59 protein-coding genes and 1 tRNA gene (2 of these 60 only partly in view) are annotated in these 56,122 nt (G+C 46.9%); 31 read left to right on the top strand and 29 right to left on the bottom strand.

The genetic code is table 11. The annotated features are described in order from the left end of the window. The 5 genes from AC1XTG_RS23590 to AC1XTG_RS23610 form a co-directional block, all read left to right on the top strand. A protein-coding gene (locus AC1XTG_RS23590) for a sensor histidine kinase (protein ID WP_484843678.1) crosses the window boundary here: on the top strand, positions 1-757 show its 3' portion. 320 nt of this gene lie to the left of the window's left edge; the window shows 757 of its 1,077 coding nt (coding positions 321-1,077); the start codon falls outside the window, past its left edge; its stop codon occupies positions 755-757. Then, a complete protein-coding gene (locus AC1XTG_RS23595; protein ID WP_484843679.1) occupies positions 754-1,506 on the top strand; it encodes a LytR/AlgR family response regulator transcription factor in 753 nt (250 codons plus the stop codon). Before AC1XTG_RS23590 ends, AC1XTG_RS23595 begins: the two co-directional genes overlap by 4 nt. A 61-nt stretch (positions 1,507-1,567) precedes the next feature. Then, on the top strand, positions 1,568-2,341 hold the full coding sequence (gene ku / locus AC1XTG_RS23600) for a non-homologous end joining protein Ku (RefSeq protein ID WP_056291363.1): 774 nt from the start codon (positions 1,568-1,570) through the stop codon (positions 2,339-2,341). 1 nt (position 2,342) lies between these two features. Further along, entirely contained in the window at positions 2,343-3,242 is a 900-nt protein-coding gene (gene ligD, locus AC1XTG_RS23605; RefSeq protein ID WP_056291364.1) for a non-homologous end-joining DNA ligase, read from the top strand. Between the two features lie 81 nt (positions 3,243-3,323). After that, positions 3,324-4,487 carry a glycoside hydrolase family 18 protein gene (locus tag AC1XTG_RS23610; RefSeq protein WP_056291366.1) on the top strand — a complete coding sequence of 388 codons (1,164 nt, stop codon included), beginning with the start codon at positions 3,324-3,326 and terminating at the stop codon, positions 4,485-4,487. Here the strand turns inward: AC1XTG_RS23610 and nfi are convergent. Continuing rightward, on the bottom strand, positions 4,479-5,219 hold the full coding sequence (gene nfi, locus AC1XTG_RS23615; RefSeq protein ID WP_484843680.1) for a deoxyribonuclease V: 741 nt from the start codon (positions 5,217-5,219) through the stop codon (positions 4,479-4,481). The genes AC1XTG_RS23610 and nfi overlap by 9 nt on opposite strands. Positions 5,220-5,276: 57 nt before the next feature. Here nfi and AC1XTG_RS23620 point away from each other — a divergent pair, with 57 nt between their 5' ends. Beyond that, positions 5,277-5,783: a hypothetical protein gene (locus tag AC1XTG_RS23620; protein ID WP_056291370.1), complete on the top strand. Its 507-nt coding sequence runs from the start codon at positions 5,277-5,279 to the stop codon at positions 5,781-5,783. A gap of 19 nt (positions 5,784-5,802) precedes the next feature. Here AC1XTG_RS23620 and nhaA read toward each other — a convergent pair whose 3' ends face one another. Next, the gene (nhaA, locus tag AC1XTG_RS23625; RefSeq protein WP_484843681.1) at positions 5,803-6,966 is read right to left on the bottom strand and encodes a Na+/H+ antiporter NhaA; all 1,164 of its coding nucleotides are present in this window, start codon (positions 6,964-6,966) and stop codon (positions 5,803-5,805) included. A 268-nt stretch (positions 6,967-7,234) separates the two neighbouring features. On the opposite strand from nhaA, the gene AC1XTG_RS23630 reads away from it, so the two are divergent. Next, the gene (locus tag AC1XTG_RS23630; RefSeq protein WP_056291374.1) at positions 7,235-7,459 is read left to right on the top strand and encodes a hypothetical protein; all 225 of its coding nucleotides are present in this window, start codon (positions 7,235-7,237) and stop codon (positions 7,457-7,459) included. Between the two features lie 71 nt (positions 7,460-7,530). Here the strand turns inward: AC1XTG_RS23630 and AC1XTG_RS23635 are convergent, their stop codons facing one another. From AC1XTG_RS23635 to AC1XTG_RS23660, 6 genes are all read right to left on the bottom strand, one after another. After that, positions 7,531-8,829 carry a DUF5690 family protein gene (locus AC1XTG_RS23635; protein ID WP_484843682.1) on the bottom strand — a complete coding sequence of 433 codons (1,299 nt, stop codon included), beginning with the start codon at positions 8,827-8,829 and terminating at the stop codon, positions 7,531-7,533. A gap of 15 nt (positions 8,830-8,844) precedes the next feature. Further along, complete coding sequence (locus tag AC1XTG_RS23640; protein WP_484843683.1) at positions 8,845-10,203, bottom strand: aspartate aminotransferase family protein; 1,359 nt, start codon at positions 10,201-10,203, stop codon at positions 8,845-8,847. A 24-nt stretch (positions 10,204-10,227) separates the two neighbouring features. After that, complete coding sequence (locus AC1XTG_RS23645; RefSeq protein ID WP_484843684.1) at positions 10,228-11,892, bottom strand: alkaline phosphatase family protein; 1,665 nt, start codon at positions 11,890-11,892, stop codon at positions 10,228-10,230. A gap of 40 nt (positions 11,893-11,932) precedes the next feature. Continuing rightward, a complete protein-coding gene (locus AC1XTG_RS23650) occupies positions 11,933-13,066 on the bottom strand; it encodes a TIGR03364 family FAD-dependent oxidoreductase (RefSeq protein WP_484843685.1) in 1,134 nt (377 codons plus the stop codon). Positions 13,067-13,094: 28 nt separating this feature from the next. After that, the gene (locus AC1XTG_RS23655) at positions 13,095-13,787 is read right to left on the bottom strand and encodes an HAD hydrolase-like protein (protein ID WP_484843686.1); all 693 of its coding nucleotides are present in this window, start codon (positions 13,785-13,787) and stop codon (positions 13,095-13,097) included. 210 nt (positions 13,788-13,997) lie between these two features. After that, positions 13,998-14,576, bottom strand: coding sequence for a helix-turn-helix domain-containing protein (locus tag AC1XTG_RS23660; RefSeq protein ID WP_056291386.1), 579 nt, complete (start codon positions 14,574-14,576; stop codon positions 13,998-14,000). A gap of 339 nt (positions 14,577-14,915) precedes the next feature. Here AC1XTG_RS23660 and AC1XTG_RS23665 point away from each other — a divergent pair, with 339 nt between their 5' ends. Both AC1XTG_RS23665 and AC1XTG_RS23670 read left to right on the top strand, forming a co-directional pair. Further along, positions 14,916-15,374, top strand: a complete 459-nt coding sequence (locus tag AC1XTG_RS23665) for a Panacea domain-containing protein (protein WP_056291388.1) — start codon at positions 14,916-14,918, stop codon at positions 15,372-15,374. Between the two features lie 45 nt (positions 15,375-15,419). After that, a complete protein-coding gene (locus AC1XTG_RS23670) occupies positions 15,420-15,809 on the top strand; it encodes a hypothetical protein (protein ID WP_056291390.1) in 390 nt (129 codons plus the stop codon). Positions 15,810-16,142: 333 nt separating this feature from the next. Here the strand turns inward: AC1XTG_RS23670 and AC1XTG_RS23675 are convergent, their stop codons facing one another. Continuing rightward, entirely contained in the window at positions 16,143-16,523 is a 381-nt protein-coding gene (locus AC1XTG_RS23675) for a hypothetical protein (RefSeq protein ID WP_056291392.1), read from the bottom strand. A 120-nt stretch (positions 16,524-16,643) separates the two neighbouring features. On the opposite strand from AC1XTG_RS23675, the gene AC1XTG_RS23680 reads away from it, so the two are divergent. Further along, positions 16,644-17,147 carry a hypothetical protein gene (locus AC1XTG_RS23680; RefSeq protein ID WP_056291394.1) on the top strand — a complete coding sequence of 168 codons (504 nt, stop codon included), beginning with the start codon at positions 16,644-16,646 and terminating at the stop codon, positions 17,145-17,147. Between the two features lie 32 nt (positions 17,148-17,179). On the opposite strand, the gene AC1XTG_RS23685 is transcribed toward AC1XTG_RS23680, so the two are convergent. The 5 genes from AC1XTG_RS23685 to AC1XTG_RS23705 are packed head-to-tail and all read right to left on the bottom strand — an operon-like array spanning position 17,180 to position 21,466. Further along, positions 17,180-17,407 carry a DUF2905 domain-containing protein gene (locus tag AC1XTG_RS23685; protein WP_484843687.1) on the bottom strand — a complete coding sequence of 76 codons (228 nt, stop codon included), beginning with the start codon at positions 17,405-17,407 and terminating at the stop codon, positions 17,180-17,182. Positions 17,408-17,421: 14 nt separating this feature from the next. Next, positions 17,422-17,949 carry a DinB family protein gene (locus AC1XTG_RS23690; protein WP_484843688.1) on the bottom strand — a complete coding sequence of 176 codons (528 nt, stop codon included), beginning with the start codon at positions 17,947-17,949 and terminating at the stop codon, positions 17,422-17,424. A gap of 30 nt (positions 17,950-17,979) precedes the next feature. Continuing rightward, complete coding sequence (locus tag AC1XTG_RS23695; protein WP_056291399.1) at positions 17,980-18,663, bottom strand: hypothetical protein; 684 nt, start codon at positions 18,661-18,663, stop codon at positions 17,980-17,982. After that, complete coding sequence (locus AC1XTG_RS23700) at positions 18,660-18,983, bottom strand: T9SS type A sorting domain-containing protein (protein ID WP_484843689.1); 324 nt, start codon at positions 18,981-18,983, stop codon at positions 18,660-18,662. The genes AC1XTG_RS23695 and AC1XTG_RS23700 overlap by 4 nt, the downstream gene beginning before the upstream one ends. Continuing rightward, complete coding sequence (locus AC1XTG_RS23705; protein ID WP_484843690.1) at positions 18,980-21,466, bottom strand: hypothetical protein; 2,487 nt, start codon at positions 21,464-21,466, stop codon at positions 18,980-18,982. Before AC1XTG_RS23705 ends, AC1XTG_RS23700 begins: the two co-directional genes overlap by 4 nt. 243 nt (positions 21,467-21,709) lie before the next feature. Here AC1XTG_RS23705 and pfkA point away from each other — a divergent pair, with 243 nt between their 5' ends. Then, positions 21,710-22,684: a 6-phosphofructokinase gene (pfkA, locus tag AC1XTG_RS23710; protein WP_056291404.1), complete on the top strand. Its 975-nt coding sequence runs from the start codon at positions 21,710-21,712 to the stop codon at positions 22,682-22,684. 16 nt (positions 22,685-22,700) lie between these two features. Here the strand turns inward: pfkA and AC1XTG_RS23715 are convergent, their stop codons facing one another. Then, a complete protein-coding gene (locus tag AC1XTG_RS23715; RefSeq protein WP_484843691.1) occupies positions 22,701-23,474 on the bottom strand; it encodes a YdcF family protein in 774 nt (257 codons plus the stop codon). A gap of 101 nt (positions 23,475-23,575) precedes the next feature. Between AC1XTG_RS23715 and AC1XTG_RS23720 the strand changes: the two genes are divergently transcribed. After that, positions 23,576-24,982 carry a redoxin domain-containing protein gene (locus AC1XTG_RS23720; protein WP_484843692.1) on the top strand — a complete coding sequence of 469 codons (1,407 nt, stop codon included), beginning with the start codon at positions 23,576-23,578 and terminating at the stop codon, positions 24,980-24,982. Positions 24,983-24,988: 6 nt separating this feature from the next. Here AC1XTG_RS23720 and AC1XTG_RS23725 read toward each other — a convergent pair whose 3' ends face one another. Continuing rightward, a complete protein-coding gene (locus AC1XTG_RS23725) occupies positions 24,989-26,092 on the bottom strand; it encodes a lactonase family protein (RefSeq protein WP_484843693.1) in 1,104 nt (367 codons plus the stop codon). Between the two features lie 114 nt (positions 26,093-26,206). Here AC1XTG_RS23725 and AC1XTG_RS23730 point away from each other — a divergent pair, with 114 nt between their 5' ends. From AC1XTG_RS23730 to AC1XTG_RS23770, 9 genes are all read left to right on the top strand, one after another. Then, the gene (locus tag AC1XTG_RS23730; RefSeq protein WP_056291412.1) at positions 26,207-26,545 is read left to right on the top strand and encodes a tRNA-binding protein; all 339 of its coding nucleotides are present in this window, start codon (positions 26,207-26,209) and stop codon (positions 26,543-26,545) included. An 83-nt stretch (positions 26,546-26,628) separates the two neighbouring features. After that, positions 26,629-28,857, top strand: a complete 2,229-nt coding sequence (locus AC1XTG_RS23735; protein WP_484843694.1) for a heavy metal translocating P-type ATPase — start codon at positions 26,629-26,631, stop codon at positions 28,855-28,857. A gap of 112 nt (positions 28,858-28,969) precedes the next feature. Then, complete coding sequence (locus tag AC1XTG_RS23740; protein ID WP_056291414.1) at positions 28,970-29,179, top strand: heavy-metal-associated domain-containing protein; 210 nt, start codon at positions 28,970-28,972, stop codon at positions 29,177-29,179. A 22-nt stretch (positions 29,180-29,201) separates the two neighbouring features. After that, the gene (locus tag AC1XTG_RS23745) at positions 29,202-29,660 is read left to right on the top strand and encodes an HYC_CC_PP family protein (RefSeq protein WP_484843695.1); all 459 of its coding nucleotides are present in this window, start codon (positions 29,202-29,204) and stop codon (positions 29,658-29,660) included. A gap of 76 nt (positions 29,661-29,736) precedes the next feature. Beyond that, positions 29,737-31,959, top strand: a complete 2,223-nt coding sequence (locus AC1XTG_RS23750) for a TonB-dependent receptor (protein ID WP_484843696.1) — start codon at positions 29,737-29,739, stop codon at positions 31,957-31,959. A gap of 63 nt (positions 31,960-32,022) precedes the next feature. Continuing rightward, entirely contained in the window at positions 32,023-32,589 is a 567-nt protein-coding gene (locus tag AC1XTG_RS23755) for an AraC family transcriptional regulator (protein ID WP_484843697.1), read from the top strand. Between the two features lie 34 nt (positions 32,590-32,623). Beyond that, the gene (locus tag AC1XTG_RS23760) at positions 32,624-32,968 is read left to right on the top strand and encodes a heavy-metal-associated domain-containing protein (RefSeq protein ID WP_056291424.1); all 345 of its coding nucleotides are present in this window, start codon (positions 32,624-32,626) and stop codon (positions 32,966-32,968) included. An 18-nt stretch (positions 32,969-32,986) separates the two neighbouring features. Beyond that, entirely contained in the window at positions 32,987-34,414 is a 1,428-nt protein-coding gene (locus AC1XTG_RS23765; RefSeq protein ID WP_484843698.1) for a hypothetical protein, read from the top strand. A 46-nt stretch (positions 34,415-34,460) separates the two neighbouring features. Beyond that, entirely contained in the window at positions 34,461-35,228 is a 768-nt protein-coding gene (locus tag AC1XTG_RS23770; protein ID WP_484843699.1) for an SAM-dependent methyltransferase, read from the top strand. On the opposite strand, the gene AC1XTG_RS23775 is transcribed toward AC1XTG_RS23770, so the two are convergent. The 6 genes from AC1XTG_RS23775 to AC1XTG_RS23800 form a co-directional block, all read right to left on the bottom strand. Then, entirely contained in the window at positions 35,229-35,717 is a 489-nt protein-coding gene (locus AC1XTG_RS23775) for a DUF6691 family protein (protein WP_484843700.1), read from the bottom strand. Then, complete coding sequence (locus tag AC1XTG_RS23780) at positions 35,717-36,295, bottom strand: YeeE/YedE family protein (protein WP_484843701.1); 579 nt, start codon at positions 36,293-36,295, stop codon at positions 35,717-35,719. The genes AC1XTG_RS23775 and AC1XTG_RS23780 overlap by 1 nt, the downstream gene beginning before the upstream one ends. Before the next feature lie 19 nt (positions 36,296-36,314). Then, complete coding sequence (locus AC1XTG_RS23785; protein ID WP_056291434.1) at positions 36,315-36,692, bottom strand: type II toxin-antitoxin system VapC family toxin; 378 nt, start codon at positions 36,690-36,692, stop codon at positions 36,315-36,317. Continuing rightward, positions 36,677-36,886, bottom strand: a complete 210-nt coding sequence (locus AC1XTG_RS23790) for a hypothetical protein (protein WP_056291436.1) — start codon at positions 36,884-36,886, stop codon at positions 36,677-36,679. Before AC1XTG_RS23790 ends, AC1XTG_RS23785 begins: the two co-directional genes overlap by 16 nt. 43 nt (positions 36,887-36,929) lie before the next feature. Further along, complete coding sequence (locus AC1XTG_RS23795; protein ID WP_484843702.1) at positions 36,930-38,321, bottom strand: MBL fold metallo-hydrolase; 1,392 nt, start codon at positions 38,319-38,321, stop codon at positions 36,930-36,932. Positions 38,322-38,385: 64 nt separating this feature from the next. After that, positions 38,386-39,771 carry an MATE family efflux transporter gene (locus AC1XTG_RS23800; protein WP_484843703.1) on the bottom strand — a complete coding sequence of 462 codons (1,386 nt, stop codon included), beginning with the start codon at positions 39,769-39,771 and terminating at the stop codon, positions 38,386-38,388. Positions 39,772-40,105: 334 nt separating this feature from the next. Here AC1XTG_RS23800 and hflX point away from each other — a divergent pair, with 334 nt between their 5' ends. Beyond that, complete coding sequence (hflX, locus tag AC1XTG_RS23805; RefSeq protein WP_056291441.1) at positions 40,106-41,344, top strand: GTPase HflX; 1,239 nt, start codon at positions 40,106-40,108, stop codon at positions 41,342-41,344. A gap of 151 nt (positions 41,345-41,495) precedes the next feature. Beyond that, positions 41,496-41,567, top strand: a tRNA-Arg gene (locus tag AC1XTG_RS23810). Positions 41,568-41,773: 206 nt separating this feature from the next. Here AC1XTG_RS23810 and AC1XTG_RS23815 read toward each other — a convergent pair. Further along, positions 41,774-42,904: a glycosyltransferase family 4 protein gene (locus AC1XTG_RS23815; RefSeq protein ID WP_484843704.1), complete on the bottom strand. Its 1,131-nt coding sequence runs from the start codon at positions 42,902-42,904 to the stop codon at positions 41,774-41,776. Positions 42,905-43,004: 100 nt separating this feature from the next. Between AC1XTG_RS23815 and AC1XTG_RS23820 the strand changes: the two genes are divergently transcribed. The 4 genes from AC1XTG_RS23820 to AC1XTG_RS23835 all read left to right on the top strand — a co-directional run bounded on the left by AC1XTG_RS23820 (position 43,005) and on the right by AC1XTG_RS23835 (position 47,781). After that, the gene (locus AC1XTG_RS23820) at positions 43,005-44,003 is read left to right on the top strand and encodes an NAD-dependent epimerase/dehydratase family protein (RefSeq protein WP_056291446.1); all 999 of its coding nucleotides are present in this window, start codon (positions 43,005-43,007) and stop codon (positions 44,001-44,003) included. Further along, positions 43,996-45,330 carry a protoporphyrinogen/coproporphyrinogen oxidase gene (locus AC1XTG_RS23825; protein ID WP_056291448.1) on the top strand — a complete coding sequence of 445 codons (1,335 nt, stop codon included), beginning with the start codon at positions 43,996-43,998 and terminating at the stop codon, positions 45,328-45,330. Before AC1XTG_RS23820 ends, AC1XTG_RS23825 begins: the two co-directional genes overlap by 8 nt. Next, complete coding sequence (locus AC1XTG_RS23830; RefSeq protein WP_162242772.1) at positions 45,327-46,310, top strand: glycosyltransferase family 4 protein; 984 nt, start codon at positions 45,327-45,329, stop codon at positions 46,308-46,310. The genes AC1XTG_RS23825 and AC1XTG_RS23830 overlap by 4 nt, the downstream gene beginning before the upstream one ends. A gap of 232 nt (positions 46,311-46,542) precedes the next feature. Further along, positions 46,543-47,781, top strand: a complete 1,239-nt coding sequence (locus AC1XTG_RS23835; RefSeq protein ID WP_056291452.1) for a L,D-transpeptidase family protein — start codon at positions 46,543-46,545, stop codon at positions 47,779-47,781. On the opposite strand, the gene AC1XTG_RS23840 is transcribed toward AC1XTG_RS23835, so the two are convergent. The 3 genes from AC1XTG_RS23840 to AC1XTG_RS23850 form a co-directional block, all read right to left on the bottom strand. After that, complete coding sequence (locus AC1XTG_RS23840; protein WP_484843705.1) at positions 47,694-48,473, bottom strand: murein L,D-transpeptidase catalytic domain family protein; 780 nt, start codon at positions 48,471-48,473, stop codon at positions 47,694-47,696. The two genes, AC1XTG_RS23835 and AC1XTG_RS23840, sit on opposite strands and share 88 nt — an antisense overlap. Before the next feature lie 152 nt (positions 48,474-48,625). After that, positions 48,626-49,483, bottom strand: a complete 858-nt coding sequence (locus AC1XTG_RS23845; protein WP_056291455.1) for a prephenate dehydrogenase — start codon at positions 49,481-49,483, stop codon at positions 48,626-48,628. Between the two features lie 22 nt (positions 49,484-49,505). Beyond that, a complete protein-coding gene (locus AC1XTG_RS23850) occupies positions 49,506-50,663 on the bottom strand; it encodes a pyridoxal phosphate-dependent aminotransferase (RefSeq protein WP_484843706.1) in 1,158 nt (385 codons plus the stop codon). Between the two features lie 151 nt (positions 50,664-50,814). Between AC1XTG_RS23850 and modA the strand changes: the two genes are divergently transcribed. The 4 genes from modA to AC1XTG_RS23870 all read left to right on the top strand — a co-directional run bounded on the left by modA (position 50,815) and on the right by AC1XTG_RS23870 (position 53,995). Then, a complete protein-coding gene (gene modA, locus AC1XTG_RS23855) occupies positions 50,815-51,579 on the top strand; it encodes a molybdate ABC transporter substrate-binding protein (RefSeq protein ID WP_484843707.1) in 765 nt (254 codons plus the stop codon). A 114-nt stretch (positions 51,580-51,693) separates the two neighbouring features. Continuing rightward, positions 51,694-52,368, top strand: coding sequence for a molybdate ABC transporter permease subunit (modB, locus tag AC1XTG_RS23860; RefSeq protein ID WP_484843708.1), 675 nt, complete (start codon positions 51,694-51,696; stop codon positions 52,366-52,368). Beyond that, positions 52,349-53,239 carry a sulfate/molybdate ABC transporter ATP-binding protein gene (locus tag AC1XTG_RS23865; RefSeq protein ID WP_484843709.1) on the top strand — a complete coding sequence of 297 codons (891 nt, stop codon included), beginning with the start codon at positions 52,349-52,351 and terminating at the stop codon, positions 53,237-53,239. The genes modB and AC1XTG_RS23865 overlap by 20 nt, the downstream gene beginning before the upstream one ends. A gap of 78 nt (positions 53,240-53,317) precedes the next feature. After that, a complete protein-coding gene (locus tag AC1XTG_RS23870) occupies positions 53,318-53,995 on the top strand; it encodes an SGNH/GDSL hydrolase family protein (protein WP_484843710.1) in 678 nt (225 codons plus the stop codon). Between the two features lie 305 nt (positions 53,996-54,300). Here the strand turns inward: AC1XTG_RS23870 and AC1XTG_RS23875 are convergent, their stop codons facing one another. The 3 genes from AC1XTG_RS23875 to AC1XTG_RS23885 form a co-directional block, all read right to left on the bottom strand. After that, positions 54,301-55,197: a nucleotidyltransferase family protein gene (locus AC1XTG_RS23875; protein ID WP_484843711.1), complete on the bottom strand. Its 897-nt coding sequence runs from the start codon at positions 55,195-55,197 to the stop codon at positions 54,301-54,303. A 127-nt stretch (positions 55,198-55,324) separates the two neighbouring features. Then, on the bottom strand, positions 55,325-55,651 hold the full coding sequence (locus AC1XTG_RS23880) for a HesB/IscA family protein (protein ID WP_031530665.1): 327 nt from the start codon (positions 55,649-55,651) through the stop codon (positions 55,325-55,327). Between the two features lie 76 nt (positions 55,652-55,727). Next, a protein-coding gene (locus AC1XTG_RS23885) for a homoserine kinase (RefSeq protein WP_484843712.1) crosses the window boundary here: on the bottom strand, positions 55,728-56,122 show its 3' portion. 541 nt of this gene lie beyond the right edge of the window; 395 of the gene's 936 nt are visible here — the last part of the coding sequence; its start codon lies beyond the right edge, outside the window — the gene reads right to left on this strand; it ends in the stop codon at positions 55,728-55,730.

A 56,122-nucleotide genomic window follows, 5' to 3' on the forward strand; every position in this document is an offset into this window, starting at 1 on the left:
TTTCGCCCATTTATTCTTTGTCAAACAGGCTTTTACATTGAATGCAATTCCGTGGGGTAAACTGGTGGGGTATACCCGATTTCCGATGCAGCTTTCTCTGGTAATCTCTTTTTTGCTGATGAGCCGGTCGTTTCTGCTGGAATGGCGCAAGGCGGCCATTGAAACTGAAAAATTGAAAACAGAGCGTTTTGCACAGCAATACCAATCCTTGAAAGACCAGCTGAACCCGCATTTTCTCTTTAATTCATTGAATGTACTGAGCAACCTGGTTTATGAAAATCAGGAAACGGCGGCGCGTTTTATCCAGCAGCTTTCCAGGATTTACAGGTATGTGCTCGATGTGCAGCACGAGGAACTGGTGACACTGGGACAGGAACTTGAATTTGCCAAAAATTACCTGTCACTTCAAAAGATCCGGTTTGAGGAAAACCTGGATTACCGGATACACATTGACGAAGACCAGAAAGGTCTGCTGCCGCCGCTTTCACTGCAACTGCTGCTGGAAAACGCGATCAAACATAACATTGCCTCAACCGAAAATCCATTGCGCATTGACATTTATCTGGAAAATGAATTCCTGGTAGTGAAAAACAACTTGCAGCTGAAAAGCCGCATTACGGAGGAATCAACGGGAATTGGATTGTCCAACATCAGCAAACGATATGAACTGCTCAGCCAGCAGCCTGTTTCAGTCCGGAATGGAGAAGGTTACTTTGTTGTGAAATTACCTTTGCTAAAAATTGACCTCCCGAGATGAAGATCCTTATTATAGAAGACGAAAAACCGGCGGCGCGCAGACTTACCCAGCTAATCAGCGACCGGCTACCCGAAGCCCGCATTGAAGCGATCCTCGATACTGTAACTTCCGCCGTTTCCTGGTTGAAAAATAATGCGCAGCCCGACCTGATTTTCTTGGATATCCAGCTTGCAGACGGGATCAGCTTTGCCATTTTTGAGGAAGTAAAAGTAACCGCGCCGATCATTTTCTGCACCGCATTTGACCAGTATGCGATCAAAGCTTTTAAACTCAACAGCATCGATTACCTCCTCAAACCGATCGACCCCGAGGAACTGAACAATGCTTTGGACAAATTCAAAGCCGGCCGCAAGGAACCCGCGCTTTCGTTTGACCAGATCAGACAGCTGCTCGCGCCTGCTCCGAAAACTTTCAAAACGAGGTTTCTGGTCAAAATGGGGGAACGCATTCAGACGATCGATATCGCTGATATTGCATTCTTTTTCAGTGAAGAGAAAGTCACTTTACTACAAACCCGCCAGGGCAAAAAGTTCACAGTAGATTACACACTGGACGAAGTCGAGGATATGGTTTCTCCTGAACAATTTTTCAGGCTCAACCGAAAATATATTGCCGCCATTTCCGCTATTAAAGACGTTTTTACCTACTCCAACAGCCGCCTCAAAATTCACCTCGATCAATGCAGCGACAACGATATCCTGATCAGCCGCGAGCGAATGGGACAGTTTAAAAATTGGCTGGGACAATAGCTTTACCAGCCAAGGCACGGATTTTGAAGTCTTTACCAACCGTAAACAGCGCATATAAATTATGAGAGCAATATGGTCCGGGGCCATCGGATTTGGCCTGGTAAACATTCCCGTCAAACTTTTCAGTGCCACACAAGGTAGCGAGCTCGACCTCGATATGCTGGACAAAAACGACCATGCCAACATCAAGTACCATCGTGTAAATGCAAATACAGGCAAGGAAGTAGAATGGGACGATATTGTAAAAGGTTACAAAGTAGAGGACGATTACGTGGTGCTCGATGAAAAGGATTTTGAAAAGGCAAGTCCCGAAAAAACCAAGATCATCGAGATAGCCGAGTTTGTCAATGAAAAAGACATTGACAGCATTTACTATGAGACACCTTACTATTTACAACCTGAAAAATCGGGGGTAAAACCATACGCATTACTTCGCGACGCATTGAAAAAAACAGGCAAGGCAGGACTCGGCAGCTACGTACTGCGGAACCGTGAAAGCCTGGTGCTGATCAAAGCGGCGGGTGATTTATTGATTTTGAACAAAATCCGCTTTGCCGACGAGATCCGGGACACCGAAGACCTGGTGGTACCGGACGTAAAGATCAAGCCTGCCGAAATTGCAATGGCGATCCAGCTGATCGAGCAGCTTACGACTGATTTTGATATCTCGAGGTACAAGGATACCTACAATGAGAATCTGCTGAAACTGATCATGGCGAAAGCGAAAGGCAAAAAAGCCGTGGCGCCAAAAATGAAGATCGTGCATTCGAAGAGCAAGGATTTGATGGCCCAGCTAAAAGAAAGCCTGGCAGCGCCAAAACGAAAAGCATCCTGACATGAAAAAGAAAGCCGAGTTAACGCACCTGGACAAGATCTACTGGCCCGACGAACAAATCACGAAAGGCGAGCTGCTGGAATATTACAGTAATATCAGTCCGTACATTCTGCCCTACCTGAAAAACCGGCCACTTTCCATGCGGCGGCAGCCCAACGGGATAAAGGATGAAGGTTTTTTCCAGAAAGATGTGGGTGATTCTGCGCCCGACTGGGTGAAAACGGAGGCAATCCACGCAGAGTCAACTGACAAAATGGTCAACTACATTGTGTGTAACGATGTGGAAACTTTGCTGTATGTGGCCAATAAAGGCTGCATTGAAATGAACCCGTGGAATTCGACGATCAACAAGCTGGAATATCCCGATTACATTGTGATGGACATTGACCCTTCGGATAAGAACACTTTCGACGAGGTAATTGAAGTAGCGCAGGCTATCAAAGAGCTATTGGACCAGATCAATGTAGAAGGCTACTGTAAAACTTCCGGATCGAGCGGGCTGCATGTTTACATCCCTTTTAACAAAAAATACAACTACGACGAGGCGCGGGATTTTTCGGAAATCCTGGCCAGTATGGTCACTGAAATGCTGCCCAAGCTCACTACGCTGGAAAGATCTTTATCCAAAAGAAAAAAGAACCAGATCTACGTCGATTATCTGCAGAACCGCATTGGACAAACGCTCGCCTGTCCGTACAGCGCGCGCCCGAAACCCGGCGCTACCGTTTCCGCTCCGCTGGAATGGAGCGAAGTAAAGCAGGGGTTGCGCATCGGCGATTTTACGATCAAGAACATTTTGAAGCGGGTGGAGGAGAAAGGTGATCTTTTCAAAGGCGCACTCGGAAAAGGCATTGATATGGCCAAAGCGCTTCAAAAGATGGAATCGATACACACGCCGTAGCAGCCCGTTCCGGCTTTATTTATTAGGAGTTAAGAGGAAGTAATCTTTAATTTTAAAGCTTCAACTTAACCTCTCAAAACGATGACCTCCAAATCTGCGAGATTTGCTACCTACCCTTTGACCTTCCTTTTTGCCGCATTGCTGCTACTCTCCGGCTGTAATTCCCGACAGGAAGAGCAGGCCGGAACTGATTCAGATTCAACAACCCGGCCGGTCGTGATCGGATATGTGGGCGGCTTTCACGGACTACTCAATACGGAAAATATCCAGGCTAATAAGCTGACGCACATCAACTATGCATTCGTGGATATAAAACAGGGAAAGGCGTTTTTGACCAATGAAAAAACGGATACAACCAATTTCAGAAAACTCAATTTACTTAAAACCCAAAATCCTGACCTCAAAATCCTGATCTCCATTGGCGGCTGGGCATGGAGTGAGAATTTTTCTGATGCAGTTCTTACCGATTCCGCGAGAAAGACATTTGCTGTGAGCTCGGTAGATATTATCAGAAAACACAAGCTGGATGGTGTGGATATTGACTGGGAATATCCGGGTATCCCTGGCGAAGAAGGAAATGTGTACCGCCCCGAAGACAAGCAGAACTACACCCTGATGTTTGAAGCAATCAGAAAAGAACTTGACGTACTTGAAAAGGAAACAGGTGAGAAAAAGCTGCTTACCACTGCTACCGCAGGTTTTGTTTCTTTTTTGAATACAACAGAAATGGGCAAAGCTGCCGAGTATCTTGACTACGTCAATTTGATGACCTACGATCTTTTTCAGGGCGATACCGTGGTACACCACGCCAGCTTGTACCAGAGCGATAAATACAAGGCTGCTCACTCGGTTGATAAAGCGGTAAAAGCGTTTCACGCAGCGGGAGTTCCGATGAATAAGCTCGTGGTAGGACTTCCTTTTTACAGCAGGATATTTACAGTTGAAAAACTGGAAAATGGTTTTGGTCAAAAGCAGAAATCTCAAGAGTATTACAAAGGATATACCTTTATCAAGGATAGCCTGGTGAACAAAAAAGGCTTCAAAGCATTCAGGGACACAGTTGCAAAAGCGCCTTACCTGGTCAATGAAGCTACCGGACAGCTACTCAGCTACGAAGACGAGGAAGCAGTGCGCGATAAATGCAGGTATGTACTTGACAACAAGCTCGCGGGCGTGATGTTCTGGGAATACGATTCTGATCCCAAAAACTACCTGCTGGACGAGATTGATAAGGAGTTAAAATAGCGTTAATTTCTGTACTTCGTGGTAGCCGGCTGTCAGTGCTCCTGTCCGGAAGAGGTTCACATATTCGTGGGCTTTGCGGGTGGGCTCTGGCAACCGGTGCTTGTGCAGACATTTTAATGCAATTGCAAGACTGTCTTCCAGGCTCATTTTATGGCCGGGAGAAATAAAAACCGGTTTGACTTTATCCTTGCTCCGCAACGCATAGCCGATCTTCTCAGCTTTGTCGATCACCCAGGAATGCTCGCCCCGGTCTTCGGCCGGATCCTGATAGGTTCCCGTGAGCTTCTTTTTGGCACATCCCATGGTAGTGGCGCCTGTCAAAACCCCAAAATGCGACGCAATTCCCATTCGCTTCTTGTGTATAATCCCATTTCCATCAAACATAACCACGTCTGGCTTCACGGGAATCTGCTCGTAAACCTGCAATAAAGCGGGTATCTCGCGGAAGGCAAGGTAGCCCGGCACGTATGGAAAAGTGGTGCTGCTTTTCACCAGAGAATAGGAAATAGGTTGCAGATCAGGGTAGCTAAGTATGACCATTCCTGCGTAAACTGTCTCACTGTAAAGTGAAAGTGAAATATCGGCGCCGGCAATAGTCCGCACGGGCGTTTGCATTGGATCGAGGTTCAGGTACCTGCTCAGTTCCATCTGAATCGCAGTTGCTTCAGGGATCGTAAGCTGGTCGTAATTAGACTGCGCCGTGTGAACAATCTGGTTCAATAAATCTGGCATGATATTCGATGTTTGGCTAATAAAGAATCAGCTAATTAAAAAATCAGACCATCTTCAATGGAGCACGCCACGGTTAAGCGCAAATGGGCAAACTGGAAGTTTATCATATTCGTAATCATCCTTATTGCTGTTTTTATTAAATTTTTCGTCATCGACGATCACGACGAAAATGCGCCGGTTGTCGTCGCGCTTGACCTGGGACAGGTAGCTTTCCGGAGTGAGCAGGAAGTGGAAGCGATACTGGGGCCGGGCAAGCTGGACAGCTACTTTGCAGATGCCAAAGCGGGCTGCGAAAAGTGTCCGAAGCGGATTTACCGTGATGGTAAGGTCGAGATCATCTTTATCAACGAGATCGCCGATCGCATTGTACTGCGCGACTTGTCGGAATACGACTTTGAAAACCGTGTGATTCTCGGCTTGCTCAATCTCAAAGAAAACATTGACCCCAAGGTGGATGACGACGAGATAAAGCGCTGGGTGAATTATGAGAAGTACACCGAAATAGCGGCATTTTCAGCCAAAGGGGACCTTGATTATATTCTGATCAAATGTAAAACGGAGTAATGAGAAGTGTCATTGAAAACTAAAACTTCCGACTCAGCACAAAGTACCCGAGCAAACCGGAAAGTACCGAACTGGTGAGGATAGCAAACTTGGCTTCGGCCAGAATTTCGTGTGCGCCGGGGAAAGACAATAATGCAATGAAGATCGACATTGTAAAACCTATCCCGCCGAGCATACCTGCCCCGATAATGTGGCCCCAGTTGGCATGACCCGGCCGCGATGCGATCCCAAGTCTGATCGTAAGCCAGGCAATCAGTGAGATACCAATTGGTTTTCCCAATGTTAATCCAACAATAATGCCCAGGCCAAGTGTCGAATTCAGGCCTTCCAGCATGCTGGCTTCGATCGTGATATTTGTATTTGCCAATGCAAAAAGGGGCATTATTACGAAGTTGACTGGTTTTACCAGGATATGTTCCAGCTTTTCGAGCGGCGACTCCGTAGCGTCGGGCGTAGTGGGAATGGCGAAAGCTGTGAGTACTCCGGCGATGGTTGCATGCACACCGGAATGGTGAATGAAATACCAGATAAACAAGCCCGGTATCAGGTAAGCGACCAGGTTCTTTACCCCGAATTTGTTCATGGCCATCATGCCGCCGAAAATGGCAAATGCATACAGCAGGTACATATAATGCAGCTCTGAGGAGTAAAACACCGCGATCACCAGGATCGCGATCAGGTCGTCTACAATCGCCAGTGCGGCCAGGAAGATCTTAATGGAAGCAGGTACCCTTTTCCCCAACATACTGACAATTGCGATTGCAAAGGCAATATCCGTAGCCATTGGAATTCCCCAACCGGCTGCTGTCGGTGTGCCGCTGTTGAAGGCGGCGTAAATCAATGCAGGCACCATGACGCCGCCGATCGCGGCGAATATCGGCAATGCGGCTTTTTTGAATGAGGACAACTCTCCTTCCACCAGCTCCCGTTTGATTTCCAGCCCCACCATTAGGAAGAATATGGCCATTAAACCATCATTAATCCACAACAAAACAGGATAGCGTAAATGCACCGCTCCGGAATTGAACCCCAGCTCAATGCCAAGCAGGCGCTCAAATGCGGGCCCGACGGACGAGTTGGCGATCCCAAGTGAAACGATTACGCATACGATCAGTATGATACCTCCTGCTGTACTGGATTGCAGAAATTCTTTGAGTGGCTTTAAGTTGATTAGTCTTGGCATGCAGGCAATTTAATAAATATTTTTGTGGGCAACCGGCAAGGCAAATTGTGCTTTTCCAATATCTCTTAATAGTATGCCAAGTGGTTGACCAGGCAAACAGGACAGCCAACACAAACAGTGTATGATTTACTAAACTGTTCATCAACAGCATTAACCGCTCAAAATACCATTAGCTCACTCGTGAAACAATTCTCATGCTATATCCCGGAATGCATTTACATTTGCATATACAAATAAGACAAAGACAAGAATTTAAATATTTAGAGCTATGAAAAATCTGATCACAACTTTCGCATTTGCACTCACATTGAGCAGCACTATCGCTTTTGCAAATAATAATAACGAAGTAAAAGAAGACGCTAAAATGGCATTACCAGCCGCCACCCCGGCACTTGAAACACCGGCTCCGCAAAACGGCAAAACGGTTAACGAATACAGCAAGTACACGCCTGCTCAGAAAGCTTCCATTGTGGAGCTCAAAGTGGCAAAATAGATTGAAATAAGGTTAAGGTGAAATTGAGATTTAAAAGGGAGAACACTAGCTTCTCCTTTTTTTATGCCCTTTCAGATCACGGCGAGCGGCGCATTGTTGTTGGAAAACGAACTGCTTCGCCGCTTTTCCAGGCTCAGGTTGGTTAGCAGCAACAGCAGAAACCCTATCCCGAACTGAATGTAGGCGAAATGCATCAGCACGCCCGACCAGCTCAGTTCTTTCATGAAAAACTCTTTGTAAAGCAGTAGCCCGACACTGCCGAGGTAACCGATGCTCTCGCACATATAAACGAAATAGCCCGCATTGGCGCGGATCCGGTACAGCGCGATCATTCTGTCGAAAAACACGGTTTGCAGCAGCGTATACGCCAGGAACAAGCCCATTCCTACAAACAGCATCCAGTAAAAACTGGAAATCAGTTTTTGTGAGAAAAGGAAAGTCGATAGCCCGATCATCAGCATGCCCGCGAAGAGGATAAGGTTGGTGGCACGGAAGCCGGTAAGGTTATCTTTGATAAAGCCCAGTGAGCCTATAATTACGAGCACTACCAGCCCGGTTATCATTTCTGTTTGTGTCAAAACGCTGCTTACCCAGTCAGTATCGATCTCGTTCCAGATCTCTATCATAAAATTGTCCCTAAAATCGCGTACGACCACCAGCGAGGCATAAAAGATAACCATGCACAGAACGGGAAAGCCGAACTGGCGCATCACCTGCTTTTTGTCCGGCTGGGTCATAGGTAACCTTTCGGTACGCAATGCAATATCCTCGGCATTCGGCGCGGGAATCATGGAAAGCATCCAGACGAACATCAGAAAAGGCGGCAGAAATAACCCGCCCATGAGCGCCGGCATCCAGAATTCAGATATCTGGGGCAAAAGGGTGTGAATTTCAATGTAGGTTGTTTTTAAAATTCCGGAAGCGACGACTACGCTGATGTTCAACCCCATGGAGAGCATTTCAGTAAACCGTCTACCTTCCAGAAAGCTGAATACAACTCCCCACACCATACCCAGCGGCAGCCCGTTCATAAACAGGAAAATGAAGTTGTAAGGATGCGGAACGAGGCCGAACAGCAACAAAGCCACCTCGGCAATGATGATGAGGCTGATCACAAAAGCAATGCGCCTGCCGGGTTTCAGCTCAGAAATAATGCGGATACCGATGAACTTCGAAATGGTGTAACCCGCTACCTGTGCAATTATGAGTACGGTTTTGTAGCTGAGGTCGCCCAGTTCCAGACCGTCGTACAAGCCAGCGCTAAATGGCTTCCTGAATGCGTACATGCAGAAATAAGCGCCGAAAGAGGCAATGATAGCCCACAGAATAAACAGGAAGTTGGATCGGGCAAGTACTTCTTTCAATCGCATAATCCGTCTATTTAGTCAGACAGTGCCTGACGCGGTGATCAATGCATTCTCAATGATTTGCAGCGCCTCTGTAAGCTGCTCGCGGGTGATGATAAGTGGTGGCGCGAGTTGCAGCACGTTGCCCTGGGACACTTTGAAACTCAAACCGTTTTTGAGGCATTCGTACATAACCAACTCCGCCTCTTTCACAGCCTTTTCCTTGGTTACCCTGTCAGTTACCAGCTCAATGCCCCACAAAAGCCCCATCCCGCGCACATCGCCGATCAACGGGTATCTGTCTTTCATTTTTGCGAGTGCGGTTGACATAAATTGTTCGTCCTCCTTTACTTTTTCCAGAATCGCATGCTGTTCAATATATTCCAGCATAGCCAGCGCAGCCACACTTCCGAGCGGACTTTTTTCATGCGTAAAGTGGCCGAGTGAAACACTTTGCGCTACATTGTAGCTGTCTCTGGCCACGATTCCCGCCATTGGCATAATCCCCCCGCCGAGTCCCTTTCCGAGACAGACGATGTCGGGCTCAATTCCATAATGCTCAAATGCGAACATTTTCCCGGTGCGGCCGAATGCGATCGGGATCTCGTCGAGTATCAGCAGTACTTTATGTTTGGTACAAATTTCCCTGACGCGCTGCCAGTACGCATTGGAAGGGATCTGAACATCGGTATTGCGGATCGTTTCAATGAGGAATGCACCGATATCGCCTTCTTTTTCTATTACATATTCGAGGTAATCCGCATAAGCCAGATCCCCGCTGCCCGCCGATGCAAAAGGCCCGCGGTAGGTCATAGGCGGCGGAATGCGCTCCACGCCTGGTAGCATCGGTCCCATATCTTTTCGGAAATCCAGCTCACCTCCCGCCGAAATGGCGTCCAGCGAAGCGCCGTGAAAGGAATCCCAGAGCGAAATCACCTTGTGCTTTCCGGTAACAATGCGCGCCAGTTTCAGCGCCATACTGATCGCCGATGTACCGCCGGGCGCAAATAGTACCCGCTTTAAATCACCGGGCATTAAATCACCCAGCTTTTTAGCCAGTTCTATGGCCGGCACATTGGTATAGCGACGAGGCGAAAAAGGAAGAATATCGAGTTGAGCCTTGACCTTTTCAACAATGTAAGTATTGCGGTAACCAAGCTGATGCACATTGTTCCCGTGGAAATCCATGTACCTTTTACCTTGTATATCAGTGAGGTAAATGCCGTCGCAGGAAGCAAGTACGTCAAGGCAGGGCGTTGACAATGATTGATGCAAGAAGTAAGATTCATCCTCATTGAGCCAGGAAACCGTTTCAGGATCATTGATCAATGCGTACCAGTCGCTGCGGGCGGATGATAAATTGATATCCCCCTCTGTTCGGTTGTGCGCTTCGGCCATTTGCAGGTGTCAGTTTGGATTGGGTTATTTGACAAACAACTTGTCTGCCGGGATAAGCTGTTTTGTAATGCCCGGACCTTTGTAGAATGCGTCGAGCCAGAAGCCTCCGCCATTGTTATAAAACTCGACACGGATCGGGTGCTTGCCGGCTTTTAGCTCTACGGAGCCTGTTTCCTCCTGCACACCGTGGTTCCCGTCATTATTAACTACCTCTTTGTCGTCGATATACAGCTTGCTGCCATCATAGGACTGTGTCGAGAATGTGTACTTGCCTGCTTTTTCAATTTGAATAAAACCTTCAAAACGCACCGCGAAGCTTTCATTTCCTTCTTTGAGAAGCTTGCTGATCTGCGATTTATCAAGTGCAAATTCGGGGCTTATCCAGCTGCTGCTTTTTTGTATTTTGGTAAAATCAGGCAATCTTTTCAGGTCTTTTTCCTGATAAAATGTGGTCGTCAATCCATTTCCTTTGCCTGAACTCACTACCCTGAAATAGGCGGTAGCACGCGGGCTGGGGTTTCCCTTCTGGTCAAAGGTGCGCGCTTTTACAACGGTGGTTTTGGTTAATGTCAATTCCTTTTCAAAGACAGGGGAAGATGGCGTGGGCTCTGTGCCGTCGAGCGTATACCTTGTGACACTGTTCGCAGCTTTTGTTTCGATTTTAACAACCGGTTTCTGGTCGATAAACAGGCCGCCTGCTTGTGCGTATAGGTTTCTGTCCGGGTAAATAACAGGCGCTTCCACCGTCTTTTCACCCAACCAAAGGTTCTTCGGCTCCTGCATTCCCTCGAAAACAGGCTTTACCGGCCTGCCGATCCAGGCATAAGGCTGCTCAATGCTCAATGCAAATGCAATGGTCGAGGCGAGATCATAAGTATATACCTGTTGTGCGATTTCGTAGCCCTTTTTGATTCCTTTCCCATAAAACACCCCCGCGATTTCGGCTTCCTGGGGAGTTGCTCCGCCGTGGCCGTAACCAATGCCGCCATGGTCTGCCCAGAGAATAACGAGCGTTTTCTCCTTCATCCCCGCTTCTTCAATCCCCTTCAAAACCGCCCCGATCAGCGAATCTGCTTTGGTAACGGATTTATAATACTCCGGAGAGCCGTGCCCGCCATGGTGACCCGCGTGGTCTACATGGTCAAAATGCACAAAGCCCAGTAGCGGCTTTTTGCTTTTGATATACCTGATGAAATCTGTTGCTGTGGAATCTTCGGTGGAGAAGTGTTTGTCGTAACTGAGCGCATTCTTTTGAAATAGCCTTCCAAAACCTTCCCAATGATACACAGTCCCGATTTCTGCATCCGGCCTGGCTTTCCGTAGTACGCTGAAAATCGTTGGAAAACGTCCGTCCGCTTCATTCACGATAGCGGGTAAGGTATGGTCGTCCATTTCCCAGTCATTATTAATGATCCCGTGCTGCTCGGGCCCGGCGCCCATGATCATCGAGGCCCAGTTCTGGCTGCTTGCAGAAGTAAGCACCGTCCGTACATTCCACTTCACAGCGCCGCCGGAGATCATCTGATCAATAAATGGCGTTTCCGCTTTTTTGATCCCGTCGGGACTGAGCCCGTCCACGCCGATTACGATCACGTGTTCTATACCGGCCGGACCTTCTTCATTCTGCCGAAACGAGCAAAAAAGGATCAATCCCGCAAAAAGGAGTAACAATGCCCTGAACGCATTCATGGTTTGAATAAGGGTTTAGGAAAATTAAAAAGGTTCTTGTCTAATTCAGAGGCGCGTAAGTACCGCCCACTACCTCATCGCACAAACCGAAAGACAGTGTCATTCCATTGCCGCCAAGCCCGTTGATAATCGTCACACCGCTCTCCGGCTGCAACACGATCTCGGTCTGGCCATTTGTCATTTTTGGATAGATCCCGTGCCAGGTCTGAAACACTTTGGGCGATTTAAACTGCGCGAAAGTAGCCAGGTAGTCCAGGATCATGGTATTGATAAATTCTCTGTCAAAAGGGTCGAATGTAAGTGCATATTCGTGGGAATCGCCCACGGTAATTTCACCCAGACCATTCTGAGACGCCATCACGTGAATGCCCCATTTCAGGTATTCTGCATAGTCGCTTTCGTATCGTGCTTTAAGGCGGGGCAATGAAGGTGCTGCTTTGAAGCCGTGGTAATGGATCAGTGACAAGCCGCCGCACAAGGCCGGGCCAATCTTCCAGTTATCGGGTTGTGCTTCCAGCCGCAGCATCTGCAGTTTACATTTGGTCAGAGGCGCTGCGCTGAAATGCTCTGGGTATAATGTTTCAAAATCCTGTCCGCTGCAAACAAATATCTCGTCCGCTGACCAGCTTTTTGCACCCGAAAAAACCTGCGGATACGTAACCCTGGAAATAGCAGTGTTCCAGATGAATGTAACACCTAGCGCTGCTGTCAGGTAACCCGGTATCGCGGCGATCGCTTCCCGCGGGTCCACGATCATCTCGTCGGCAGAATAGAGAGAGCCGAGGAGTTGTTTTCCATTTACGGCCGGCGACTTTTCAAGGGTAGCCGCCGCATTGAGGTACTGAACAGGCCGGTAACTGCTTATTTCCGCAAATTGCTGCAGTACTTCGTTTTCATCATTATGGTACGCCATGTGCAGGCTGCCACCTTCGTGCGACCAGCACCCGGCCCCCGCGAGCACTTCTTTCCAGATGCTTTTGGCATGCAATGCACGCTCGTAAAGCTTTCCTTCCGGCTGACCAATCGGCCACACCATCCCGAAATTCCGGATAGACGCGCCAACCGCTTTACTCGATCTTTCAATAACAGTTACCTCGTAGCCCCGGGTAGCAAGAGCCCTGGCCGTAGCAAGCCCGACGATACCCGCCCCGATTACAATCGCAGATTTTTTCATTTCGAAACTAACTAAATGATTAAACCGGTCAGGCCAGTGAATGTGTGTGAGAGATGATTTTGACCACGTCTGCTATATCATCAATTACGTGGGTCGGATTGTAAGGCAGCAGCGCTTCGCGTGTGAATGCACCGGTAGTAATGCCGATCACATATTTGCACCCTGCATTGATTCCTTCATTGATATCAACTTCTGTGTCGCCCACCTTCGCTACGTGCGCGGCGGAGGTAATGTTTAGCGTTGCAATTATTTTATTGATCATATCAGCAGCCGGGCGCCCCGATTGTACCTCGTCGCTCGCCACGAGCATATCGATCTTTTTTGTCCATCCCAGTCTTTCCACGATCACATCGGCGATATCCCTGGAGAAACCGGTATTAAGCGCAATTTTGATCCCTTCCGAACGGAGCGTTTTGAAAGTTTCTTCCACATTCGGAAGTGGCGCAAGCTCCTGGGTGGTACTGTAGAACCGGATCATTGCATCGACGAAACTGGAATGGATTTTACCGATCAGCTCTTCTGTGATCCTGGTTTGATCCGGCTCATGCGCTTCAAGCATCATTTTGATTGCAAGCGGCTTTTCATAACCCATTAATGGATTGATATCCCGGATCTCAATGTCGTAACTCTGAGATTGCATCGCTTCCTGAAATGCGATACCTACAAAATTTTTATCCCTGACCGTCGTCCCGGCCATATCAAAGACAACTAGCTCGATCATTAATTCAGATTATAATTGGTGAAACTTCAATATATCAGTAAAGTAATATTTAACTAATCATACTGAGACCTGCACAGAAAAGCACACACAAAGCTTCTTAAATGCTATATCAGTTTCACAAATCTAGAAAAATTGAGCAGATTGAAAATTAAGCGAATGTTAATTTATATTGAACTTTTAAACAGGATAGTTGAAGCGCGTACAGTAACACTAAACCTGCTCATGAAAGAAGTAGATCACCAGCAGCAATGCTTCGTCACCCTCAATGCACCGAGGATTGTGCAGCTCATTGGCGTCAAAAAACATGGAATCCCCCTGATGCAGGACATATTTGTTTTTACCTACGGTATACTCAACCGCACCCTGGAGTACATACTTGAATTCAAATGCATTGGTACGCACCATCGGGCGCTTCGCATCCTTTTCCAGCCTTAGCAGGACTACGTCGATATGGTTGTCTTTAAACTGCCTGCTGAAAATGCGCTGGTAGTAAAAGCCTTTTGCATTTTCCTTGGTAAAAGGCTGGTACTCTTCCTTGCGCCGCACAAGTACATTCTCGCCGGGCGACTTGGATATAATATCCTTGAAAAATACATTGAGGTCGATATCCAAAGCTTTGATCAGGCCCAGCATCACAGGCAGCGACGGAATGGTGCGGCTGTTTTCAATCTGAGAAACGAGGCTTTTTGTAACACCGGCTTCATCAGCAATTTCCTGCAGGGTAACCCCTTTATTCTTCCTGACTTCCTTTAACTTATTGCTGATCTGCAAAAGAATATCTTCCTGCATGCTTTTTTCAAGTGAGTAAAAAATTGGCTCGTCAATGATACAATGTAAATTTTACTTAGCCCAGGAAAATATGGCAGGTGTAAGTTTTTTGCTGAGAGCTATTAGCTTTTAGCCGTTAGCTATTGGCTTTTTACTTAGTATCTGATTATATGTGCTGTTTATTCTTTCAACACAGCCATACAATGAAAGCACTTCCTTTGTTCTGTACCTAATAGCTAACAGCTAATAGCTAACAGCTTAACACCTAACAGCCAAGAACTATTTTTTAGGAATATTCCGTTATATTGAGGAGTTTTAAAGAAATGATATATTCCTTCTCACATACTAAAAGATCCGGTTATGCACGATGCAATTAAAGTAGCCCGTTATTTTGTCAATCTCGGCATTGTCGATGATGTGCCGCTTACAAATATGAAATTGCAGAAGGTTTTGTACCTCGCCAATGGAATGTATCTGGCATTGACAGAAAAGCCGCTTCTGGCCGAGGATATTCAGGCCTGGCGATACGGTCCGGTTATTCCATCTGTATATAATACCTTCAAAAGCTGGGGCGACAAACCCATTACATTGCCACAGCCCGCCGACGGCCTCAGCCTCGACGCCAATACCCAGTCCATTCTTCTGGATGTGTGGAATATCACCAAAAGTGTTGATGCCATCAAGCTTGCCAACTGGACACACCTGCCGGGATCTCCGTGGGATGAGGCTGCAAAGCGCTCCCTGAACACCACGATAAGTCCTGAACTGATGAAAAAGTACTTCCGGGAATCTTTCAATCTTCCACATCAGGCAGCATAATCTTGAAATACAGTTAACCAGTTGCAGCCGAGAGCCGAGCCAACAATGCCGTCAACCAATATTGTACAGAATGTAGCGGATGTAATTAACAGTCAGTCTGACGTACCTGATCAGATTACGACTGACAGTCTCGTTTTTGCCAACCGGGACCCGAAAGCAACAGCAGATTATGCAGGGGAGAAAAACAAAGCCGAACTCGAAAGCTTCCGGCAGGATACGCAGGAGCGTAAGAAATACGCGAAGTTGATCTTCTGGATGGTAGCACTCTGGCTGGCTGGCATTTTCGGCATTATTCTCATGGTCGGCTTTGAATCCATGCACTTCAAACTTACGAATGAAGTAACCATCGCCCTGATCACTACTACAACCATTAATGTGGCCGCCTTCTTCCTGGCTGTTACCAAATATCTTTTCCCAAACAGAAACAGAGATTAATTGAATAACCAATTGAATTCAATTCAATTCAATTCAATTCAATTCAATTCAATTCAATTCAATTCAATTCAATTCAATTCAATTCAATTCAATGATCCCCGGGCTTAAGCCCGGGGCAAGGGATTGTTTTTGCTGGGCTTTTTTTTGGGCTAAGCCCCCCTTGGTGATAGTGCTAGAATTTCGCAAAGCCATAGCAGTCCATTGCCCCGGGCTTAAGCAATAGATTGTTTTGCTAGGTTTTCTTTGAACTGAAGCCCTCCTTTGATGATAGTGCTAAAATTTCGCAAAGCCACAGCAGTCCATTGCCCCGGGCTTAAGCCCGGGGACAAGGGATTATATTCTTTTTAGTGTGGGCTCATGGAAGGATTTCCAGACTTCGGCGGCTTCTTCTATTGTCTCGGGTGGTGATTGCAGATAGGCTTCAATCCTGGCCAGGTTTTCGGATTTTGAATCCTTCACCGAGTATTTCACAAGATCAACCAGCAGCTCGTCAATTTTGGCAGTGTCCAGCCGCCAGTTCCTATCGTATTTGGTAAACCATTCTTCATCCAGGAAAACATATCCGGCATACCTGTAAACATCTGAAAAACCAAATGCATCGATCACAATAGGCTCGGTAGGCTGCTCCTGATCCAGTTCCTTATCGCTATATCGCTCGCGGCCGTTTCCAAGTAAGCCGACAAACCTGTAATTCTTCACCTTTTGAAGTTCCATTCTTATTTTTTTGGTTTGATTTATCAATTACGACAAGCATAATTATTGTGCCTTTGAACCTCGCAGCAGCACAATCATGTTGTCGCCTATAACAATCTCTAATTAACAGTATAAAGTCGGATGATCCGCATTTCCACGCTCCCACTCATTGAAACTACCCAGCAATTTCATGCTGCCGAACTGATTTTGCTCGTCGATGTACTGCTCGTCGGCGACACACCGCGGAACATGAGGGAGCATATCAAGAACAATTACGGCGGGTTTATAGTGGATAAAAAAACCTATATCCCTATTACGCTTACCGGCACGCCGGAGAGTCTGCTGACCAATGCAGGAAAAATGATCCACTTCAAATTTGATCGCGGGTTTGAAAACCATTATGCATTTGACGGAAATGTAGAAGCGGCCTTGTGGCACAAGAAATTGTACGATATGTCTGCAAATGTGGGTTTAAGCCCGATCAACTTCGAGCGCGAAGAAGCCTTTATCATCAGGCGTTACATCACCGAAAAGCGCGAATATATAGAACCGGAAACCGAGCCAAAGCTCCTGGAAATACCTCTAACCACACCCGCCACTATCGGATTAAAAGCAATGCGGGGATTGAAGCCTGTGCGGAAATAGGATAGCTACCTACCACTCGCAGCTAATGTAACCTATCCCATAAACCGCTTCACCAGCCAGATCACCAGATTGAGCAGGCCGCTGAGCAGGAGCATTGTTGTAATCGGGAAATAGAATTTGAAGTTTTCTCTTTCAACCCGGATATCGCCGGGCAGTCGGCCGAGCCAATGTAGCTTATCGCTCAGAAAGTACACGATAATGCCGATCAGAACAACTGCCAGACCGATCAGGATCAGATATTTACCTGTGGTTTGGGACATGGTTTTTCGTGAAACTATTCGAGAATACCAAGCGCCAGTTCAATGTGCGCAAAATGATGTTTCACATGCCAGGCCGACATAGCCAATGCAATTTTCTGACTGATCCACAGCTGGCGAACGGGATGGAAATACGCAATGTCCAGTTGCTCGGGAGTAAGATTTTTAGCGAGGTACGCATACCTGTTCCCAATCCCTTCAAAACTGGCAAGTGAATCCGCAATCGGGTATAGATCAGCTTCCGGCGTTTTGACCCAACCGTCCATATTGATTAAAGTTACCTCCTTGTAATCAGGCTCGGTCAATGCTTTTTTCATCCTGAAAAAGTGCACCAAATGGATATCGGCAACGTGGTGGATCAGCTGCTGAACAGTCCAGCTGCCTTCGCGGTAAGTTTTGCGGAGATCCTCCTGTGAAAAATTGCCAGCCAGCTCACAGTAAGCGGCGGGCGCAGATTCAATCGTAGCGATCAATTCGGCCAGTTCCTCTTCCGTATAGCTTTCCTGCGGAACAAACGGACCAATGGGATATTTTCTATCTGTCATTTTGAATGCATTTAATAACTGAGAAGCACGTTAGTTTATCCGAAACCCTAGTTCAAATGTGAGAAGACTGTACTTGTCCGATTTGAAGTTGGCGAGATCACCCTTGATCCTGTTTATCAATCCTGCCTCATACCTTACATTGAACAGCAATCTTTTCACTGTATAAGAAAGCTCTACCGGTACCATTGGTACGACGGCTTTATAATACCTGTTCACGACAATACCAGGATCAATATCAGCGCCGACGTACATTCCGGGCGTTCTTGACAGCGAAATCAAAGTAGCCTGTCCACTCAGCCCGGCCCCGATTGAAAACGATTCGACAGGAAAATAATGGATCATGGCAGCGACACCAAGCCCATAATCGGAAGAACCAGCCTGAAAGTATCCAATGGAAGAACCGACATAATCTCTCATCAACGTCAGGTCTTCCCAGTAAGTATGCTTTGACAAATTGGCTTGTGCCTTGAAGCTGAAATCTTTGCTCAGTGGTTTCAGCAATGCTGCTCCGGTCCCCACCCCGCCAAGCAGGATTTTGGGCGAAGTCGTTTTATCATACCACAGAATAGGATACATACCTTTTGACCTGTTGCCAACCGGCATGTAAAAATTCCCGTTTGCTGTAACGTACCATTCTGTCTTCCTGTTTTGTGAGAAGGATTCAAAACCAATGAACAGGAAAAGCAAACAGGTAATGAACCGGAAGTGCTTCATACTTTATAAAACGTTCTGACCAGTGTAATACCTCCTATTTCCACTACAACCTGATAAGTACCCTTGCTCTTACCTTCCAGATCGAACTTGATACCGGTGCGCTGAATGCCCGCCCCGACTTCCTGCTCGGCAACCTGCTTCGCATCCGGACCGAAAATGCGGATGATGTAAGCTTGCTGCTGATCATTTCGTACGTCAACCGTAATCACGCTGGTAGCCGGATTAGGAAAGGTGACAACTGCCAGATCCGGCTCCATGTCCGGTTTGTTACAGCCAGCCAATGCAAATAGCGTCAGCCAGATTGCGAACATACCTCTCATACCTTCCTGGATTTTGCACCAACGAATATGGCCCCGGCGATCAGCCCCAGCAATAATATCGAGCTCACCAGGTCTATTTTACTTCCTACTGCTACTGACACAGGTTCGAAGCGGAATTTGATCGTGTGTTTACCTGCCGGCACCCTCAATGCGCGAAGTACGTAGTTGGCACGAAGCATATCCGCTGGCTTATCATCGATCGTTACCTTCCATTCATTCCGCACATTATAATAGATCTCCGAGAAAACCGCCAACCCTTCTTTGCTGGAATTACTCTCATAAATCAGCTCATTGGGCTTGTAGCTGATCAGACTGATTTTGGCAGAAGAATCGGCTTGTAGACTGAGCCCCTGTAATTTAGAAGCGAACTTCTGATCAAGCACTGCCTCATACCGTGGTTTTAGCGAATCAAGGGCAGCCATTTCAGCATCCGCATTCGGAACAACCTTGTAGCTGCTTACAAACCAGGCATGCCCCAATGCATCGGGATTGGTCTGCGCCACTTTATTACCCTGCTGATCCGGAATAAGGAAATACTTCGTATTCAGCATATTGATAACATTCATATTAGGACGCTGGCTCATCACCTGCCTCTCAAAAAGCTCCTGGTACCTCCGAAGCTTCGCGCCGTGGTAGCCGCCCAATGATTTATGGAAATTGGAAGCAGCCGCGCTGTTGAAAGGACCTTGTCCTGATGTATTATCAAATACTTTATAGTCAGGATCGGGATCTTTGAGAATCTGTTCGTCGGCCTGAGACGGGCCGGTATTTCCTTGTGCCACGTAATTTGACACAAAATCTTCGCTGTTCAGATAGCGCTTATCAACACCAAACAAATCAAAAACAACAAGGGCGATTAATACTGCGTAAAGTGCGACAGGCTTGATCTTGCCCATCATCCATACCCAGATCAGTCCGGCGGCGAGGAGTATAAATATCAGGCTGCGGAATGCATCGGCTTTCATCAGACCTATCCGGTCCTGCACAATGGAGTTCATAATTTGTTGTGCAAATGCCTTATCCCGGGTCATCTGTGAAAACTGCTCCAACGTCGCCGAATCATTTGCCGACTGAAAGCTGAAAAACAATGTCGGCATTAAAGCCATGATCACCATTAAACCGGCACTGATACCAACTGATATCAAAAAAGGTTTTTGGAATTCCTTCCAGGTAATTTTCTTTTGAACAAGGATAATCAATGCCAGTACCCCCAGGAAAACCATCAGCAGCTGCGCCAGTGAAACCGCCATTGTCATCGCCCTGAACTTATTGAACATCGGGAAATAATCGAAGAACAGGTAGTTCACAGCTGCAAAGCTTTTGCCCAGTGCCCAAACAATGTACAAAAGCACTACGGCGACAGCCCAGGATTTGAGCGGACTTTTAACAATAAAAATACCCAGCAAAAACAGGAAGAATACGACCGCGCCCACATAGTTGGGACCACCCATAATCGGCTGGTCACCCCAGTAAAGCGGCATTTGCTGTATGATACTTTGCGCATTACCCTGATCGACACCGCGGCCAATCAACGTTTTGTAAGTTTCGGAATCAGTGGAAAGAGGCCCGTATCCGGCGCCGCCGTACGCATTCGGGATAATAAGCGTGAGCAGTTCGCCAAAACCGTAGCTGTATGTAAAAGCGTACGTTTTGTCAAGCCCGTCGTTTTTGCCCGGACTGGCAGCAGCATCCTTGCTGGTGAGCTCCGATTTACCACGGATTGTTTCTTTGGTATAATCATAAGCATTCCACAACCGGGTTGTATGCGTCCCCACGGCCAGCACAGCCGCAAGCCCCAGGCCGCCGACTACAAGTACCAGCTCTTTGCCGCGACCATTCCTGATAAAAGCAATACTTTCAATTACAACCAGGATTACAATCCCGATTCCGAGATAATACGTAATCTGAACGTGGTTGGCGTAAAGTTCAAGTGACAAAAAGAAGGCGGTAAGTGCAGCCCCGGCAAGCCAGTGTTTTCTGAAAGCCAATATGACCCCAGCAATAACACCCGGTGCATACATGATCGCGATTACCTGTGAAATGTGCCCCGCTTCGAGGTTAATGATGTTAAAGGATGAAAAGGCAAATGCAATTCCCCCCAATGCTGCGAGCCAGCTACCGGCGCCCATCACCAGGAAAAGTACATACGCGCTCACCATGCCGATCAGCAGGTAGTTGGCAGGTGCAGGCAGGAGCTTGTTGATACCCTGTCCTATTTTGGTGGAGATACTCGTGGGATAATCGGTGGCTACGAGGTAAGCGGGCATTCCGGCAAACATCCCATTGGTCCACGAAGACCATTCTCCTGTTTGTTTTTGATAGTCAATCACTTCACGTGCCGCGGCCTTTGCTTGAATATCGTCTGTCGCCACCAGTTTTTTCCCCTGCAGTACCGGAGAAACGTATACAATGGACAGAATAATAAAGCCCAATACAGCTACTAGGTGCGGCCAGGTATTTTGCCAGGAAATCAGGTTTTTCATTGTGATATTAAGTAAGCCTGCAGTTGGTCTAATGAATATTAAATTTCTATTAACCGGCGCAAATATATAAGTATTGATATATGTTTAGGGTGTAAAATCCGAATCTTGTTCTGGCAATTTTTTAATAGAATTAAGAGTCAGGTCATATATTTTAAGGAAATACCGGATAAATTTGCGGAAATTGTGACTTTAAGGTTCAAACGTCGCGACACAATCAAAAAGATAGAAGTAACCCGAAATTAAATGAAAAGAATTGGAGTATTTACCTCAGGAGGGGATGCCCCGGGTATGAACGCCTGTATCAGGGCAGTAGTACGCGGCGCTGTCTACCATGGTATTGAAGTTTTTGGAATCAGAAGAGGATATAGCGGAATGATTGCCGGTGATGTTTATAAAATGGACTCCCACTCGGTTAGTAATATAGTTCAGAGAGGCGGTACGATTCTTAAATCCGCGAGGAGTAAAGAGTTCGTGACTCCGGAAGGACGCAAGAAAGCATACGACAACCTGATGGCCCACGGGATTGAAGGTTTGGTAGCCATCGGCGGTAATGGTACGTTCACCGGCGCTATGATTTTTGGAAATGAATACGGTATCCCAACCGTAGGCGCGCCCGGAACAATTGACAATGACCTTTACGGAACCGATTACACGATCGGATTTGATACAGCGGTAAACACTGCACTGGACGCGATCGACAGGATCCGCGACACCGCCAGCTCGCACGACCGCATATTTTTTATCGAGGTAATGGGCCGTGACTCAGGTTACATCGCTGTGCAGTCAGGTATTGCAGGTGGTGCGGAACTGGTGATGGTACCGGAAGTGCTTACTCCTATTTCAGAGGTGGTTGAAACCCTTAAACAAGGATGGAGCCGCTCGAAATCATCTTCTATCATTATTGTAGCAGAAGGTGACGAAGAAGGAAGTGCACAGGAAGTAGCCGAAAAGATCAAGGTACAGGTGGATGAAAATGCGGATATCCGTGTAACAACCCTCGGCCACACGCAACGTGGAGGACAGCCTTCTGCCTACGACCGGATCCTGGCAAGCCGCCTTGGTCTTGGTGCCGTGGAAGGATTGATCGGCGGACAGAAAAATGTAATGGCCGGAATCGTGAACAACGACCTGGTTTACACGCCTTTTGAAGATACGATCAGGTTGCCAAAACCAATCAACGAAGACCTTTTGAGAATGGTGAAAATCCTCAGCGTATAAAGCGCGGAGTTTCACATCAGGCGTAGCCGGTTAGTTTATATACAACATACCCGACCAGTTCATGCCATAACACACTAAAATCAGCAAATGCGTTGGCATCGGGGACCAGCAGACGATCAAAAGTGATCCCGTTGTACCCGCCAAGATAGGCTGCACAGAAATAATCGGTCTTAACACCAGCTTTCTGAAAACAGCCGAGTGACCGGCGCATATGAAAAGCGGAGGTAATCAGCATATATCTCCCGTTCGGAAATTTTTGTTTGAGGATACGCGCAGAATACAATGCGTTTTCACGTGTGTTTCTCGCTCTTTCCTCGAACAAAATGTCACCAGGGGCGACTCCCCATTTCACCAGCAGGTCGGCAGCTATCCGCGTTTCTCCCTTTCGCTGCTCCATCTGATAATCCAGACTGGCACCTGTGATCAGGATTTTCCTGATTTTACCTGCTTTGTAGAGCCGGAAAGCCTGCACTACCCTGTCGCCATTATCGCCCGTTGAAATCAGGTCTGTAAAAGGTTTCTCACCGTAAATCAGACCGCCTGAAAGCAGGATACCCACATCATAAGTACCTTCCAGATTTTTAAGCTGCACCACGCCCGGCTCCCACCAGTTGAGCGACTTGGTAACGAGATAAGTGTTGGAAGCCAAATAGGTCAGCACGATCGCCAGCGCAATCAGCCGTTTCTGCCATTTGTAGTTTTTGGTAAAAAGCGCCAAAATCATCAGCATTATTATAATGCTCAGCGGCATTACCAGAAAGTCTATGGCTTTGGAGAGAAAAAAAAACATTTGAATAAGAACCTGATAGATGTTATCGTTTTGAAACTAATTTTGTCCGACCCGAGATTTGAAGTAATTAAAATTAATACTGATAAGCAAACACCTGTCTGATGAGCGCTTTTATACGAAATGCCTGTTTGTTACTCCTTTTCGCTTTTTCAATGTCTGCCAATGTACTTGGTCAGGGTTACCGCATTGAGGCCAACATCAAAGGAGTCAGGGATTCCTCATTTATTATCGGACATTACAACCGGACACCCAACCAGTTTGTACCAAAAGATACAGCCAAAGCCGACGCGACCGGGAAGATCGTATTCGAAGGCACGACAAATCTGCCGGGCGGTTTATACGTCATCCTGTTTCCGGGTAATCAGCGGCTGATCGAGCTGGTATATTCAGGCAAGGAAACCAATATCAAACTGGAAACAGACACGACCGATCTGATCGGGAGCATGAAAGTGACCGGTTCGAAAGAGAATGAGATATTTTACAAATATCAGCAGGAGCTAAAAACCAGCTCGAAGCAGATCGAGCAGTTTGGCAAGGAAAATGGGGCCGACTCCCGTAATAAGATCAAAGATATCCAGCAAAGCTTCGCCGCTTACCGTCAGAAAATGCTGAGCGAAAACCCGCAAAGCTTTACCGCACAGCTTCTCAAAATGTCGGCAGATCCCGAGATACCTGCGGCTCCCAAGCTGGCAAATGGAAAGACCGATTCCATCTGGGTTTTCAACTATTACAAATCACATTACTGGGATTCATTTGATTTTTCAGATTCGAGAATTGTCAATACGCCCTTTCTTGAACCAAAACTTGACCGTTATTTCAAAAACCTGGTCGTACAGGTTCCTGATTCGCTGATCAAAGATGCGGATGCGATTGTCAAGAAGGTTTCTGTCAATAAAGACATTAAGGCCTGGGTGGTTTTTTACATTGCCAATCAATATGAAAACCCTAAAACCGTGGGCACCGAGGCACTTTGGGTACATATGGCCGAGAAGTACTATCTGTCAGGCGATATGGATGTTACTGCCGAGAACAAGAAACGTATAGCCGAAAAGGTGAATACTCTGAAGTATCTGCTGGTGAACAAAACCTTTCCTCCACTGAGCCTGACGGATCAAAATGGAAAGAAGGTAAGCGTGCAGACCATACCTGCAGAATATACGGTGCTATTCTTTTACGCCCCAACCTGCGGGCACTGCAAGGAAGCTTCACCGGTGCTGAAAGCGTTTTACGACAAGAACAAAGCAAAGGGCATTAAAGTAATGGCGATTTCCACAGAGCATAATATGGAAGAATGGAAGTCATTTATTAAAAACTACCATCTCGAAGATGTTATTAACGGTTTCGATGCACTACAACAGATAGACTTCAACCGCAAATTTGACGTGGTAACTACGCCTACCATTTATATTCTGGATAAAAACAAAAAGATCATCGCCCGCAAAATGCCCGTGGAGCAGCTGGAAGACTTTTTGAATTACTATCAAAACAAAATGGCGCGGAAACTCTGATCACTTTCAGGGAAATACAATGCAAATGGGCAGCTTCACAGAAATGCTCTCGTGTTTGAAAGCCAGCTTGCCGGTTGCAGGATCCACATCGTACACGACCAGGTTATCAGTAGATTGATTCGCCACGATCATCAGCTTTCCGCTGGGGTCGATATTGAAGTCGCGGGGAGTTTCAATGGACTTTGTCTGCTGATCCACCATTTCAAGTTCTCCATTCGCCTTGATCGCAAATCCGGTAATGGAATTGTGCCCGCGGTTGGAAACATAAACAAACTTTCCATTCGGATGCAGGTGAATAGCTGCACTGGTGTTGGTACCGGTAAAATCCGCCGGGAGCGTCGGGTATGTTTTAATGGCGGTTATCACGCCGTTTTTATCAACTGAACACGATGTAAGTGTGGCATCGAGTTCATTCAGCAGGAACAACGACTTGCCTGACGGATGTATGATCAAATGTCGCGGACCTGCGCCAGGCTTTCCGGTAAAAAATGGCTGCGCCGGATTCGGTACCAATTGATTTTTCCGGGTATCCACTGCATAATTCATGACTTTGTCACTCCCTAAGTCTGTAACGTATACAAACTTCCCGTCAGGACTGGCTGTTGCAAAGTGCGCGTGCGATTTTTCCTGTCTCTTTTCATTTGGCCCGGTACCGGTATATTGTTCCCTGTAAACAGGCGTACCCAATTTTCCACCCGCCTCTGCCGGATAAGCAGTAAAGCTTCCACCCGTGTAATTAGCCGCAAAAACGAGCTTCCCCGATGGATGTACCGCCACGTGGCAGGGATTAGCTCCTTCGGAAGACTGGCTGTTGAGGTAAGTCAGCTTTTTGTCTTTGCCAATGGAATAAGCATCCACCTTATTGTTTCCACCAGCTGCATAGAGCGTTTTCTTGTCGGGAGAAACCGCAACATAGCCCGGCCCGACAGAGGTATTAAAAGTATCTATGAGCGTAATCTTGCCCGTTGACAAATTGAGCTCGCAAAGCGAAATGGAGGAATTAGCGCCTTTATCCTGCGTCCCGATGTAAAAGGGAACGGTCTTGTCCTGAAATGAGACCAACAGCAGCGAAGCGCCGAGCAGCAATATGGGAAGGATGATGTTTTTCATGATCGTGGTTTAGAATGGGATTTTACCAAACGTACTCAAAAGCGAACCCAAACCTGTTTTTAATGTTGTTTAAATAGATAATCAATTTGAAACAAACCACAATTCTGGATTACAATGGAAACGATTACCTGGCAGGAGTTTGAGAAAGTTGACCTGAGAGCAGGCACGATCATCGAGGTTTCTGACTTTCCAAAGGCGCGTAAACCAGCCTTCAAACTCAGGATAGACCTTGGCCCTGAAATCGGGATCAAAGCCAGCTCCGCACAGATCACCAAACGTTATACCAAAGAGCAGCTCCTCGGCAGGCAGGTACTTTGCGTCGTGAACTTCCCTCCCAAGCAAATCGCCGATTTCAGGTCCGAAGTACTGACAACCGGCTTCATATTACCAGACGGAGAAGTGATCCTGACCGGTCCGGATTTCGAGGTTCCGAACGGAACGAGGCTGGCCTGAGAAATCATGTAAATCCCGGCCAGAATTGTGTAATGCCCCGCGCAGATGCAGTTATTAATTTTGTAGACAAGATTTACAAGGCTATGGATACAACATCAGAAATTCATAAAGTAACGCTTCCGGTAACCGGAATGTCTTGCGCGGCATGCGCAGTGAGCGTTGAAAGTATGCTTAAAAGTACCCCTGGCGTGGAAATCGCCGGGGTCAATTACGCGAGTCAGTCTGTGTCGGTGGAATATGATCCTGATACCGTAACCCTGCAGCAGCTGAACGGAGTACTGAATGGGATCGGATACGGGCTTATTATCGAAGACGAAGAAGATGATGCGCTCGCCGAGCAGGAGAAAGCCCGGCTGGCACATTATGAACAACTGAAAACTAGGACGATCTGGTCGGGTGTATTGACTGTCCCAGTGGTGATCCTGGGCATGTTCTTCATGGACCTGCCTTTTTCGAATTATGTCATGCTGGCATTGACAATTCCGGTATTGTTCATTTTCGGGAAAGACTTTTTTGTCAATGCATGGAAACAGGCCAGCCACGGCAAGGCGAATATGGACACGCTGGTCGCATTAAGTACCGGTGTCGCATTCCTTTTCAGCACATTCAACACTTTTTTCCCACATTTCTGGCACGCCCGCGGGCTGCATCCGCACGTATATTTCGAGGCAGCTTCCGTGATCATTTGCTTTATTCTTTTGGGTAAAATGCTGGAAGAGCGTGCCAAAACGAAGACTTCTGACGCATTGAAGAAGCTGATCGGATTGCAGCCCAAAATAGTGCGGGTGATCCGCGAGGGCGTGGAAATGGAAGTGAATGTAAAGGAAGTTGTCGCCTGCGACGAAATCCTGATCCGAGCCGGAGAAAAGATACCTGTTGACGGAAAACTGATCTCGGGAAGCTCTTTTGTAGATGAAAGCCTGATGACCGGAGAACCGGTACCTGCCCTTAAAAACGCAGGCGACCCTGTTTTTGCCGGAACAATCAACCAGAACGGCAGCTTTACATTCGTGGCCGAAAAGGTAGGCAAGCAAACCGTTTTGGCACAAATTATCAAGACTGTACAAGAAGCGCAAGGGAGCAAAGCACCAGTTCAAAAACTGGTTGACAAAGTTGCAGGTGTGTTTGTCCCTGCCGTGATCGCGATCGCGGTGCTGACGCTGGTCGTGTGGATTTTTGCCGATGGCGAAAATGCATTAACCCACGGTTTAATGGCCGCGGTATCCGTGCTGGTGATTGCCTGCCCATGTGCACTCGGCCTCGCTACGCCTACTGCGATGATGGTAGGTGTAGGGAAAGGAGCCGAAAACCATATTCTGATCCGTGACGCAGAAAGTCTTGAAAAAGCGTACCGCGTGAATGTAGTAGTAGTGGACAAAACCGGCACGCTCACCATGGGCCGCCCCGTGGTTACCGACTGGATATGGAAAATTAAGGAAGCTGACAGGGAAAAGCACCTGACCGCTATCAAGGCCATTGAATCGCGATCCGAGCATCCGCTTGCCAGCGCGATAGTCCAGCATATCGACGCACCTGCGCAACTGAATGTACGTCATTTTGAATCGGTGACAGGAAGCGGTGTACGCGGGAAAGTCGATAATGTCCGGTACACAATCGGCACCCTTAATTTCCTCAAAAGTGAAGAGATTACAGTTGGAACCGACGTGATCAATGAGGTAAGACAAATTGCCGAACAGGCGAAAACTGTAATCGGAATAGCGGCTGACAAAGAGCTGGTGGCAGTAGTGGCCATTGCAGATACCCTGAAACCCACTTCGCGCCAGGCGGTTACCGAATTGCAAAAACAAGGGATAGAAGTGATTATGCTGACCGGCGACAACCAGCAGGCAGCAGCGGCAATAGCCCGAGAAACCGGCATTGTCTCGTACCGCGCCGAGATGAAGCCCGATGATAAAATGCAGGCGATCCGGCAGCTGCAAACCGACCGGAAGATTGTGGCCATGGTCGGCGACGGGATCAATGATTCGCAGGCACTGGCGCAAGCCGATGTGAGCATTGCTATGGGAAAAGGGTCTGATATCGCGATGGATGTGGCCAAAATGACGCTGATCACTTCCGATCTGCTCGTCTTGCCAAAGGCATTGAAACTGTCGCGTAAAACAGTCGCAACGATCCGGCAGAATTTGTTCTGGGCATTTATTTACAACCTGATCGGTATCCCCATTGCGGCGGGGATTTTGTATCCAGTCAACGGATTCCTGCTGGATCCGATGATTGCAGGCGGCGCAATGGCGCTGAGCTCGGTGTCGGCAGTAATGAACAGTCTGCGGTTGCGGGCGGCGCGGTTGTAATCCGGCTTTCCCAAAACTTTGTAATAACCCGCGGTAATTGTGTAATGCGTGGCTTACATGGAGTACCAATATTTGTAACATCGATTTAAATACCCTGATTTCGAATAACACAATGGAAACAATCAAATTCAAAACCAATATCAAATGCGGCGGCTGTGTAGCTACTGTTACACCTTTCTTGAATGCAGATAAAGAAGTAGCCAACTGGGCCGTAGACCTGGAAGATCCGCAAAGAATACTGAAAGTAGAAACCTCCCATTCTGCCGAGGAAATTGAAGAACTGATCAAGAATGCAGGCTATGTAGCCGAAGAAATAGCCTGATAATTAATATATTTGGCATACAATGAAAAACAAATTGCACCAATCGATCACCGCCCTGATGGCATTTCTGGTACTGTTCAGCAGCACAGGATTTGCTTTGGTGGAGCATCAATGTATGATGCGCGGCAAGTCGGTGCAGTTTGTCACACCTTCAAAATCAGAAGATTCTGTTAAAAAAGCTGGTACCTGTTGTGCCAAAAGCAAGCTGCTTACAGCGTCGAAGGGAACATTCATCAAAAAAACAGACTGCTGCAAGGAGAACCACAAGTTTGAAAAGCTGGATGTGGTTGCTTCCGGTGGTCAGCAGGCTGCAAAAATTCTTAAAGTGTGGGCAGGAGATGTGGTTTGGTTTGCCACATCCTTCCAATTTATCCGTGCGGAATGGAGACTTCCTTCTCCCCCCGATTCGCCCGATATATCCTTTTCCTCCCGCCTTCATGGGAGAAGTATGCTTTCTTTTATCCAGTCGTTTCTGATCTGATACAATTGATTAATAGCTAATTAACAGATCCCAACAGGGATTTGCAGTACTATTTGTCAATTGAATCTATTTTGAAATGAAAACTTACCTGGCAGGATTGCTCTGCCTGCTTTCCATTTCCGTATCAGCACAGCGCGTTACCGGCTCCGTCAGCGAGCAGGTTTCAGGGTCCGACAGCCTTGCGCCGGTCACCGGCGCCAATGTGTACTGGTCGGGTACCACCCAGGCTGCTGTTACCAATCAGTCGGGCCATTTTAGCATTCCAAGATCTGCACAATCGAACCTGCTTGTAATCAGCTTTGTAGGGTTCAGGAATGACACGATCAAAATCGGCGCGGAGAGCGAGCTGCAAGTCGTGCTGAAAAGCGACCAGACGCTGGATGAAGTTACCGTGCGCGGCGGCAGCGGTACAATCGACCGGCTTTCTCCACATCAAACAGAAATTATCACTACCCGCACGCTCGCCAAAGCTGCGTGCTGCAATCTTTCCGAAAGCTTTGAAACAAATGCATCCGTGTCTGTTTCCTACTCCGACGCGGTTACGGGTTCAAAGCAGATCCAGATGCTGGGGCTGAGCGGCACTTACATTCAGTCCAATGTGGAAAATATACCGTCCCTGCGCGGACTGGCTTCTACTTTCGGACTTAGTTCAATTCCGGGAACGTGGATCCAGTCCATTGACATCGGCAAAGGCGCGGGCTCCGTTGTGAATGGATATGAATCGATGACCGGGCAGATCAACATCGAGCTGCAAAAGCCCGATTCACCTGAAAAACTTTACCTGAATACTTATGTCAACAATTTCGGAAGAGCCGAACTGAACCTGAACCTTGCCCATCAACTCAGCAAGAAATGGAGTACCGGACTGCTTACACATGGAAGTACCCTGCAGAACAGAGTGGACAAGAACGGCGATAGTTTCATGGATATGCCGCTTTATACACAGATCAATGCGATCAATCGCTGGAAATACCAGGGCGATAAGTTAATGGCGCAGTTTGGTGTAAAAGCAATGGTGGAAGACAGGCTCGGCGGACAAACCGGCTTCGAAAAGGAAATGCGCGGCACTACGCAAGCTTATGGTTTTGGAGCCAGGATCAACCGCTATGAATTTTTCTCCAAGATCGCGCGGCTCTTTCCCGAGCAGCCTTACAAAGGTTTGGGACTGATCGTGAATGCGTCAGCTTTTGACTCAAAGTCATATTTTGGTCTTAATAACTACGATGGAAAGCAGAAAACACTTTATGCTAACCTGATTTATCAGTCCATTATCAACAATACCAATCACTCCTATAAAACAGGATTGAGCTACCTGCTTGATAACTACGATGAACGTTACAAAACGCTGACTTTAACCAGAAACGAATCGGTACCGGGTGCATTTTTCGAGTATACCTATAATAATCTCGACAAGTTTGTGCTGGTAGCAGGCGGGCGGGTGGACTTTCATAACCTTTATGGGACGCAATGGACACCTCGCGTGCATTTGAAATACAATGTTGCAGATCAAACCGTACTACGTGCTTCTGCGGGCAAAGGGTTCCGGGTTGCCAATCCGCTGGCTGAGTACTACGGTAACCTGGTAAGCGCGCGGCAGGTCGTTTTCAGAGAGCAGATCCAGCCAGAGAAGTCGTGGAACTACGGCGCCAGCCTTACCCAGGAATTTACAATCGGCGGAATGAAGGGGAATCTGATCGTCGATTATTATCGTACTACATTCGAAAACCAGCTTGTTGCGGATATGGAAGATCCCAGGTACCTGAACTTCTATAACCTGGATGGAAGCGCATTCGCGAACAGCTTTCAGGCCGAGGCTAACCTGACGCCGATCAAACGTTTTGAATTGAAACTTGCTTACCGGCTTTTCGATGTAAAGCAAACGGTGGTCCAGGGTTATGATCAGCGGCTGCTCCTGCCCAGAATGATGGTCAGCCGCGACCGGATCCTGTTCAATGCAGGTTATGCATTGCCTTACGACAAATGGAAGTTTGATTTCACCGCCCAATGGAATGGTAAGAAACGGCTGCCCTACATGGGGCCTGTTGATCACCACCAGGTACCTGAGAACCTTCCGTCGACAATGGCGCCTGCGTTCTATAATTTCAATGCACAAATCACCCGCACTTTTCCCAAATGGGATATCTACCTGGGAGGAGAGAACCTGGCGAACTTCACGCAAAAAGACCCGATTATAGGTTCAGAGCAGCCTTTCGGCCAGCATTTTGACGCCGGAATGGCATGGGGACCGATAGTAGGACGAATGATTTATGCCGGGATACGTTATAAGATTATACGTTGAAAAGGAAGGGAGGAGGGAGGAAAGGGAGGACGGAGGAGGATTTATAGTCTAAATATTTTTTTTATGAGGTTATATATTAAAAATATGGTTTGTGACCGCTGCAAGCGTGTTGTACGTGAGGAGCTGACTGCTTTGGGGCTGCATCCTATTTCGGTGGATCTGGGCGAAGTAGAAACGGAGGAAGACCTGGATGCAGAGAGCCTGAAACAGGTAAAAACCGTTTTGGAAACGAATGGGTTTGAGTTGCTCGACGATCGGAGGCTGACACTTGTCGAACACATCAAAACGCTGGTTATTGATGAGATCCAGAATCTAAAAGGACTTAAACCTGCCCAGATGAATTTCTCGGATTACCTGTCGGAGAAGATCGGTTATGAATATTCTTACCTGAGCAGCCTTTTTTCATCTGAGACGGGGCAGACCATAGAACAGTACATTATCGCGCAAAAAGTAGAGAAAATAAAAGAATGGTTATCGTACAATGAGCTGACGCTAAGCGAAATGGCGTGGCGGCTTTCGTACAGCAGCACTGCGCATTTGAGTAACCAGTTTAAAAAGGTAACCGGAATGACGCCCGGAGAATTTAAGAAAAGTCCGACAAGAAAAACGCTCGATCAGGTCGGAGGATGAAATCAATATATCAAATCAAAAAACAACTGCAATCATGAAAACAATCCTTTTTTCATTCATTACACTCCTTTTTATCGGATCCAATGCAGCTTTTAGTGCGGGTGATGAGAAGGAAATAAAGATCAAAACGTCGGCGATCTGCGAGATGTGCAAGGCGCGCATTGAACGTAACCTTGGCCTTTCAAAAGGTGTGAAGGAATCCAACCTGAACCTGAAAGACAAGGTGGTGACAGTGAAGTACAATCCCGCCAAAACAACGCCGGAAGCGATTAAAGCCACGATTATCAACACAGGCTATGATGCCGATAACCAGCTCGCTAACCAGAAAGCACACGACAAACTGCCAAGCTGCTGCCGCAAAACCGCAGCACCACACTAACCATTTAATTGCTTTATTATGAAACTCAACAAACTGAAAAACATTGTTGTATCTGGGCTCGGAATGCTTGCATTACCGGCAATGGCGCAGCATGAACATCATCAGCAGCCTGCGAAAGACAGCACGCGCCACGAGATGCATGATATGAAAGGTATGGATCATGGCAACATGGAACATATGGATCACGGAGATACCACGAAGATGGATCATTCGAAAATGCAGCATGCGCACCAGATGACGCACAGCTTTTCACTTAGCCTGCCGATGACCAGAAACGGCTCGGGCACCGGTTGGCAGCCCGATGCAACGCCCATGTATGCGTACATGAAACATAGCAATAAGTGGAATTACATGCTGCATGGAAGCGTTGTTCTCCGCTATACCAGTCAGAATTTCAATAACAAAAACAAAAAAGGTCAGGACTCTAAATTCAGTGTGCCGAACTGGTTTATGGGAATGGCGCAGCGGCAGGTTGGAAAAAATGGCTTGCTGAACATCCGGGCAATGGTTTCCCTCGACCGAATTTTCGACGGCGGGGCTGGATACCCGCTTCTTTTTCAATCTGGCGAAAGCTGGAACAATGTTCCATTGGTTGATCGCCAGCACCCGCACGATCTGATTTCGGAACTTTCGGTGGGATATACCCAGCGCATTAATGATAAAGTAGATCTTACGATTTACGCAGGTTATCCCGGAGAGCCGGCGCTCGGACCTACTGCCTTTATGCATAGAATGTCCGCATTCAACAATCCTGATGCGGTTTTGGGCCACCACTGGCAGGATGCTACGCACATTACATTCGGCGTGGTAACTGCGGGTGTGCGCTACGGGATGTTCAAACTTGAAGGATCTTCGTTCACTGGTCGCGAGCCGGATGAAAACCGGTTTGACTTCGACAAGCCGCGTTTTGACTCCTACAGCATCCGACTACTTTACAATCCTATGAAACAGGTTGCATTTCAGGTGAGCCGCGCATTTATCAAAGGTCCCGAACTGTTGCACTCCCACGATGATGTTACCCGCACTACCGCCTCTCTGCAACATAGTGCACAGCTTGGAGGTGAAAACAAGTGGATTTCTTCGACGCTGGTTTGGGGTAAAAATTCAGGTAGTCACAATGGAAGTTCTGTATTGGCCGAATCCAATGTACAGCTCAACAAATGGGCAGTTTACGGAAGGTACGAATGGGTGCAGAAAAGCTTTAACGATCTCCTGGAACAACACAGCGACATTCCGGAATATTCAACCAATGCAGGTATTTCTGCATTTACCCTCGGCATTAACCGGCAGCTTTTTTCTTTTGCCAATACATTGGTGCAGGCGGGCGGACAGCTCAGCTTTCACCACATCAATGAATATAATTCGTATTTCAAAAATAGTTACGGTAAAAACCCCATGTCCGGTCAGGTTTACCTCCGTCTCACGCCCGGTTTGATGAAAATGTAGTTTCTCCGATTATCTTCAATAGATACCAGGCCGCATTTGTTTAGTTTTGCCAAAAATCAAAAACGACGCAGTGGCCTGGTATCATAGTTATTTCAAAGGATTACCCCAAATAGCCTGGAAGCTTTACCAGGATGAAGAATACACCGACTTCGAAGTTGATTTTCTGGCTGATGTGCTGGAAATCAAGGAAGGAAATAAGGTACTCGACATTTTATCCGGCTATGGCCGCCACGCCATTCCACTGACAGAAACAGGCTGCTCCATTACCTGCGTCGACATTTCTGCTGAGTATTGCGACGAACTGACAAAGGTAAGCCGCAAGAAAAAGCTCGCCATCGAAGTGATTTGTACGGATGTGCTGGAATATCAACCCGAACAAAATGCATTTGATGCGGTTTACTGTTTAGGCAATAGCCTCAGTTTTTTCCCACGGGCTGATATGCTGCGGTTTTTCGGGAAAATTGCCGCTGCGCTGAAACCAGGCGGTCACGTGGCACTGCATACTGAAAACCTGGCCGAAAGCATTTTACCCAGCTTTCAGGTACGTAACTGGATGCCGGTAGGAGACGATATTTTTTATCTTGCTGAAAACGAGTACCGGCCGGAAGAAGGCTGCATTGAGGCGCAGCAAACGTTTATTTCAGGTAGTGAAAAAGTAACCCACACTGTATTTCAGTATATCTATACGCTGGCTGAAATTACGGCCATGCTGCAAAGTGTGGGATTAAAAACGGTAGGTACATTTGGGAACCTGGAAGCCGATCCATTCACATTAGGTGACGAGCAGCTTTACCTGGTTGCTGTTAAAAACTGATCAATGCGGAAGCTTCGGCCTCAGCAAACCGTAAGTCCAGGTACCTGCAATCGCGCTCAGTAATGTTACTGCTACTGCCAGGTACCCGCTTCCTATCTGCGCGAAAAGTGGTCCCGGGCAAGCGCCGGTGATCGCCCAGCCGAAGCCAAACATCAGTCCGCCGTAGATCTGGCCTTTTTGAAATACCTTATCCTGAATATAAACGGCTTCTCCGGATAATGTTTTAATGTTGAATTTCCTGATAAGGAATACCGAAAGCAGCCCCACAGCCACTGCCGAGCCGATTACGCCGTACATGTGAAATGAGTCTAGCCTGAACATTTCCTGAATTCGGAACCAGGACACAATTTCCGCCTTCACAAACACGATCCCGAATAGTACACCAACAAAAAGGTATTTCAGCTTCGCGGCAAAGGTTTCCTGCAACTGCTGCTGATTTGCGCCGTCGGTATTATCTGTTTTGATATCCTGAGTTTCTATATTTTCCATTATCTGACGAGTTCAAGCAAAAATGGAAGGACCAGGTGTGTACACGCAAAACCTCCTGCCATAAAGCAGATTGTTGCGACGAGCGAAGGCCATTGTAAGCTGGCGAGACCCATTATGGAATGCCCGGAAGTGCAGCCACCCGCATACCTCGTGCCAAAACCAACCAGGAACCCGCCTAAAATGAGAAAAATGAACCCTTTAAGCGAGAATATATAGTCTATCGAAAATAGGTCCGCCGGCATCAACCCGGAAAAATCTGTGATCCCTAATGATGCAAGTGTAAATTTCGTATCTGCTGCAATAGCAACAGGCTCCGGGTTGGAAAGAAAGAATGTCGCCAAAAAGCCGCCCATTGCAATACCGGCTACAAAAAAGAGATTCCAGGTTTCTTTGCGCCAGTTGTATTTGAAGAAAGAAATGTCAGCAGGGATTACCGCCGCGCAGATATGCCTCAATGATGAAGAGATACCAAACGATTTGTTCCCCAAAAGCAGCAGCGCCGGAACAGTAAGTCCGATCAAAGGCCCCGCTACATACCACGGCCAGGGTTTCCGAAGGAATTCAATGAGGTCTGACATGTCAGAAAAGCAGTATAGCTTAATAATGATTCGGGTTTACGATTCTTAACTTCGGAATAGTAAGAAAATCCCTCTCATTATCTGTAATTAAGATCAAATTATTCGCAATGGCAGTGCCTGCAATAATTGCGTCAGGTGTTTTAATTTTCCTTCCTCTGCGTATAGCCACACAACTTTTGACCACCTCAGGTGTAATTGTAAATACAATACTGTCGCGAACAAATGCTTCAACGCTACTTGAAGAAGCTGTCTTCCACGATAGTAGTTCTATTTCAGTGATAACGGAGATATTGGGAATCTCATTAATGACCATATCCATAAACTCCATTCCCTTTGAAGGAAGCAATTCAGAGAGATAGTGAGATACAGCGTTGGAATCGATCAGATACCGGTCCATTCGCTGCGCGTTTGGGAGATGTGTTTACTCAAAGCTTTGCCTTCCTCTTTAGTAAGCGTCCCTCTGTATTTGGATGATAAACCAGGTGCAGTACGTTCTTCATTCTGATGAATTCGGATTACGTTCAATGCTTCCAGGTCCCTGAGTAACTGCAACGCTTTATCATGCGTCAGCTCCACTACATACGTTTCCATAATTTTATCTTTATAATACAAGATAGAAATAATACACCAGTATTTAACTTACCTGCAGCACCGGCACATTCGTTTTTGAAACTGCTCCGTAGCCTCCTTCGATATTTACTACGTCGTCTATCCCGCGGGATTTGAGAATGGAAGCGGCGATCATTGAACGGTATCCGCCGGCACAATGAATATACAGTTTTTGATCCTTTGGAAATTCCTGCATCAGGTCGTTGATATAATCTAGCGGCAGGTTCTTGGCGCCTTCTATGTGGCCGGCATTGAACTCGTCGGGCTTGCGTACATCGATAATTTCCAGTGCTCCGTTTTCAAAATCGCTTTCAAATTCGATCACAGAAATGGACACGATCGAGTCAACTTCCTTGCCCGCATCTGCCCAGCTTTTGAAGCCGCCATCCAGATACCCGATCGTGTGGTCGTACCCTACCCTGGCCAGCCGCGTGATTACTTCCTCTTCCTTGCCGGGTTCTGTAATGATCAGCAGTTCCTGTTTCAGATCAGGTATGAGTGCGCCAACCCAGGGCGCAAAACTGCCCTGAATACCAATGTTAATAGAATTCGGGACAAAACCTTTGGCAAAATCGCCGGCACTTCTGGTGTCGAGGATCAATGCGCCGGTTTCGTTTGCTTTGGCTTCAAATGCCTCGGCAGAAAACGCCTGGTCTCCACGTTCAAGTACATCATCAATGCGCTCGTAACCGTCGCGGTTCATTTTTACATTCTTTGGAAAATACTGCGGTGGCTCGGTCAGGCCGGCGGTCACTTCTTTAATGAATTCTTCTTTGGTCATATCCGCCCGCAGTGCATAATTGAAGCGCTTCTGATTTCCGAGCGTGTCTGATGTTTCCTTGCTCATATTCTTGCCGCAAGCTGAGCCTGCACCATGCGCAGGGTACACGATCACGTCATCAGGCAGCGGCATGATCTTCTCGCGCAAACTGTCGAAAAGCATTCCTGCAAGATCGTCCATTGTCAGGTCACACTTCTGCGCGAGATCGGGTCGGCCCACGTCTCCGATAAACAGGGTATCCCCGCTAAACAATGCGACTGGCTTCCGGTTTTCATCCAAAAGCAGGTAACAGGTTGATTCCAGCGTGTGCCCTGGCGTATGCAGTACCTGAATAGTCACGTTTCCCAGCGGGAACTCCTCCTTATCTTTTGCAATATGTGCTTCAAAGCCCGTTTTTGCACCCGGACCGTAGATGATCGGTGCGCCTGTCTTTTCAGACAGATCCAGGTGACCGGATACAAAGTCCGCATGAAAATGCGTCTCGAATACATACCTGATCTGCGCGCCTGTTTGATCGGCTTTGCGGATGTACGGATTTACTTCCCGCAAAGGATCAATCACAGCAGCTTCGCCATTTGAAACAATGAAATAAGCCCCCTGCGCGAGGCATCCTGTATATATTTGTTCGATTTTCATGCGGAAAGTAATTGTGTTCTTATGTTTTATTAAACCAAAGGCTGTGGCTCTTTGGTTCGTTATGTCATACCTTAACAGCCTTCCACCCTCCCATTCTGAATCGCCAGATACCCAGCAATGCAAGAACAGACTCGGCAATTGGCACGGAAACAAACACACCGATCGGCCCGAAATTAAGTACGATAGCCAGTACATAGGCAACCGGGATTTCAATGGCCCAAAAGCAGATCAGGTTTAGAACTGTTGGCGTTTTTGTATCTCCTGCCCCATTGAACGATTGCGCTACCACCATGCCGTAAGCATAAAAACCGTAGCCAAGACAAAGTGCCCGCAATGCGGTTTTACCGGTTTCAACCACCTGTACATTTGTACTGAACCAACCTACGATCGTCTCTGCCCAGACAAACATAAAGAACGACAGGGTCAGGAGGAAAACCAGGTTGTAAAAAGCACATTTCCATACCGAAGTTTCGGCGCGGCCGGGCTTGCCGGCACCCAGGTTTTGCCCGACCAATGTTGCGGCGGCATTGGCTAATCCCCAGGCCGGTAACAACGTAAATGTAATCACGCGGATCGAAATAGTGTAACCAGCAACCACATCACTTCCAAACTCTGAAAGAATGCGGGTAAGGAAGATCCAGCTGGCCGAGCCAATCAGGAACTGGACAGTGCCGCCTGTCGCAATTGTAACGATATTGCCGATTGTTGCCGGATCCGGCCGAAGATCTGCCCACGTCAATCCGAGCATCTTACTGGCCTTGGTAAGCGAAAACAATTGGTAGCCAACTCCTATCGAACGCCCCGTAGCCGTTGCAATCGCTGCGCCTGTTACGCCCAGCTCAGGAAAAGGGCCAATTCCAAAGATCAGCAATGGACCCAGCAGCATATTGAAACAGTTGGCGACGATCAGAGACCGCATTGCCGTAGCTGCTGACCCGGCACCGCGCAGCGCACCGCTTAATGAATACAGCAAGACCACTACCGGGCTGCTCAGGAATTGTATTCTGGCAAAGTTGGTGCCTGTTTCGATTACCTTCTGATCTGCTCCCATTAACAACAAAATGTCACGTGCAAACCAGGTACCTGTCAATGCGACTACCAGCGAAATACCAAGTGAAATAATGATCACTTGTCCGACTGCCTGCCGCGCCTGTACTGTATTCCCCTCGCCAATGCGGCGCGCGATGGTGGCGGTTGCCGCAGTACTCAACCCGATCGCCAGGGAATAAACGAGTGTGATAACAGATTCAGTAAGTCCGACTGTAGCCACTGCCTCAGTACTTACCTTCGAAACGAAAAAAATATCAACAACAGCGAAGAGCGACTCCATAACCATTTCCAGGATCATGGGTACGGAAAGTAAGAATATAGCGCGATTGATGCTCCCTTCGGTAAAACTTTCTTCGGAGCCACGAATAGCCTCACGAAGTAGTGTAAACCACTTTTTCATGGAATAAGAAGTATTGAATGAAATAAATAGAAGAAGTGAAATCCCTTAGGGACCACTAAAAAGAACTTTTAAATGTGACCGGAATGGTCGGCGGACTAAGCTTGTAGTCCGAGGTTGAAGAGCAGCATCGGCTTTGAAGATTTGCGCAAATATACAAAAGTGTTTTTCGCATAATCAAACAAAATGGAATGCCTGGCCGGGAAATGTTACTCAGGCATAAAGTTTTATGAACTTTTGAAGCAGGCTTACCGTTGAAATTCTACCTTCTCCGCAAAATTACACTGCAAATCTCTACATTGCAGACGAACTATATTACAAATCAAAAAAGCAATACATGATTGATAAGAAGAAATTTCATTCTACTGCTGTACAGCCCGAAACCGCGGTGCTGGTGGCAGTAAGTACCCAAAAGCAGAACGTTGAGAAAACCAAGGAGTACCTGGAAGAGCTTGCTTTTCTGGCTACGACGCTGGGTGTCGAAACGGTTAGAACATTTACACAAAACCTGGAAAGACCGGACACACGCACTTACACCGGCAAAGGAAAACTGGAAGAAATACAGACTTTCATCAAGGCTAATCCCGTAGATATGGTCATTTACGACGATGACCTCACTCCTTCCCAGGTGAGAAACCTGGAAGCTGAGTTTACTGATATCAAAGTAATTGACCGAAGCCTGCTGATCCTGGCGATTTTCGCAATGCGCGCGCAGACTGCACAATCGAAATTGCAGGTTGAACTGGCCCAGTACCAATATATGTACCCCCGTCTGACACGTTTGTGGACCCACCTTAGCCGCCAGTCGGGTGCTGGTGTAGGTATGCGCGGACCTGGTGAGACGGAATTGGAAACGGATAGAAGGATTGTAAAAGACCGGATTGCCTTTTTGAAGGAAAAATTGGAGAAGGTTGACAAGCAAAGCATTACGCGCCGCAAGGAGCGCGACCGCCTTGTGCGTGTTGCGATCGTGGGTTATACCAACGTGGGTAAATCTACATTGATGCGCAGCTTGTCCAAAGCTGACGTATTTGCAGAAAACCGCCTTTTCGCTACCGTTGATTCGACGGTACGAAAGGTCAATATGGAGAACATTCCATTCCTGCTTACGGATACGGTTGGATTTATCCGTAAGCTGCCTACTACTTTGATCGAGTCATTTAAATCGACGCTTGACGAGGTTCGGGAGGCAGATATCCTGATGCACGTAGTGGATATTTCGCATCCTTCATTTGAGGAGCATCTGGATGTGGTGAACAAAACGCTGGAAGAAATCGGCGCCGCCAACAAACCTTCGATATTGGTTTTCAACAAAATAGACCTTTACAAACCTTCTTTCCACGAGGAAGAAGAAAATGAAGACGAAGGCGTAATGCTGCAGGAAACGGTTTTGGAACAGCTGAAAAAGAGCTATATATCCGACAAAGCGGAACATGTGGTGTTCATTTCGGCCGAGAAGAAGGAGAATATCGAAGAATTAAGGAATACATTGTTCTCGCTGGTTAAAGAGAAACATTTTTCTATTTATCCGAACTGGCTTGATTTGGGCTATACTGCGGTACAAACAGAGGAATAATCTTTTGTAATTCAAACGATTTTTTCCGAGGTTTGCAGCCCCAAATGACTGCGTAGTTCAACGGATAGAGCGACCGTCGCCCGATAGGAGTTTCCTAAACTCTAGATATGGCCAAGGTTGCTAAATCAACTTTGCAGTTAATGGGACAGAAGACTGCGTAGTTCAACGGATAGAATAGGAGTTTCCTAAACTCTAGATATGGGTTCGATTCCCGTCGCGGTCACGGAAGCCAGGTTTTAAGCCTGGCTTTTTTTATGCTTAGGTTCGTAGTTCAACGAATAGAGCGGTCGCCGCGCGATAGAAGTTGTCGATGGCGACTCCCACCTAAACTCTAGATATGGGCCGGGGTCGCGCTCGACTCGATTCCCGTCGCGGTCACAGAGCCAGGTTTTTTAAGCCTGGCTTTTTTTATGCATCATTCCCATCTATTTACAACTCCAAGGTTGCGAGCATTTCTTTATTTACATTGCGGACATCGAACTTCTCTTCGGCGTATTTTCTTCCATTTGCACCCATTTCTGCAATAATCGTGGGGTTTGAGATGATGTTTTCCATACAGAGGGCCAGGTTTTGAGTGTTTCCCGGTGCTATCAGAAATCCATTGCGATGATGTAGATCGGGATTGATAACTTCCCTGCAACCGGGAGTGTCTGTGGTAATTACGGCACGTCCGACGGCAAGTGCTTCCAGAAGTGCTCTCGGAGTTCCTTCCCTGTATGAGGGCAGCACCACAACTGAACTGTTCCCGATCAAGGACGCTGTATCTTTCCTGAATCCAAGGTATGTCACAACATTTCCCATTACCAGATTACCATAAAGCTCGTTGTCAATACAATCAATATTTTGTACCTCATACTCTCCCGCCAGGCAACATTTCACCTCAGGATATTTACTCCGGACAATTTTTACTGCTTCATAATATTCCCTAATTCCCTTCGAGACTGTCAGCCTTCCAATCATCAGGAAGGTAAGTTCTGCTGCATTTACATGCTTGAATGGGAACCTTTCCAGGTTTACTCCGGAGCCGTTCACTACCATTGTTTTCTCAACCGGTACCAACCCCATTTTGACTAAAAGATCGCGATCGTCCGGATTATGGAAGATCACTTTTTTATTAAAAATCAAGCTTAGCCTGAGCAGTAAATGAACGAACCTCTTCTGTCCTTTTTTTACGTTCTCACCTTCCACGAAGTTGTACCCAAGTCCCGTCAGCATGGAATAGATTTCCCTGATCCCCGATAGATAAGAAACAATGCTTCCAAAAATGACCGGCTTGATTGTATAACCAAAAAAAAGGGCAGGCTTTTCCTGCATTATAATCTTTAATAAGAAAAAACAGTAAGCCAGATCGTCCGTAATGGAGATACTATTGGGCTTTAAATTGCTTTCAAAAACTGTCACACCGATTAAATTTAATTCCTCGCGGATTTCGGGATCGCTGATTGTTGGCGAAACCAATATAACGCGGTTTTCTTTTACCATTTCCCTGAATAAATCTCCCCTGAAATCGACCACCGATCGTGGCGGACCGCAAGCGACCAGAATAGTTTTTGAAGTCATTTTTAATCAAAAATTCTACAAGTACATTTAAGTTACTATTGTCTTTGGCTATCAATTAATTGGTGTTAGCTGTGCACTACTCACATGATTACAAACCCTCATGAATCTATCAGAATTACATTCGGATAAACAGCCGAGTGTACTTATTACAGGTGGTGCCGGATTTATCGGAAGTCACCTTGCGCCGGCGTTTTTAAAGATCGGATTTAAAGTCCGGATTTTGGATAACCTGTCCACAGGCACCCTGGAAAATCTTCCAGTTCATCCAGATCTGTCTTTTACCAATTGCAGCATTTTAGATGAAAATGCACTTAAGAGCCTCGCTGGCTTCGATCTTGTAGTTCACCTGGCCAGTGTGGTCGGGATGAAATTGGCAAAGCAAAACCCCGTACTTACCTATCAAACTGCGGTAAAAGGCACTAACAATATCCTGAAATATACAGGTAACACGCCTATTGTCCTTTGTTCGTCTTCGTCAGTATACGGACTTTCTGATACTGGCATAAAGATGCGGGAAGACGCGGCGATTACAGATGGAAACCTGCTTGATTATGACGGCGGCACACTTGGCTATGCCTGCGGGAAGCGGCATATGGAGCAGCTGGGTATAGCCGCCGCAGCTGCCGGTCGGAAGGTTCTTATTGTAAGACCTTTCAATGTGATCGGCTTACGACAGGTAGGCACGTATGGAATGGTTGTTCCAGCTTTCATTCAAGCTGCCATGGCGGATATCCCGCTCCGTATCTTTGGCGACGGTAATCAAACGCGGTGTTTTAGTGATGTAAATACATTTGTCCAATCCCTGATCAGGCTCTTGTCTATTGACCTGGCCTGGCAACCCGGCAGCAACATTGTTAATCTCGGATCTGACCAGACTGTCAGTATCAATGCGCTTGCCAACAAAATCATCCGGGCCATTGGCTCAGCATCAGCGATTGAGCACGTACCTTTCAAAAGTATATTCCCCGGGCAGGTTGATGTGCAAAACAGGCTGCCGGATACCTCGTATTCCAAATCGCTCCTCGGGGATATCAGCTGGCCAAATATTGACGACGTGATAAACACCTTTCTCGACATTAGAAGCATTTCCAATGGCTGATAACGCTAACGAAATTGTAATCCTCGGCGCAGGAATTACAGGTCTTGCAGCCGCCAGCAAACTGGGTGAAAACGTCACAGTTTTTGAAAAATCGGGAAGACCAGGCGGACTGGTTCAATCTCATTGTTTTGATGGCGGCTACTGGTTTGATCATGTACTACACATTTTTCATTGTAACAACCCGGAAATATTAAATAAAGTAAACAATCTGCTCGGGCCGGTACTTTTTGAATGCCCGCCGGTGGCCTGGATCGAAACTGCGGCCGGGGTGGCACGCTACCCTTTTCAACTGAATCTTGGCAGCTTGTCTACCGAAGCTAAAATCAGCTGCATCAAGGATTTCTCGGCAGCATTTTACCAGCAAAAGGATTTTTCCGGAATGTCTTACGGAGAATACCTTATCAATGCATTTGGCAAAACCATGTGCGAACTTTTCTATTATCCATATAATGAAAAATTATGGAAGCTGCCGCTGAATGAAATTTCAACAAACGGGCAATTATGGAATTTACACCGGCCTTCCTTTGACGAGATACTGCGCGGCTTGATCGAGCCGAATGTATCGCGGGAGACTTATAACACAAAAGCATTTTACCCGCGACCGGAAACGGGCTCAGCTATACGTGGAATGGAAGTACTATCCCAAGGTTTTGCGAAAAAGGTAAGAAAGCTGCATTTGAAATCAGAGATAGTCGGTCTTGACCCACAGAAGAGAGTGGTCACTTTTATGCAAGAAGGAGAAATTCATACGTACAGGTATGATCGTCATTGTTTATCCACCATTCCGCTCCCTGCTCTTATGCGTATGTGCGCGGGTGTTCCCGATAAGCTGATAAAAGAAGTGGAAAAGCTCAAATGGGTTAAAGTACTCTCTATTGCCTTGTCGATAAAGGGGCCACGGCCGGATAATCCTGGTTGCTGGCGCTATTTTACCGATCCCGGTACGCCATTTACCAGACTGGTGTTTATGACCGAATTTGATCCTGCTAATGCGCCGGAGGAAGGCTGGGGCTTGCTGGTAGAAATACCGCTCAAAGCCGATGATCAAACTGCCTTGGAAAAACCTCTTGAAGACAAAGCTGTTTTTGCGATCAGAAATGCAGGATTTATTACAGACGATCATCAGATCATTGGCGTGCATAAATGGCTGGCAGATCCTGCCTATGTGGTATTTACACCTGAAACAAGCCAGATTATCAATCATTGTCACGAATACCTGGAACAATTTGACATCACATCCACCGGCAGATATGGAAACTGGGAGTATTCTTCCATGTCAAAAAACATAGAGGATGGTTTCAGGATCAGTAAAGAGCTATGCAGATGAACCAGGCCCTGATTTTTGCCTTGTCGCTGGCCACCGGCGGAGTGTTCACCTGGCTTGTCCGTGCTTTTGCATTGAAAAATAACATTGTGAACAAGCCTAATCCCATTGTTCCCCAACACGTGCGGCCCGTAGCATATCTGGGTGGCCTGGGGATCTTCCTGGGTAGCGTGTCAGCAATGGGAATCTTGCATTATTTTGGAAAGGTTGCTTTTCCAGAGGTTGGTATCGGTTTTTGTGCCACGGGCTTTCTGGTACTCGGCATATTCGACGATTTGGAAGTGTACAGTGCGCGCAAAAAATTCATAATCCAGCTGATTCTCGCAATTGCAGGTACGGCCTTGGGTATAAAAGCCGAATTCGTCGGTATTCCAGCGGTAGACTTCCTTTTATCCGCATTCTGGACTCTGGTGTTAGTTAATGCCGCTAACCTGACAGATGTGTGCGACGGACTCGTTGGCGGACTTATGCTGATCACATTCCTTTTCATAGGAATGCGCAGCCAGGAACCAGCAAGCCTTGCAATACTTATTGCCGGCAGTATTATTGGCTTTCTCATCTTTAATTTACCAAGAGCGAGCATATTCCTGGGAGATGCCGGCTCGCACCTGCTGGGGTTCTTACTGGCTGCTTTCACATTATTGCACTTCAATCAGCCTGCTGCAGGTTCAAACATCATTGCATTTCTGCTCATTCCGGGGGTAATGTTGTTTGAGCTCACTTTTCTTACCGTCGTACGAATTCAAAAAGGGCTTGCATGGTGGAAAGGCAGCCCTGATCATTTTTCCCTTCGCCTGCAAGCAGCAGGATTTACAAGGTGGCAAACAGACGCGATTGCCTGGACAGCGCAGGCGCTTATCCTGTTAATTGCCTTTTTATTCCCTCAACAAGCTGCTCTCAATCAGCTGGGTCTTGGTCTCATTCTTGCTGCAGGTGTGCTTTTCAGTTGGAAATTTTTACTTCGTCATGAAGTGAAGAGATAATACTGCTACCTGTACTGCTCTTATCTGTTATATACCATTCAGATAAATGGGAAACTCAAAATAAGTGGACTTTTCGTGCAGTCTATTGACACCGAAATTCCCCAGTTTATTTAATGGAGAATGCAGGTGCGGGAGGAAAGAAGCTCAGAATCAGTTAATTTTTCAATTTCTGCCTGACTATAAGAGTTAGCACAACAATTGTAGTGTATTGTAAAAACAAAACTGCAATACAATGCAAATGCTTTCAGGCCTCGGAAAGACAAGATATTTACCACTCCTCATCCTTTTTACATTGGCGATCATGCAAGCCTGTCGGAAAAATCCGAAGGAAATGACCAATGAGGAACTGGCGAGTGAGATCACCAAAAAGAACTACGACAAGCTCCTTCAATTTTCAAAAGAAGTAGGGGTTGACCCCGCCAAATTTGAACCCAAAGATGGTACCGCGCCGGTTTACGCTTTATTGGAAGAGATCGGATTCGGACATAAACCTGCCTTACGTTTCGTACAGAAAAAAATTGCCGCAGATACTGCCGTGCTCCGCGCTGCTGCTGAGGATCTGGTGGAAGGTAAAGCGATTGAAAAGGTGATGGAGCGGCTGGAACCTGTGTTTCCCGTTTACAATAACCTCAAAGTAAATTATACCAGGCTGCTGAAAGAGCAAAAGTATGACAGTGCCGCATTCGTGGCTGAGTCGCTGAATGCATATCGCTGGATTCACAGGCAAACCAAGAATGCACCCCGTTTTGTAATGGTCAACATCAGAGGCGCATACCTGACTGCAATGGATTCCGCAGGTAAAAATGTGCTCACCATGCGCACTGTTGTCGGAAAATCAGATACACCTACTCCTACCATTGACACTTACGCGACCAGCATTGTGACACACCCTTACTGGAATGTACCCAAGAGCATTGCAATCAAGGAAATCCTGCCGAAAGCGATGAGCGACCGCGAATACCTGTCGAGAAACAGAATCGAAATTATTGATACCAAAGGTCAGGTAGTTGATCCCAGCGAAGTGGATTGGGAAGCGGCCAAGGAAAATAAATTTCCGTACAGGTTTCGCCAAGAAACAGGGGAAGATAATTCTCTCGGCCTACTGAAAGTGGAGATTAAAAATCCATTGGCGATTTACCTGCATGATACCAATGCAAGATACCTGTTCAAAAGTGAGCAAAGGTGGAGAAGCCACGGCTGTGTGCGGGTACAACGCCCTACCGACCTGGCCAACTATATGGCGGGTACCCAGCTGCTGAGCAGTGACTTCATGACCGAGCCTGATACTGTTTCAACACCTCCTAAATGGCACAAATTGAAAGTACGCGTCCCGGTGTTCCTGCTATATCTTCCGGCAGATTGTAATGAAAAAGGTGACTTGCTTTATTTCCCTGATATATACAAAAGAGGATCACCTAAGGCGCGATTGACTTTATCCAAAGTCAACCCGGCCAGTAAAGAAGACGCGTGAAGGTATTTCTGATCTCCGGAATAGATAAAAAGTCCGGAGCCGCCGTGCAGCAAATCGATCAGCTTTTTCGAATCTTCAACAGATACAGCCGGACAGCCTAAGCTACGTCCCAAGCGACCTGTGTTTTTTATAAAAGATTCACTTACATAGTCAGCACCATGCATGACGATCGCCCGTTCAACCGCGCGGTCGTTAATGCCTTTTTCAAGTCCTTCCAAACGGAGCGATAAACCGTGTTTTCCCTGGTAAGTACCCAGTGTTTTATAAAAACCCAAGCTGGACTGGTATGAGGAATTGTCGTTTGAGAATTTCTCCGCAAATTCCTGCCCGGAGTTACGACCGTGAGCTACGTAAGTATTATATAGCACTTTACGCTTGATCAGATCAATTACATAAAGGCGCTTATTTCGGGAAGATTGCGTAAAATCCGCAATTGCAAGTATCGGATTTTGCAGGTTTGCTTTTTGAAAACCATACCATGCACAATAGAACGCAGCTTGCGATAATCCCTTGGTTTTTAAATCAAGCGAATCATACAATGCAACCCATTCCGGTTTGGAAATGGAATCCGTATCAACTACTGAAATTTGTTTGGATTTGGATGAATCCGCAAACGGATTGATTTGGCGGATACCTAAGGAAACACTAAGCGCAACAAATACCGCTACAAAAACTGCCTGAGCCTTCGTCATTTCTTACTGTTTTGTTGAAAAAATAAAGATTTGAACTGATAGATAAACAGGTAGCAGGTTAACAGGCAGCCCGCCTGCATTGGTTCCAATCCAAAAAACAGAAAGGCGTAATTGATTCATTTTAAACTAATTACACCCTCAAAACAAATAGGTTATTTCTTCTCAATACCGGCCAGAATGCGTCCGATATCATTGGCACGGCTCATGAAATTAAGGCTTGTCCCCAGATCTTCATTATCAATGGCGGTCTTGAATTTTTTAAGCAGTTCAATGTAATCCGCCAATGCTTTGGAGACATTGGTTTTATTTTGATCAAAGATCGGAGCCCACATCTGCGGCGAACTTTTGGCGAGGCGCACCGTGGAAGAAAAACCCGTGCTCGCCATATCGAAAATTGCTTTTTCGTCGGCCTCTTTATCCAAAACAGTCAACCCCAATGCAAAGGAACTGATGTGGCTGAGGTGAGATACATACGCCAAATGCAGGTCGTGCTCCACGGGCTTCATGTAGTGGATCTTCATACCGGCGTCGCGCAGGAATGTTTCTACCAACCCGAGCGAATCGGGGTTACTTTTTTCCTTGTCGCAAATAATCACATTTTTGTGCGGCAAAAGCTCTTTGAATGCAGCCCCCGGACCTGAGTTTTCGGTACCGGCCATCGGGTGAACTGCTACAAACTGGCCGCGTTTCGGATGTGTATCCGCCAGTTTGCAAATAAGCTCCTTTGTTGATCCGAGGTCCATAATCGTACGCCCCTCGGGAAGCAGGTCGAGCATATACGGCAGAAGCTTCGATATTGCATCGACAGGCGTCGCGAGTACATTCAGCTCAGCAATTTGCAGAGATTCTTCCAGGCTGACGATTTCATCGACAATCCCCTTGGCCAATGCAATTTTCTGATTGACAGCAGAAGTATCAACACCTACAAACTTGACATTCGGATACTTTTCACGAAGAGAAAGTGCAAAAGAGCCGCCCAGCAGGCCGATCCCGATAATGCTTACTACCATTTTTGATATTGATAAATTTACGTCAACCCTTGATCCGCTCCACTGCTTCCCAAATGCGTTCTTTCGGTAAGCAAAGTGAAAGCCGGATATAACGCTGCCCCTTCGGACCAAAAATAAAGCCGGGAGCTATAAAAACGTGTTTTTCAACCAATATTTCGTTCACCAGCTTCTCTGCTGATTCGACAGTTTCCGGCAACTTTCCCCACAGGAACATTCCTTCCTGCTTCGCGTCCCAGGTGCAGCCAAGTGCATTCAGCAAAGCTTCCGAGGCTTCCAACCTGCCCTGGTATACTGCATTTCGCTCCTTGTGCCAGTCGTCTGAATTGTGCAGCGCAGCCACAGCCGCTTCCTGCATTGCCCAGAACATACCCGAATCCACATTGCTTTTAATGGTCAGCACTGCTGTAATATAAGGCTTTGCGGCAGCAAGCCAGCCCATTCGCCAGCCCGCCATATTATGCGACTTGCTCATGGAATTCAGCTCGATCGCCACATCCTTTGCACCTTCCACAGAAAGCAGGCTGATTGGCTGTTTCTTGTTCAGGATCAGGCTGTACGGATTATCGTGACAAAGTAATATCCGGTGCTTCCTGGCAAAAGCTACTGCATTTTCGAATAGTTCCATCGTCGCAGGAGCCCCTGTGGGCATATGCGGATAATTGAGCCACATCAGTTTGGTTTTGGATGTAACCAAGCTTTCCATTGCATTCCAGTCGGGCTGCCAGCCGTTTTCTTCCTGCAAGGGATATTCTTTCACTACTGCTCCTACCATTTGGCTCACAGCCCTGTATGCCGGGTAACCCAGCTCAGGCACCAGCACTTCATCGCCCGGATCCAAAAACGTGAGGCTGATATGTGTAATACCTTCTTTCGAACCGATCAGCGGTAGTATCTCCGTATTTACATCAAGCTTTACACCGTAATAATGATCATAAAAGCCGGCGATTGCGTTCCGGAATGCAGGGGTGCCTACATAAGGTTGATAACCATGTGCCTGCGGTTTCAAAATGGCTGCCGACAACGCTTCAAGCGTCGCCTCCGAGGGCATCATATCGGGATTACCAATTCCCAGATTGATGACGTCGTATCCTTCTGCAATCAGTTTGCGTACTTCGGCGAGCTTCACTGAAAAATAGTATTCAGAAGTCTGCCTGGTGCGCAGGGCGGTTTCTATGATCATTTATAAAATTGAATTACGCTTCGGGAAACTTGACCACCAGCGGTTAATGTTTCGTCCAGCCTGGTCGAAACGGCGCGCAATTTACGATATTTTCCCGATGAGCCGGATTTTGGCGCCATGTATAGGAAACAAAAATCCTTTAAATTGCAAGATGAACTTTCGGTATTTTACACTTCTGATTACCCTCCTTGCAGCGGGCTGCTCGCAGCCTTCTGAAAAAATAATTGTAGCCACAGCGGCCAATGTCCAGTACGTCATGAAAGAGATCAAGACGGAATTTGAAAAAGAGTCGGGAAAGGAAATACAGATTGTAGTAGGCTCGTCGGGTAACCTGACAACGCAAATCAGGGAAGGCGCGCCATTTGATGTATTTGTATCCGCGGATACCAAGTACCCCGAGGAGATTTTCAAGAATGGCGGTTCCGAGGAGAAGCCGAAGGTATACGCGCTCGGCTCCCTGGTATTATGGTCAAAAAATATCCCGCAAGCTGAACTGAATCTGGCGTTGCTCGCCTCGGCAAAGGTGAAAAAAATCGCTATTCCCAATCCCAAAACGGCACCTTACGGGGTAGCAGCAATGGAAGTGTTGCAATCTCAGAATCTGGCAGGCGAAACAGAGTCCAAGCTGGTATACGGTGAAAGCATTGCGCAAACCGCCCAGTATATCGTGTCCGGTTCTGCAGAAGCAGGCTTTAATGCATTGGCGATTGTACTCGCTCCGGAAATGAAAGGCAAAGGGCATTATATAGCAATTGACCCGAAGCTGCATAAACCCATTCAGCAAGCCGCTATCCTGCTCAAACACAGCGACAGCTCTCCAAAAAAAGAGTCAAGCCGGCAATTCTACGACTTTTTATACTCCAAGAAAGGGCAGGCGATACTGGTTAAGTATGGGTACAAACCAATGAGTGAATGAGTGAATGATCGAATGAAGAACAAAGCATCATAACCAACTCGGTATTTATTATTAATTCACTCACTAACTCACACATTCACTCATTCAGTCATTCACTCATTCAAAATTAAAAAAATGGACTACCAGCCAATCTGGCTCACATTTCGCCTCGCTACGATCACCTCACTGATCCTGCTTGCCCTTGCATTGCCGGTTGCATACTGGCTTGCATTCGGGAAGTTTAAAGGGCGTGGTGTTGTAGAAGCTGTGATCGGGCTGCCGCTGGTTTTACCGCCGTCTGTAATTGGTTTTTACCTGTTGCTTGCATTCAGCCCGTCTTACTGGTTTGGTGCGTGGATTGAGGAAATCTTAGGTATCCGTCTCGTTTTTTCATTTCCTGGTCTGGTGATCGCCTCCATTTTATATAGTCTGCCTTTCATGGTGTACCCGATCCGCGCCGGGTTGCAGTCACTCCCTCCCTCTTTGCGGGAAGCCTCTTATACTTTGGGTAAAAACGAATGGGAAACCTTCTTCAAGGTTTTGCTGCCGAATTGTAAACCTGCCATGCTCACTGCATTTGTACTCACTTTTGCTCATACTGTCGGGGAATTCGGCGTAGTTCTGATGATTGGCGGAAATATCCCGGGCGTTACAAAAGTTGCTTCGGTAGCTATTTACAATGAAGTGGAAGCACTTAATTATTCTGTTGCAAACCAATATGCAATGGCACTGTTCGCAATCAGTTTTGTGATTTTGCTGCTGGTTTATTCTATCAACAACCGCCTGCTTCGTGTCCGACAATCAGCTTAAAATCGCGATCAGGCATTCATTGCACACTGCACACGGAGAATTTCCGATGGAAGTCTCATTCGCGCTGGAAAAAGGGCGCATTATGGCGCTGACGGGACCTTCCGGTGCCGGAAAGACGACATTACTGAAACAAATTGCCGGGTTGCAAACGCCGTTGAAGGGACAAATCCACTTTGACGGAACTGTTTGGCTCGATAGTGAAAATCACCAAAACGTCGCGCCCCAACACCGGAACATTGGCTTTGTTTTCCAGGATTATGCATTGTTTCCCAATATGACCGTTGCGGAAAACCTGAGCTATGCATTAGCAAAAGGCTCAGACGCTACCATTGTGGGCGAGCTGCTCGAAGCGACGGGACTTGATCAGCTCAGCAAAAGAAAGCCGAACCAACTTTCGGGCGGACAGCAGCAGCGGGTTGCGCTGGCACGTGCGTTGGTGCGGAAACCCGGCCTTTTACTGCTCGACGAACCGTTTTCGGCAGTCGATCCTGAAATGCGCTATCAGTTACAGGAACTGATTCTGCAATTCCATAAACGCTATCATTTTACAGCAATCATCGTCACGCACGAAACGGCCGAAATTTTCCGGCTGGCTGATCAGGTAGGTGTAATGGAGAATGGAAAACTTACCCGTTTCGGCGCTCCCGCCGCCATTTACCTGCATAGCGACGCACCCGACGAAAGCTTTTTCGTCCACGGCGAAGTGCTAAGAACAGCGTTAGCAGGAGATCAGCTGCTGGTTGATGTTTCGATTGAAAATAAAATCCGCCTAATCAGACTGCCACTTGCAATGCAAAACGAGGTAACAATTGGCAGAAAGTTCGTTTTGCATTACCCGCTTACATTTCCGCAAATATCATGGATGAGCTGATTGTAAACCGGTCTGAGGTGTAAAGTAACTTTCAAGCACGTTTGTCTTTTTCCCCTGAAATCTATTTTAAACCTTTATATGAAGCTATTTTTCAAACTTGCACAAATCGCGTTTTTCGTACTACCACTTCTTGCAATGCGGCAGGATAAACCGTTAAAGGTTGTCTTTTTCGGAGATTCCATTACGCAGGCCGGCGTGGGGGCAACAGGTTACATTACCCAAATGGGCGAAATGTTGAAAGCAAAAAACCAGGGGGCTAAGTACGAGCTGGTTGGCGCAGGAATCGGCGGGAACAAAGTATATGATCTGTACCTGAGGTTGGAAGACGATGTCCTCTCCAAAAAGCCTGACATCGTATTTATTTACGTAGGTATCAATGATGTGTGGCACAAAGCTTCGTCGGGAACGGGAACTGATCCTGACAAATATGTAAAGTTCTATGAAGCCCTGATCAGGAAAATGAAAGCGCAAAACATCCGCGTGATTGTATGTACACCGACCGTAATCGGGGAAAGAAATGACAATTCAAATCAGCAGGACGGAGATTTGAATCAGTACTCCAAACTGATCCGTGAAATCGCGACAAGAAACGGTTTGCAGCTCTGCGACCTCCGCAAATATTTCACGGAATACCTGGCGCAAAACAATCCTGAAAACAAGGAAAAAGGAATTTTAACAACCGACCGGGTACATTTAACAGAAGCCGGGAATAAATTCCTGGCAGAGAAGATGATGGAGGCGTTGGTGCAGAAATAATAAAACAAAGGCAAATCCACCAAAAATACCGGTAGGCATTCAACATAGGTAATGCCGCTAGGCATGTAATATCGGTAACACGAAACCTGGCATACAACATCGGCAATGCCGTCAGGCATGTAATATCGGTAACACACAACTAAGCAAACAACATCGGAATGCCGTCAGGCATAACTATGTTTTATCCCTATGGGATTGGGTGATGCACCTGTTTGGCCAAACTTACCTATGTTACATGCCTAGCGGCATTTCCGGTGTTACATTCCTAGCGGGGTTACCGATGTGATATCCCTAGCGGGATTGGGCTACCACAATTTTTCAGGATACTCCCCACTTTCATGCAATGCATTCAATGAAGCTTGCACATTTGGCTTGTCCTCCGGGTAAGTAACGCCGAACCAGTCTGAGGAGCTGCGGAAAACGCGGCAGTTACCTAGTTTCCCTTCGATGATTTTCGTCATCACAGTCGGAATGTAGAACTCCGCTTTCGGGGTATTGATATTTTCACGGGCGTAAATCTCGAAAAACTCCTTTGTAAGCGGGAACATGGTTGGCTTGAAACCCCAGAAGTTCATAGAAACCGGCGTTTCAGGCGCGAGCTCCGTTTTTACCCCGTCCTCTTCAAAATAAATCACACCTTCTTCTTCGAAGATCTTAGTTCTTTCCACAACCGATTCGAGATTGTGATCCTCGCGTTCAATGCAAATGCCGCGCGAAACGGTCCCGTTTTCCGACAAGGTCCTTTTCAACTCATATCCGATCATTGCGTGTTGCGTATCGTCAGTATCATTTTGAAGGAACCTGGCCATCGTTTCGAAAGCATCCCGACCATAAAAATCGTCTGCATTAATTACCGCAAAAGGCGTATCAGTTTGATCCCATGCACATAATGTAGCGTGGCCCGTGCCCCAGGGTTTTGTACGCTCCACTTTTCCAAGATCCTCGGGAACGTAGGACTGTATTCCCTGAATTGCGAAGTCAAAATCGATCTTACCTGTCAGTTTCGGGGCAAAAATAGCTTCCGCGCTGTCCTTAATTTCCTGACGAACGATGAATACTACTTTGCCAAAACCACTTCTGATGGCGTCATATAGCGAGTAATCGATAATCGTTTCCCCATTTGGCCCAAACTGGTCAAGCTGTTTGATACCTCCGTAGCGGCTGCCTATTCCGGCAGCCAGAATCAAAAGAGTTGGTTTCATTCAGTTTTCTTTAAAAAATTGCATTGTGGTGTATGAAAGCTTGCAGCAAAATAAGGTCTTTCGGTACTATAAAAAAAACGCGCCCCTTTATTCAGGACGCGTTTCATCAAATAAAATATTTTAAAATTTATACCGCGAAACTCTCTCCGCATCCGCAGGTACGGGTTGCATTCGGGTTGATAAACTGGAACCCTTTGCCGTTCAGTCCGTCTGAAAAATCGAGTGTTGTTCCAGCGAGGTATAGCAAGCTCTTCTTATCTACAATGATCTTCACTCCCTTATCTTCAAAAACCATATCAGTAGGCTTGGACTCGGAGTTGAATTCCAGGTTATACGTCAAACCGGAACATCCGCCTCCTAAAACACCGACCCTGATCTGATAATCGTCAGCAAATCCGTCAGCATTACGGAGTTCAACAATTTTGTTTTTGGCGGTATCGCTTACAGTAACCATGATTCTTTGTTTTTATAACTACACTTTTTAACATTCCGGACCTTTGAGAAAGTTCATCAAAGTCAAGAAAATGCGCTTAGTCATTGAGAATAACCGCGCCTTCTTTATTAATGGAAGATACGTGTAAACCGGCTGCTATTCCTGCCTCAGCAAACCGTGCTATCATCGCATTACCTGCTTTTTGAGCGTTTTCAATTCCCCGGCTCAACGCAAACATGGAAGGTCCGGCCCCTGAAATACTGCATCCCAGTGCACCATTTTCAATGGCGGCCCGCTTTACTTCTTTAAATTCCGGGATCAGGATAGAGCGGACAGGTTCGATAATCACATCCACCATTGAGCGACTGATCAGGTCGTAATCTGCTTTCATTAACCCCGCGACAAGTCCGGCTACATTACCCATTTGTGCAATCGTATTTTTCAGGGAAACCTCATTGCGCAAGATAAAGCGCGCATCTTTGGTATTGATTT

It is taken from the genome of Dyadobacter sp. HNCC25DJ183 (assembly GCF_056895175.1).

Bases quoted from the DNA above. Each gene is read 5' to 3' on its own strand.
- AC1XTG_RS23595 (WP_484843679.1), top strand. From the start codon at position 754: ATGAAGATCCTTATTATAGAAGACGAAAAACCGGCGGCGCGCAGACTT.
- ku (WP_056291363.1), top strand. From the start codon at position 1,568: ATGAGAGCAATATGGTCCGGGGCCATCGGATTTGGCCTGGTAAACATT.
- ligD (WP_056291364.1), top strand. From the start codon at position 2,343: ATGAAAAAGAAAGCCGAGTTAACGCACCTGGACAAGATCTACTGGCCC.
- AC1XTG_RS23610 (WP_056291366.1), top strand. From the start codon at position 3,324: ATGACCTCCAAATCTGCGAGATTTGCTACCTACCCTTTGACCTTCCTT.
- nfi (WP_484843680.1), bottom strand. From the start codon at position 5,219: ATGCCAGATTTATTGAACCAGATTGTTCACACGGCGCAGTCTAATTAC.
- AC1XTG_RS23620 (WP_056291370.1), top strand. From the start codon at position 5,277: ATGGAGCACGCCACGGTTAAGCGCAAATGGGCAAACTGGAAGTTTATC.
- nhaA (WP_484843681.1), bottom strand. From the start codon at position 6,966: ATGCCAAGACTAATCAACTTAAAGCCACTCAAAGAATTTCTGCAATCC.
- AC1XTG_RS23630 (WP_056291374.1), top strand. From the start codon at position 7,235: ATGAAAAATCTGATCACAACTTTCGCATTTGCACTCACATTGAGCAGC.
- AC1XTG_RS23635 (WP_484843682.1), bottom strand. From the start codon at position 8,829: ATGCGATTGAAAGAAGTACTTGCCCGATCCAACTTCCTGTTTATTCTG.
- AC1XTG_RS23640 (WP_484843683.1), bottom strand. From the start codon at position 10,203: ATGGCCGAAGCGCACAACCGAACAGAGGGGGATATCAATTTATCATCC.
- AC1XTG_RS23645 (WP_484843684.1), bottom strand. From the start codon at position 11,892: ATGAATGCGTTCAGGGCATTGTTACTCCTTTTTGCGGGATTGATCCTT.
- AC1XTG_RS23650 (WP_484843685.1), bottom strand. From the start codon at position 13,066: ATGAAAAAATCTGCGATTGTAATCGGGGCGGGTATCGTCGGGCTTGCT.
- AC1XTG_RS23655 (WP_484843686.1), bottom strand. From the start codon at position 13,787: ATGATCGAGCTAGTTGTCTTTGATATGGCCGGGACGACGGTCAGGGAT.
- AC1XTG_RS23660 (WP_056291386.1), bottom strand. From the start codon at position 14,576: ATGCAGGAAGATATTCTTTTGCAGATCAGCAATAAGTTAAAGGAAGTC.
- AC1XTG_RS23665 (WP_056291388.1), top strand. From the start codon at position 14,916: ATGCACGATGCAATTAAAGTAGCCCGTTATTTTGTCAATCTCGGCATT.
- AC1XTG_RS23670 (WP_056291390.1), top strand. From the start codon at position 15,420: ATGCCGTCAACCAATATTGTACAGAATGTAGCGGATGTAATTAACAGT.
- AC1XTG_RS23675 (WP_056291392.1), bottom strand. From the start codon at position 16,523: ATGGAACTTCAAAAGGTGAAGAATTACAGGTTTGTCGGCTTACTTGGA.
- AC1XTG_RS23680 (WP_056291394.1), top strand. From the start codon at position 16,644: ATGATCCGCATTTCCACGCTCCCACTCATTGAAACTACCCAGCAATTT.
- AC1XTG_RS23685 (WP_484843687.1), bottom strand. From the start codon at position 17,407: ATGTCCCAAACCACAGGTAAATATCTGATCCTGATCGGTCTGGCAGTT.
- AC1XTG_RS23690 (WP_484843688.1), bottom strand. From the start codon at position 17,949: ATGACAGATAGAAAATATCCCATTGGTCCGTTTGTTCCGCAGGAAAGC.
- AC1XTG_RS23695 (WP_056291399.1), bottom strand. From the start codon at position 18,663: ATGAAGCACTTCCGGTTCATTACCTGTTTGCTTTTCCTGTTCATTGGT.
- AC1XTG_RS23700 (WP_484843689.1), bottom strand. From the start codon at position 18,983: ATGAGAGGTATGTTCGCAATCTGGCTGACGCTATTTGCATTGGCTGGC.
- AC1XTG_RS23705 (WP_484843690.1), bottom strand. From the start codon at position 21,466: ATGAAAAACCTGATTTCCTGGCAAAATACCTGGCCGCACCTAGTAGCT.
- pfkA (WP_056291404.1), top strand. From the start codon at position 21,710: ATGAAAAGAATTGGAGTATTTACCTCAGGAGGGGATGCCCCGGGTATG.
- AC1XTG_RS23715 (WP_484843691.1), bottom strand. From the start codon at position 23,474: ATGTTTTTTTTTCTCTCCAAAGCCATAGACTTTCTGGTAATGCCGCTG.
- AC1XTG_RS23720 (WP_484843692.1), top strand. From the start codon at position 23,576: ATGAGCGCTTTTATACGAAATGCCTGTTTGTTACTCCTTTTCGCTTTT.
- AC1XTG_RS23725 (WP_484843693.1), bottom strand. From the start codon at position 26,092: ATGAAAAACATCATCCTTCCCATATTGCTGCTCGGCGCTTCGCTGCTG.
- AC1XTG_RS23730 (WP_056291412.1), top strand. From the start codon at position 26,207: ATGGAAACGATTACCTGGCAGGAGTTTGAGAAAGTTGACCTGAGAGCA.
- AC1XTG_RS23735 (WP_484843694.1), top strand. From the start codon at position 26,629: ATGGATACAACATCAGAAATTCATAAAGTAACGCTTCCGGTAACCGGA.
- AC1XTG_RS23740 (WP_056291414.1), top strand. From the start codon at position 28,970: ATGGAAACAATCAAATTCAAAACCAATATCAAATGCGGCGGCTGTGTA.
- AC1XTG_RS23745 (WP_484843695.1), top strand. From the start codon at position 29,202: ATGAAAAACAAATTGCACCAATCGATCACCGCCCTGATGGCATTTCTG.
- AC1XTG_RS23750 (WP_484843696.1), top strand. From the start codon at position 29,737: ATGAAAACTTACCTGGCAGGATTGCTCTGCCTGCTTTCCATTTCCGTA.
- AC1XTG_RS23755 (WP_484843697.1), top strand. From the start codon at position 32,023: ATGAGGTTATATATTAAAAATATGGTTTGTGACCGCTGCAAGCGTGTT.
- AC1XTG_RS23760 (WP_056291424.1), top strand. From the start codon at position 32,624: ATGAAAACAATCCTTTTTTCATTCATTACACTCCTTTTTATCGGATCC.
- AC1XTG_RS23765 (WP_484843698.1), top strand. From the start codon at position 32,987: ATGAAACTCAACAAACTGAAAAACATTGTTGTATCTGGGCTCGGAATG.
- AC1XTG_RS23775 (WP_484843700.1), bottom strand. From the start codon at position 35,717: ATGGAAAATATAGAAACTCAGGATATCAAAACAGATAATACCGACGGC.
- AC1XTG_RS23780 (WP_484843701.1), bottom strand. From the start codon at position 36,295: ATGTCAGACCTCATTGAATTCCTTCGGAAACCCTGGCCGTGGTATGTA.
- AC1XTG_RS23785 (WP_056291434.1), bottom strand. From the start codon at position 36,692: ATGGACCGGTATCTGATCGATTCCAACGCTGTATCTCACTATCTCTCT.
- AC1XTG_RS23790 (WP_056291436.1), bottom strand. From the start codon at position 36,886: ATGGAAACGTATGTAGTGGAGCTGACGCATGATAAAGCGTTGCAGTTA.
- AC1XTG_RS23795 (WP_484843702.1), bottom strand. From the start codon at position 38,321: ATGAAAATCGAACAAATATATACAGGATGCCTCGCGCAGGGGGCTTAT.
- AC1XTG_RS23800 (WP_484843703.1), bottom strand. From the start codon at position 39,771: ATGAAAAAGTGGTTTACACTACTTCGTGAGGCTATTCGTGGCTCCGAA.
- hflX (WP_056291441.1), top strand. From the start codon at position 40,106: ATGATTGATAAGAAGAAATTTCATTCTACTGCTGTACAGCCCGAAACC.
- AC1XTG_RS23815 (WP_484843704.1), bottom strand. From the start codon at position 42,904: ATGACTTCAAAAACTATTCTGGTCGCTTGCGGTCCGCCACGATCGGTG.
- AC1XTG_RS23820 (WP_056291446.1), top strand. From the start codon at position 43,005: ATGAATCTATCAGAATTACATTCGGATAAACAGCCGAGTGTACTTATT.
- AC1XTG_RS23825 (WP_056291448.1), top strand. From the start codon at position 43,996: ATGGCTGATAACGCTAACGAAATTGTAATCCTCGGCGCAGGAATTACA.
- AC1XTG_RS23830 (WP_162242772.1), top strand. From the start codon at position 45,327: ATGAACCAGGCCCTGATTTTTGCCTTGTCGCTGGCCACCGGCGGAGTG.
- AC1XTG_RS23835 (WP_056291452.1), top strand. From the start codon at position 46,543: ATGCAAATGCTTTCAGGCCTCGGAAAGACAAGATATTTACCACTCCTC.
- AC1XTG_RS23840 (WP_484843705.1), bottom strand. From the start codon at position 48,473: ATGACGAAGGCTCAGGCAGTTTTTGTAGCGGTATTTGTTGCGCTTAGT.
- AC1XTG_RS23845 (WP_056291455.1), bottom strand. From the start codon at position 49,483: ATGGTAGTAAGCATTATCGGGATCGGCCTGCTGGGCGGCTCTTTTGCA.
- AC1XTG_RS23850 (WP_484843706.1), bottom strand. From the start codon at position 50,663: ATGATCATAGAAACCGCCCTGCGCACCAGGCAGACTTCTGAATACTAT.
- modA (WP_484843707.1), top strand. From the start codon at position 50,815: ATGAACTTTCGGTATTTTACACTTCTGATTACCCTCCTTGCAGCGGGC.
- modB (WP_484843708.1), top strand. From the start codon at position 51,694: ATGGACTACCAGCCAATCTGGCTCACATTTCGCCTCGCTACGATCACC.
- AC1XTG_RS23870 (WP_484843710.1), top strand. From the start codon at position 53,318: ATGAAGCTATTTTTCAAACTTGCACAAATCGCGTTTTTCGTACTACCA.
- AC1XTG_RS23875 (WP_484843711.1), bottom strand. From the start codon at position 55,197: ATGAAACCAACTCTTTTGATTCTGGCTGCCGGAATAGGCAGCCGCTAC.
- AC1XTG_RS23880 (WP_031530665.1), bottom strand. From the start codon at position 55,651: ATGGTTACTGTAAGCGATACCGCCAAAAACAAAATTGTTGAACTCCGT.